A 49,603-nucleotide genomic window follows, 5' to 3' on the forward strand; every position below is an offset into this window, starting at 1 on the left:
ACTTGCAACTGCTGCACCACCAGCACCACCTAAAGCAGCACCAATTGTTGCGCCAGATGTACCACCCATGCTTTTACCAATTGCAGTACCAGCAACACTACCTAAAGCAGAAGCTGCTGCTACATGAGTTGTGTTGTCAGCATGTGCTACAGTTACCATAGAAGTAGCTAAAACAGCACTACATAATAAAGCATTTAATTTCATCATTTACTCCGTGTCCCAAGTTACAGGACCTTAATATCTTTCGTTACGACAAATGTAACAAAACACTTCTCTTTAAATGTGGAGAACCTTCATTCGATTATTGGAGTTTAGTGTCTTCTTTGTATGCTTTCTATTAAAATAGAATATTTACTATTCACCTAGAAAAATTAAATACCATTTACATATATTCAGTTTAGCTAGTCATCATTTGAACATAAGAAATCAATTAAAGCTCGGGTAGCAGAGGACATGTGTTTATGCTGCGCATATAACAAAGAAAAAGGACGTGTATGACCTGCATATGTAGTAAGTATAGGTTGTAGTTTTCCTTGTTGAATTTTTTCATTAACAATAAAGTCGTAACTTTGACATATACCTAGCCCACTTTCAGCAAGAGTTACCACACCAACAATATCTTCTTTTACTAAAATTCGATTTGTTGGTATCCATTGAGTTTCCTCTTTATCATTTTTTAAAAACCATGGGGTTATTTTGCCGCTACTGGGCAATTCAAAGGCAATACATTGATGATGTTTTAATTCTTCCAAATTTTTTGGAATACCCATGCGTTTCAAATAAGCAGGTGAGGCAACAAGTTTTAAAGGTGCCTGCTCTAAAGGTCTAGCAATAAGGGTGCTGTTAGGAAGTTGTCCTTGACGGATGGCTAAATCAAAACCCTCAGCAATTAAGTCAACGTTTCGATTAGAAATACTAATTTCAATTTGAATGTCCGGATATTTCAAAAGAAATTTTTCTAATAACGGGGGTAGACGATAGTGCCCATAAGTCGTAGGCACACTTAATTTAATTTTTCCAGAAATTTGTAGTTGTTCACCTTGAACCACGCGTTCAGCATGGTCAATTAACTGAAAAGCATGTTGCATTTTTTCATAGTAAAGCTGGCCTGCTTCGGTCAGACTTAAATGGCGAGTAGTTCTTCTAAAAAACTGGATACCTAATTTTTTCTCGAGTCTTGTAATTGTTCTACTAATGACCGAAGGTGTTGTAGATAAATCAATAGCAGCTGCACTAATAGAAAGCTTTTCAGCCACAATTAAAAATACTTCAACATCGGCAAGATGGTCAAATTGGCGAGACATTTTGTCCTCAAACGCAAAAAAGATTTGTGAAATGAGTTATTTTTCTACCTCTGGGGTAAAAATAGAATATATCCATCCCAGTTATAAATCCAGCAAATGCTTGGAATGAAGGTCGAATAATGAAGAAGTTAAATCAAATAATGTTTGCAATGATTGCAGCTTCGGCAGCATTAAGTGCAAATGCCGCTCATGTATTGGTTGTATTGTCTGATGAAGGACAGTTAGAGCTCAAGAATAAGCAGGTTTTTAAAACGGGTTTTTATCTTAATGAGTTAATGCAGCCTACAAAAATGCTTTTAGATGCAGGGCATACCGTAACGTTTGCCACTCCAAAGGGGAAAGCTCCAACGTTAGATGAGTCATCAAATAATGCAATGTATTTTAATCAAGATGAAAAAGCATTAAAGCAGTATGCTGGTTTATTACATGATCTAAAGTTAACTTCTGCTCAAGATTCTCCTGTTGTAAGTCTGGCGCGTATTGAGCAAACTGGTATAGATCAATTTGATGCTATTTATATTCCGGGTGGACATGCGCCTATGCAAGACCTATTAAAAGATAAACAACTTGGAAAAGTACTTACAGCTTTCCATAAAGCTGGAAAACCTACAGCTTTGGTTTGTCATGGGCCTATAGCTTTGATGTCAGCTTTACCTAATGCCTCGGAAGTAGTTGGACAACTAGAACAAGGTAAAACAGTCAAAACTGGCGAATGGATTTATAAAAATTATCGGATGACAGTAATTAGCAATCAAGAAGAAGAGCAAGCGAAGGGCTTATTAAAAGGCGGTGAGATGAAGTTCTATCCACAAACTGCATTAGAGTCACTTGGAGCAAAATATCAAAGCAATACGAAAGCTTGGTCGCCAAATGTAGTGCTGGATCGTGAACTTATTACTGGACAAAATCCAGCTTCGGCTGTTCTTGTCGGTAAATCTTTATTAGAAAAATTAAAATAACTATAGCGGTTAAAGAGGCTTTATAAATAAAGTCTCTTTTATTATATGGATTTGGAAAGTTAATGTTTTGAAGGATTACATATGTCATTTAATCGGCATAAACTGTAAACTATGCGCTATTTTTATGATTTGGCTTATCTTCTTATATTTATCTAGATAAGTTTTTTGGACTTTTGAGATATTTCCTCTTATGAAAGCGTCACTCCGTTTACGTCTTGATCAACTCTGTGATCGTCATGAAGAACTTACTGCATTGCTTGCAGATGCAGAAGTGATTTCCGATAACAAACGTTTCCGTAAACTGTCTCGTGAACATAGTGATTTAACTGAAATTACCGAAGTTTGGGGCAAATACCGTCAAGCAGAAGAAGATATTGAAACTGCTGAAATGATGAAGTCGGACCCTGACTTTAAAGATATGGCAGAAGAAGAAATTCAAGCAAATAAAGCATTGCTTGAAGAATTAGAAAGCCAGCTTAATATTTTGATGATTCCAAAAGATCCAAATGACTCTAATGCTGCATATTTAGAAATTCGTGCTGGGACGGGCGGTGATGAAGCTGCAATTTTCTCAGGCGATTTATTCCGTATGTATAGCAAATATGCCGAATCGCAAGGTTGGCGTATTGAAGTCCTTTCTGAAAATGAAGGCGAGCATGGTGGTTTTAAAGAAGTTATTTGCCGTGTAGATGGTGATGGTGTGTATGGCCGCTTAAAGTTCGAAAGTGGCGCGCATCGTGTACAACGTGTTCCAGCAACTGAATCACAAGGTCGTGTGCATACGTCAGCTTGTACAGTAGCAATCTTGCCTGAAATTGACGTTGATACTAACGTTGAAATTAACCCGGCAGATTTGCGTATTGATACTTACCGTGCGTCAGGTGCGGGTGGTCAGCACATTAACAAAACCGATTCGGCAGTCCGTATTACTCACATACCAACCGGTACAGTCGTTGAGTGCCAAGAAGAACGTTCACAGCATAAAAATAAAGCTAAGGCGATGGCATTGCTAGTATCACGTCTAGAAAATGCTAAACGTGCAGCAGCCGATGCAGCAACTTCTGAAATGCGCCGTGATTTGGTCGGTTCTGGTGACCGCTCTGAACGTATCCGTACTTATAACTACCCGCAAGGACGTATGACGGATCACCGTATTAACCTAACTTTATATAAGTTAGATGCCATTATGGAAGGTGATCTAACGGAATTGCTCGATAGTTTACATCGTGAATATCAGGCAGATCAGCTTGCGATGCTTGCACAGGAAAATGGCGGCTAATGAATATTGCTCAAGCGCTTGCAATTCGTGGTGAGCCTGACAGTTATGAACGACAGGAAAATGCTTGGCTGCTTGAGCATTTTCTAAAAATCAATTCTCTCGAATTAAAGTTCAGACTTGAGCAAGAGTTAACAGCCCAACAAGAGCAAGATTACTTGGCTGGTCTTGAACGTATCCAAAATGGTGAACCTTTAGCCTATGTGACAGGTTCGCAGCCATTTTGGACGCTCGATTTAAAAGTAACGTCGGATACTTTAGTGCCACGACCAGATACTGAGGTTTTAGTTGAAACTGTTTTAAATCTAAATTTGCCAAAGAATGCAAATATCGTGGATTTGGGAACGGGAACAGGTGCAATTGCGCTTGCATTGGCAAGTGAACGTCCAGATTGGTTCGTCACAGCAACTGATATTTACACACCTACTTTAGATGTTGCAAAAGAAAATGCACAAACACACGGCTTGCATCATGTGAAATTTGCTTGTGGCGCTTGGTTTGAAGCACTGGAACCCCAACAATTTGATTTAATTGTTTCTAATCCGCCTTACATTGACCCTGAAGATGAACACATGCAAGCTTTGGCAACAGAGCCGCGTCGTGCGTTGGTTGCAGACCATCATGGGTTAGCCGATATTGAAATTATTATTGCTCAAGGCAAGAACTGGTTAAAACCGCAAGGCTGGATTGCACTGGAACATGGTTACGATCAGGGGCAAGCTGTTCGAGGCATTTTCGCAGAGCATGGTTTTAGTGAGATAAAAACTATTCAAGATTATGGTCAAAATGATCGAGTCACTTTAGCATCATTATTAATAAAATAAGAATAACTCAAGCTGTAGAGTTAAGGGTTGCTTCCCGATAAGCGCCGGGGCTAACACCTGTCCATTTTTTAAAAGCACGGTGAAATGCACTCGGGTCATGGAAATTTAAGTCTTCACTAATGTCTTGTATTGAATCATTGCTTTTGCTTAAACGTTCAATTGCAATATCACAGCGAATTTCATTTTTGATTTGTTGATAACTCACTCCTTCATGTTTAAGTCGGCGTTGAACGGTAGCTTCTGAAATATTGAGCTGCTGTGCGACATCTTTGAGTTCAGGCCATTCGGCTGGGTGAAGTTTTAATAAATGACGCCGAATAACAACACTCAATGCATTTTCATTTTTAAAACGAACCAAAAGATTTTGTGGAGTTTGCTCTAAAAAATCGTAAAGCGCTTTTTTATCTTTTTTAATTTTTATATTTAAATAGTGTGCATCAAATTCAATCTGATTTGTCTCGGCATTAAATTGTATATCTTCACAAAAGCGTACCAAATAATCTTGAATATCGTTCGGTTTTGGACAACGTACAGCAATACGGTTTAAGCCAATTCTTTGATCGACTAACCAACACATAAGCCCATGTACCAACATTAAAAAGGTTGCGTAGGTAAACATACGTTTGGGTTGTTCTTGATCATGAATCACCAAATAAGCTTTTTCTTGTTCTTGAATGAGTTCTCCTCGTATATCGTCAAGTACAAAATTAAAAAACTTCAAAATATCGTAGAGCGCTTTTTCTAAAGTTTCAGCCGTACTGACGAGTTTTGTAAGTAATTTATAACTACCACGGCGCATAGGGTGACTATCCATGCCAAAAAACTCGTCATCCATGGCATTGGCAAGTTCTATCCATAATTGTGCATACGTTGCTACCGGAACACGCGCTTTAGGTGTCATAAGTAATTCAGCAGGAATGCCAGCTTTATTCAAAATAATTTGAGTATTGAGCCCTTTGGCATAAGCCGCACTTAATGCTTCATGTACCAGTGCAATCGAAATTGTTCCTTTACTTAAAGAAGATTGGACAACCATGTCAAAGACTCATTTTTTACGTATTTCAAGTGAAATATTTCATATTCAAAATTTGGATTGATCAAAAGCTGCAAGCATTTTGAGGTTTTTTGAAATTGTATCGGAAAAAAACAACTTTTACTCTCACTACTAAGCTTAAAGAACATTTCTATAGGACGTTACATAATGAAAATTCAAGGAAAACATTTCGTGATTACAGGTGGTGGCTCTGGTTTAGGAGCTGCAACGGCTGAATATTTAGTAAAGCAGGGTGCCTCAGTCACATTAGTAGACATGAATGTAGAAGCAGGTGAGCAGCAGGCGAAACAACTAGGACCAAAAGCTGACTTTGTAAAACTTGATGTAACTGATGAAGCAGCTGCTGAGCAGTTCTTTAAAGATGTGTTGGCCAAACATGGTCATTTGTATGGTTTGGTGAACTGTGCCGGTATTGGCCCTTCTGCAAAAGTAGTTGGCCGTGAGGGCGTTCATGACTTGGGGTTATTTGCAAAGACTTTAAATATTAATGTCACAGGTACATTTAACATGTTGCGTTTTGCAGCAGATGCAATGAGCAAAAACACGGTTGAAGAAGGTGAAGAGGACCGTGGCATCATTGTGAACACTGCTTCTGTTGCAGCATTTGACGGTCAAATTGGACAGGCAGCTTATTCTGCATCAAAAGGCGCTATTGTGGCGATGACTTTGCCGATTGCTCGTGAGCTAGCACGACATGCCATTCGTATTATGACCATTGCACCGGGAATTATGGAAACTCCAATGCTTAAGGGTATGCCACAAAATGTACAAGATGCTTTGGGGCAAATGGTGCCGTACCCATCTCGTTTAGGGAAACCAGAAGAGTTTGCTCGTTTGGTTGCCCATATTGCTGAAAACTCTTACTTAAATGGTGAAGTCATCCGTTTAGATGGTGCAATTCGCATGGCAGCAAAATAATAAAATAAGGATGTTGAAATGATTCTAAATGCTGAACAAAGTATGGTTCAGGAGATGATGCGTAACTATGCGCAAAATCAGTTAAAACCAACTGCTGCACATCGCGATAAGACCCATGAATTTCCGGCTCAGGAATTAAAAGACTTAGGCGCCCTAGGCGCTATGGGGATGACTGTGCCCGATGAATGGGGCGGTGCCGGAATGGATTATGTATCTTTGGTACTCGCAATTGAGGAAATTGCCGCAGGCGATGGGGCTATTTCGACAATCGTAAGCGTACAAAACTCTTTGATTTGCGGTATTACACTGGCATACGGTTCAGAGCAGCAAAAACAAACCTATTTGCCAAAATTTGCTTCTGGTGAATGGCTAGGATGCTTTTGTTTAACTGAGCCACATGTCGGTTCCGATGCGAGCGCGATTTTATGCAAAGCTGAGCGAGATGGCGACCATTGGGTACTCAATGGCGTAAAGCAATTTATTACCAGTGGTAAAAATGCTCAAGTGGCTTTGGTATTTGCTGTTACAGATAAACAAGCTGGCAAAAAAGGGATTTCGTGTTTTCTTGTACCCACGAATACACAAGGCTACTTGGTGACTCGTATTGAAGACAAAATGGGTCAACATGCTTCGGACACCGCAACCATTACGTTAGAGGACTGCCGAATTCCTTTAGAAAATTTGGTAGGGCAAGAGGGTGAGGGTTATAAAATTGCGTTATCTAATTTAGCGGCTGGACGTATTGGTATTGCCGCTCAGTCTGTTGGTATGGCAAGAGCGGCTTTTGATGCAGCCGTGCAATATGCAAACGAGCGTAAGGCCTTCGGTGTAGAGCTGGTTCAGCATCAGGCGGTTGGTTTTCGCTTAGCCGATATGGCAACTCAGATTGAAGCGGCACATCAGCTAGTTTTGCATGCTGCAACTTTAAAAGATGCGGGACTACCTTGTTTAAAAGAGGCCTCAATGGCGAAACTCTTTGCATCAACTATGGCTGAGCGAGTTTGTTCGGATGCAATCCAGATTCATGGCGGTTATGGATACGTCAGTGATTTCCCTGTTGAGAGAATTTATCGGGATGTTCGTGTAAGCCAGATTTATGAAGGTGCTTCTGATATTCAGCGCTTGGTGATTGCTCGTGAAGTGGCTCAAGTTTAGATCATAAGGTATTGAGTTTTTAAACTTAAAACTGCAAGAAGCCGCACACTATGTGCGGTTTCTTGCAATTGAAATGATGCATTTTTACTATTAGTTTTGTTTGAAATAGATGGAAAAGTTGAAGAAATATTCTTCAAGCTTTAGCTAAAACAATAACAGTCAGGACAGATTTTGTAGCCTTACACAAAATCAATCATCAAACGGAATGAAGGTGAGCATCATGAAAACTTTGGCAGAAGCTTATCAGCAATTTGATCTTACAAGGCTCATCGAAGAGCAACTTGTTGGGCATCCCCAAGCAATAAATGCTTATGTTGAGTGCTGTGAGCGTTATGTAGGAAAAAATAAAACAGCGCTTATCTGGGAAGGAAAAAACGGGCAGGCAGAGCACTATACGTTCGAACAACTTGCTGAACTTTCTGGAAAACTTGCTAACTTCTTTAAAGCACAAGGAATTCAAGCTGGAGATTGTATTGCAGGACTTCTACCAAGAACGCCTGAGTTATTAATTACAATCTTGGCAGCATGGCGTATAGGCGCTATTTATCAGCCTTTATTTACTGCCTTTGAAGCAAAATCAATTGATCACCGTATTACGACTGCTCAAACCAAATTGGTTGTGACTAATGATGAACAACGACCTAAACTGAATACTTTAAATATTCCGGTTATTGTCACTGTTCATCAGACTGGTCCTTTGTCTGAACATGACTTCGATTTTTGGCACTCCTTACAACGATATTCTGAGCAATGTGAGCCAGTAAATCGTAGCTTTGATGATGACTTTTTAATGATGTTTACCTCAGGCACAACTGGACTTGCGAAGTCTGTACCCGTTCCGCTAAAAGCAATTTTAGCATTTAAAGGTTATATGACCCATGCCGTTGATTTGCGTGAAGAGGATATGTTCTGGAATCTGGCAGATCCGGGCTGGGCATATGGTTTGTATTATGGCATTACCGGGCCTTTAAGCTTGGGTCATGGCATTATTATGGATGAGCGTTCATTTAATGTAGATCAGGCAATTGAGTTAATTAAAAAATATAAAGTAAGTAATTTAACAGGCTCTCCGACGGCATTTCGAATGTTCTTTGGTTTTAAGGAAAAATTTGACCCTTCAATTAAACAACATTTACGCGTAGTGAGTAGTGCAGGTGAGCCATTAACTCCTGAGGTTGTGAACTGGTTTAAGCAGGATTTAGAGGTCAATATTTTTGATCAATATGGCCAAACTGAGCTAGGGATGGTGATTGCAAATCATCATGCTCTTGAGCATCCATTAAAAGTAGGTTCAGCTGGTTTCGCAATTCCTGGACATCGTTTTGCTGTGTTAGACCAAAATTATCAAGAATTGCCAACTGGTGGTATTGGTATTTTGGCAATGGACTCGGAGCAATCGCCATTAATGTGGTTTAAAGGCTATGGTGGTAATAATCGTAAAGCCTTTGTCGGCAAATATTATTTAACTGGTGACACGGTCACTTTAAATGAACATGGTGGCATTGATTTTGTTGGGCGTGCTGACGATGTCATTACAACATCGGGTTATCGAGTTGGACCGTTCGATGTTGAAAGTACTTTATTAGAGTGTGAGGCGGTATTAGAGTCAGCAGTAATTGGTAAGCCAGATCCGGAACGAACCGAAATAGTCAAAGCTTTTGTGGTACTTAAGCCAGCTTATGAAGCGTGTGAAACATTAAAAGATAAGTTACAGCAATATGTTCGTAACCGTTTATCTCGTCATGCTTATCCAAAAGAAATTGAGTTTGTGGACAGTCTACCGAAAACCACGAGCGGAAAAATTCAAAGAGGATTGTTGAAGCAGCAAGAAATTGCAAAAATGCAGCAAGCCTACGCAAGCTAATTTGAACAAAGGGAAATATTTAGAATTTCCCTTTATTCTTTATATTAAAGATCGGCTTTCACTTCCTCGCCAATTAAATAAAATGTTCCACCAGCAATATAGTGCAGGCTACGAAGTTCTTTTGGTGCATCTTGAAAATGCCAGTGCCCATCTCTAAAAACGCGGCTATCTGCCCAGGCGCCCACAACAGAACCAATAAATAGGTCATGAGCTGACTGATTATGTGGTTCAGGAATAAGTTTACATACCAGCCATGCGATACAACCTGATACAAGCGGACTGGTCAGATCTTTTTGATAAAACAGCTCAACCCCGCAGTGTTCAAGTTTTTGTGGGTCATCTAATTTGCTAATTGTACCAAGTTGCTTGGTCATATTGAGCTGTGCATAGCAAGGAACTTGTAGTGTGAAATAACCACTTTGCTCAACCAGCTGTCGGGTTTTAGTACTTTTATCTAAAACGACAGTCACTTTAGCAGGCTTAAACTCTAAGGCACATGCCCATGCGGCAGCCATCACGTTACGGCCATCACCATGCTGAGCAGAGACTAGTACAGTTGGACCATGATTTAACAAACGATAAGCTTTTTCTAACTCTACTGGTGCAATATATGATTGGGACATATTTAGCCTAAGTAATACAGAAAAGGGATAGCTCTATTGTTGCAGAAAGCATGTGAGAAGTAATGTAATAGGGGATTAACTGAATAAAAAAGTTGTTTCCATTTTATAGCTTTCCTAATGACGAACTTAGTCATAAAATCACTTGGCTTCTAAGTAAAAGGATTAACGTGTGACCGAGCTTCAAGATATCGATTTTGTAGAGTTAAGTGATGAAGAAATGCATCTCTATAGCCGTCAGATTTTACTTGATGGATGGGATATTGAAGCTCAGGAAAAACTTAAACTCGCCAATGTGCTGATTGTCGGTGCTGGCGGAATAGGCTGTAGTAGCGCGGAACTACTTGCACGAGCAGGAGTTGGGAAAATTACCCTCATTGATGCAGATACCATTGAGATAAGTAATTTACAACGTCAAATCGCATTTGGTCATGAAGATATTGGACGTTATAAAGCTGAAGTTTTAGCTAAACGGTTACAGAAAATTAACCCTTATATCTGTGTTGAATACTTTAACGAACGTTTAGACGAACATAACATTGATAAACTAGTTGAACATCAAGACGTCGTTTTAGATGGCTGTGATAACTTTACAACGCGTTATTTAGTGAATGCAGCTTGTAAAAAGCATCAGGTCGCATTAATTAGCGCTTCTGCAATTGGTTTTCAGGCGCAAATGTTTATGGTTGAAGGTGATTCAGCTTGTTATGAATGTTTGTTCCCAAAAGAACAACATGCCAATGAAGGGCTGCGATGTGCGGAATCTGGTGTGCTTGCGACTACACCTGTAATGATTGCGTCATTACAAGCACATCACACTTTATTGTATTTAGGACTAAACAGAACGCCGCTAAAACAAAAACTGTTACTTTGGGATGGGTTAAATATGACGCAACGTATTGTTAGTTTTGATAAAGACATAAATTGTCCACTTTGTCAGGCAAGCTAATCAGCAAATAAACCAAAATTTGCTACACTTGATTTGAATATTCTGGTTTTAAAGAAATATGAAAAAAAATATTTTATTTGATGGATTGCGCTCAGTTGCGCGCATCGGTGAAACCGCAGTAGTTGCGGCTAAAGCCGGTATTAAGTATGCAACTGATAAGCCAAGTAATGCCAAACTCATGCGTGAGACTTTTGAGTCGCTTGGTTCAACATATATTAAGCTTGGTCAGTTTATCGCGAGTACCCCATCGCTATTCCCACGTGAGTATGTAGAAGAATTTCAAGGTTGTTTAGATCAAACCCCAACACTGCCATTTAGTTATATCCAAGGTGTGCTTGCGTCTGAGTTTGAAGGACGTGATTTAAACGAGATTTTTAGCTTTATTGATGAAAAGCCACTGGCTTCAGCCTCAATTGCCCAAGTCCATGCAGCACGTCTCACAACCGGTGAAGATGTAGTTATCAAGGTACAAAAACCGGGTGTAGAAACCATTTTATACACTGACTTAAATGTTGTGCATTGGGCGGCTAAATTGCTTGAACGCGCGGTACCTAAAATTAAATTTGCCGCTCTTTCTGACATTGTTGATGAAATTAAAACACGTATGGTACGTGAGGTTGATTTCATTGAAGAAGCGCAAAACATTGACGATTTTGTTGAGTATTTAAATATTTCGCAAAATAAAGCGGCAACAGCACCGAAGGTTTATCATCAGTTTTCAACACGTCGTGTGCTGACAATGCAACGTTTATATGGTGTTTCTTTAACAGACTTTAGTGTTGTAAAAGAATATGCCAAAGACCCATCGCAAGTACTAATTACTGCAATGAATACTTGGTTTGGTAGCTTGATGTTATGTAAGAGTTTCCACGCGGACTTACATGCCGGAAACCTGATGTTGCTTGAAGATGGCCGTGTTGGTTTTATTGATTTTGGTATTGTTGGTCAGTTAAAGCCTGAAGTTTGGACGGCATGTATTGCCTTTATGGATGCTTTACAAAAGACAGATTATCCTGCAATGGCTGAAAACATGCTGAAAATGGGCATGACACGTACCAAGATTGACGTCAATGTGTTGGCACAAGACTTGGAGCGTCTATTTAATGGCGTATTGATGGCAGACCCGCAACAGATTTTGGCATCAAACCCAGCGGACTTAAATGACATCATGATGGATATGGTGGCTGTGGGTGAACGTCATGGCATTAAATTCCCACGTGATTTTGCATTGTTATTTAAGCAAATGTTGTATTTCGATCGTTTTATGCGCGTACTCGCACCATATACTGATATTTATGCAGACCAGCGTTTGAAAATGGTTCAAAATATGGAACCTGCTTCGTTGTTAAAGCATTAAGGTCAGTTTGAAGTTATGGATGCCATTATTATTGAAGGTTTGAAGGTTGAAACAGTGATTGGTTGTTTCAACTGGGAAAGACAAATTATTCAACCTTTAATGTTGGATTTAACCATCCATAACGATTTGAGCCGAGCTGCAGCGTCTGACAAGCTTGAAGACACACTCAACTATGCCCAGATTTGTGAGTTATCGGCTCAAACCATTCAACAAGCCAAACCTGAGTTAATTGAGCACGCAGCTCATCTGGTTCTGCAATGTTTGTTTGAAACCTTTCCAACAATTGAAAAAATTACCATAACCATCCGTAAGCCAGCCATCATTGCAGAAGCAAACGCTGTAGGAATTCGTCTTGAACGCACCAGAAACAATTTTTGCGCTCGCCCTAGCGAGTAATTTAGACGCAGATCAGCACTTTACTTTTGCCTATACGCAATTAGCAACTTTGGGGAAAGTGCAGTTTTCATCTGTTTATCAAATTCCATGTCGAGATGGTATTGGAGATGATTACTGGAACTCAGCGTGTCTATTAAGAAGCACTTTATCGTGTGAACAAATTGAATCTTTTTTAAAGAAACTTGAGTCAGATTCTGGGCGTGTTCGACCATCGCATCATATTTCTTTAGATGTAGATTTGATTGCATGGGGAAGTGATCTGGACCATATGCAATTTAATTCTAAAAAATTACCTTTGGCGCTCGATGTAAAAATTCCTTTATATGAACTTTGGCATTGTGAAAGACTAAAGGCTGATAGTACACTTTACCCAGTTGTTAATTTTAAATTTTAAGGTCTTTCAAGCTAAAATTTACGCAAAATTTACGCGGGCTTTGACTTCCTCAATAGAGAATTTACGGGCATTTTATCGATACTGAAATTCACTAAATTAGTGTTATTTCAGGACAATAAAGATGCTTATAAATTCTCAAATGCGCATCTTGCATCAGTCTGGCATTGTCTTATGCCGACTAAAAACAAATGATATCTCTTCATCTCTCCTTATTTCCGTTTTGGCAAATCAAGCCAAGGGGTATAGAGGAGAATAGTCATGTTAGAACTTATACTTGTTTTATTTATTGCTATTTTTCTAGCATGGTACCTCAGTAAATATCTATCCAAAGTGATGGCAAATCAGCCGATGTGGGGTGATGGATTATTTCGCTGGATTGAAAATCCTGTATATCGCTTCTTAGGTGTATCTCCACAACAACAAATGAACTGGAAACAATATTCTCTAGCATTTGTTGTGAGCTGTATTTTTCTTGCAGTGGCTATTCTTGCTATTTTTATGACGCAAGCATGGCTACCATTAAACCCGAACCATGCACCAAATATGAGTTGGGATTTAGCATTACACACGGTTATTTCATTTTTAACCAACACCAATCAACAACATTATTCTGGGCAAGCTCAATTATCTTATTTGTCGCAAATGACAGGTATTGTAGGTTTGCAAGTCATTACTCCAATGATGGGGCTGGCTTTGGTTGTTGCGACATTAAGAGCTTTCTTTTATCAGCGTCCAAGCCATATTGCGGCCGATGTTGCCGAGCAGCCAGATCAAATTTTAATTGGTAACTATTGGGCAGATGTAATTCGTCCTACAGTTCGCTTTTTGCTTCCACTCTGTTTTGTCTGGTCATTATTGCTTAACAGCCAAGGCGTGCCATCAACTTTCCAGAGTGGGCCAGAAGTACAGCTTATTGATAAAGCCAATAGCGTTGAAACTCAAAAAATTCCTTTAGGACCAGTTGCGCCAATGGTGGCGATTAAGCAATTAGGTAGTAACGGTGGTGGTTGGTACGGTCCAAATAGTTCTGTGCCTTTAGAAAATCCAACACCATTTTCTAATTTACTAGAAATGATTGCGATCTTACTTATTCCAATCACAGTCATTTTTATGGTTGGGCATCTTACTCAGCGTAAAAAGTTTGCTTACTTTGTCTTTGGTAGCATGCTTTTCATGTCGATTATTTCAGGTGCAGCGGCTGTCTGGTCTGAGAGTATGTCATCGACAGCATCTCAATTTGCCGTAATGGAAGGTAAAGAACAACGATTTGGACCAGCCGCATCAGCAGTTTGGGCAGCGCTTACTACGCAGGTGAATAACGGTTCGGTCAATATGATGCATGATTCTTCTGCGCCGCTTACCGGTTTAGTCGAACTCATTAACATGCTGATTAATATTTGGGGTGGTGTGGGCTGTGGTCTGCAACAGTTTATGATTTATCTGTTACTCGCAGTATTTATTGCAGGTTTAATGACAGGTCGTACTCCAGAGTTGTTTGGACGCAAAATTGAAGCAGTAGAAATTAAGTTGCTCGCGATTATTATCTTGATTCAACCTTTAGTCATTCTTGCATTTACCGCATTAAGCCTCAGCGTTCCAAGCATATCTGGAATTAGTAATCCGGGACCACATGGTATTAGCCAAGTGTTCTATGAATATGTCTCTGCATTTGCCAACAATGGTTCAGGTTTTGAAGGCCTTGGAGACAACACTGTATGGTGGAATGTCACTTGTAGTATTGCTCTACTGTTAGGACGTTTTCCGACCTTAATTTTGCCATTAATGGTCGCAACACGTTTAGCAGCAAAAAGAAAGGCACCCGAAACAGCAGGTAGTCTTCAGGTTGAAACGCCAACCTTTGCTTTAACACTGATTACGATTGTTGTGTTGCTTACCTTATTACAATTTATGCCAGTTCTTGTCCTTGGGCCAATTGCCGATCAACTTTTGTTGGTTAAAGGCTAAGGAGGCGAGTGAAAATGAATACACAAACTCATGTAAATAGCCATAAACAAACCATGGCAGTGCTAAATTTTGAAGTTTGGAAAAATGCTTTTGTAAAATTGCTACCCCAGCATGCAATTAAAAATCCTGTCATGGCAATTGTATGGCTTGGAACAGTGATTACAGGCATTAGTACAATCTTAGGTTACACCACGCTGTTATTTGGTTTAGTGGTTACAGCAATTCTGTTTATTACCATTTTATTTGCTAATTATGCCGAAGCGGTTGCAGAGGCTAGAGGTCGTGGACAGGCATCTTCACTACGTGCAGCAAGAGAAAATTTAACGGCTCGAAGACTCAACTCTTTGACAGACCGTCAAACGACTCAAGTTGCAGCGTCCGAACTTCATTTAAATGATTTTATTGAAGTACATGCAGGTGAGCTTGTTCCAGCTGATGGTGAAATTGTAGAAGGCTTTGCGACCATTAATGAATCGGCTGTAACAGGTGAGTCTGCACCTGTGCTACGTGAAGCTGGAACAGACCGTTCAGGTGTTATTGGCGGAACCAAAGTACTTACAGATCGTATTGTTGTGCAAGTGACTGCTGAATCTGGTCAAAGTTTCTTAGACCGTATGATTGCTTTGGTCGAAGGTTCAAATCGTCAAAAAACACCGAATGAGATTGCGCTTGGCTTCTTGTTAATGGTGATGACAATCACGTTTTTAATTGTCGTGATTAGTTTGCCATTTATTGCTGATTATCTACATATTGAGCTCGATCCAGTAGTACTCGTGGCGTTATTGGTCTGCTTAATTCCAACAACGATTGGTGGTTTGTTACCTGCGATTGGGATTGCGGGCATGAACCGTGCACTCAAAGCCAATGTTTTGGCGAAATCAGGTAAAGCAGTAGAAGTCGCGGGTGACATTGATGTGCTTTTACTCGATAAAACAGGAACCATTACTTATGGTGACCGTCAAGCGACCTCTTTTTATCCTTTAACTTCTGTGAGTGAATCTGAATTAAGAGCCGCTGCTTGGGTAAGTTCACTTGCCGACCCAACACCAGAAGGCAAATCGATTGTTAAGTTAGCAAAAGAGCAAGATTTAAAACAGCAAGAACCTGAGCAAGCCGAATTTATCTCTTTTAGTGCTTCGACTCGAATTTCTGGTGTGAATTTACCGAATGGTGACCAAATTCGTAAAGGTGCTTTAGATGCAATCTTGAAATTTGTAGATGAAGATTATTCTCAAGATTTAGAGTTAAAAGCACGTGTTGAACAAGTTGCCAAAAAAGGAGCAACACCTTTAGTCGTCGCTAATCAACATCATGTGTTGGGTGTGATTGAGCTTTCAGATGTGATTAAACACGGTATTAAAGAACGTTTTGCTCGTTTAAGAGAAATGAGTATTAAAACTGTCATGGTTACAGGTGATAACCCATTAACTGCGGCCGCGATTGCTGCTGAAGCAGGGGTAGATGACTATATTGCCGAAGCAAAACCAGAAGACAAATTGGCTTGTATTCGCACCGAACAACAACAAGGTCGTTTAGTTGCTATGGTCGGTGATGGAACCAATGACGCGCCAGCATTAGCACAAGCAGATATTGGTTTAGCTATGAATTCGGGCACACAAGCTGCAAAAGAAGCTGGCAATATGGTCGATTTAGATTCAGACCCAACCAAACTACTTGCTGTGGTTGAGATTGGGAAACAACAGCTGATTACCCGTGGTGCTTTAACAACATTTTCGTTAGCAAACGACATCTCTAAATACTTTGCTATCTTGCCAGCATTGTTCGCTGCTGCGATTCCACAAATGCAAGTATTGAATGTAATGCACTTGGCAAGTCCAAGCAGCGCGATTTTATCTGCATTAATTTTTAATGCGATTATTATCCCGTTATTAATTCCAATCGCACTCCGAGGCGTGAAATTTAAACCTTCAACGGCAACTCAGTTATTACGTCGAAATATGTTGATTTATGGTGTGGGCGGTGTGGTTCTGCCATTCCTTGCCATTAAAGCAATTGATGTAGTGATTGTTCAATTATTTGGTTTGTAATCTGGAGTTTGAAATGAAAACTTATGTACAAAATTCAGAAGCAAATTTGGGTCAGACCTTAAGAGCATCTTTGGGATTATTAATTTTTACCTTAGTTGGCTGTGGCGCTGCTTATAGTGCGATTGCTACAGGTGCGGGACAGGTGTTATTCAACAATCAAGCAAATGGTAGTTTGATTGAAATAGATCATAAAGTTTTAGGGTCAAAATTAGTTGCTCAGCCATTTGTTGGAGAGGCTTATTTTCATCCACGTCCTTCAGCAGTCGCTTATGACCCGATGGCGATGGCAGGTACAAACTTAGCTCGTCCCTATTCCAAGTGATTTAGTAACTAAATCTGGTAGTGGTATTGATCCGCATATTAGTCCTGAATCTGCTCAGTTACAGGTTGCTCGAGTGGCTCAAGCGCGTCATTTAGACCCTAAGATTGTGGAAGAGCTTTTGCAAAAGTATGTTGAACCGAAGCAGTTTGGTGTATTGGGGCAAGCGCGTGTTAATGTATTACAGCTCAATATTGCTTTAGATCAATTACAATCTACACATTAACTTAAAAATAAAGTTGTTAGTTTACCGGATGATATCAAGTGCAAAGCAATCGCGAAAATCAGGCTGAGGCCTTATTAAATCATGTCAACAGATATCAAGCCGGTCGACTAACGGTCTTTCTTGGTGCGGCGCCGGGTGTAGGAAAAACCTATGCCATGCTCGCCCGCGCCAAAGAATTATTTCAACAGGGCACAGATGTCGTTGTTGGTATTGTTGAAACCCATGGAAGAATTGAAACTCTAAAAATTTTGGAAGGGTTGCCTCAGATTGCTAGAAAGGAAATGCAATATCAGGGGCATACTTTAGAAGAAATGGACTTGGATGCTATTTTACTTAGGCATCCGCAAATCGTTTTGGTTGATGAGTTGGCTCATCGCAACGTCCCAAATAGTCGTCATGAACGACGGTGGCAAGATGTTAATGAGTTGCTAGACGCAGGTATTGATGTATTTACCACCATGAATATTCAGCATTTAGAAAGCTTAAACGATGTGGTGCATCAGATTACGGGCATTCGAGTAAATGAAACTGTGCCAGATCGTGTATTTGATCGTATTCGAGACATTCGTTTAATTGATTTACCTGTCAGTGAACTCATTGAAAGACTCCATCAAGGAAAAGTTTATGTGCCAGAGCAAGCGAATCTGGCGTTACAAGGCTTTTTTAGCATTTCAAATTTAACGGCATTACGTGAACTGGCAATGCAATGCGTTGCTGAACATGTCGATTCAGATTTAAAAGAGAGCTATGCCTCTAAAGGTTTGAAGTCTATCTCGTTGCAAAATGAATTGATGATTGCGATAGATGGCCAAGGCTCTTCTGAATATTTAGTACGGGCAGGTTGTCGATTAGCTGAACGCTATGGGGCAACATGGACTGTAGTGAATGTTGCTAAAAGTTCGGACTTTGGACAGAGTTCAGTGAGTTCTTATAAAAAAGAATACATCGAGATTGACCGTGCCTTTGAGCTGGCTCGACAACTCGGTGGTCGAACCGAGGTTTTATATGGGCCGCGAGTTGCGTCAGTGTTAATGGATGCCGCCGTTGATCGAGGTATTTCCAATCTGGTGATTGGTAAAAGTATTTCACCGTGGTGGTTAAAGTTATTTAAGAAAAATTTAGCTCAGCAATTATTAAATCAAGAAAACTCGATTGCTTTAACCATTTTGCACCCAGAACAGGGTACTAAAAAGATTAATCAGCTCAAAAAGCCTTCATTTTTATCATTAAAAGAAAGTGTTTTTGTTTTAGCTGTGACGTGCGGTAGCATTTTTCTAGCTCACTTCGCAGAAGTTCTATTTGGTATTGAAGACTTCTCTGTCATTTTTATTATTTCTGTTTTAATTGTTGCAACGAAAACCCGAATGCTTGCTGCTGTAGTGGCAGCCTTAATATGTTTTTTGGCCTATAATTTTTTCTTTATTGCACCGCGTTATACTTTTCAGATTTCAGCACACCAAGGGGTGGTCACCGTTGTTGCTTTTTTTGCAGCAGCTTTAATTGCCGGGCGTTTAGCTTCTCAGTTACGCCAGCAAGTTTTGTCTTTAAAAGCTGCGAATGCCTACACTACGGTAATGCAAGACTTGGCGCGTAAGCTTTCTAGTGCAGTAAACCTTGAAGAAGTCATGCAAACAGGACGTATGACTTTAGAAACCCAGCTTCAGACTAAGGTGTGGATTTCTATTCAAGATAAAGTTATTTCATCTGATATTGAGCTAAACGATAAAGAAAAAGTAGCCGCAGAATGGTGTTTGAAACATAGGCAGCCGTGTGGGCGTTTTACCGATACTCTGAGTCAATCAAACTGGTGGTTTTTACCTCTTTTAGAGCAGAAAAATAGCCTAGGTATAGTGGGAATTTACTTTAAAGATGAAGTGGTTTCCTTAAATTTTGAGCAAAAAAAATTGACTGAAAGTGTAATTGAGTACATTGCACAGGCAGCACTTCGAACCCAATTGGTGAATGAACTTGAACAAGCAAAAGTCACCAGTGAAACAGAGCGCTTACGTTCTGCTTTATTATCTTCGGTATCGCATGATTTACGCTCGCCACTCGCTTCTATTATTGGGGCAGCAGACACACTTGCCAATTTTAAAGCTGAAATGACAGAACAAGACCAACAAGATCTGCTTGAAACAATTCATTTAGAAGGTGAGCGCTTAGACCGTTATATTCAAAACTTGCTTGATATGACCCGTTTGGGGCACGAAGGTCTAACTTTAAAAAGAGACTGGGTTGGCGTAGATGAATTAATTGGTTCGGCAACCCGCCGTTTAAAGCGTTATAAACCAGATACGCAAGTGGTCGTTCAGTTACCTGAGCAACCGATTAGTTTGTATGTTCACCCAGCACTGGTAGAGCAAGCTATTTTTAATGTTTTAGAAAATGCGGCAAACTTTTCACCTCCAGATGAGCCAGTCATGATCCGTACTCATCTTTTGTCAGAAGATGAAGTAAAAATAGAAATTGAAGATAAAGGTGTAGGAATCCCTGAAGACGAAAGACATCGCATTTTCGATATGTTTTATACTATGGGGCGTGGAGACCGTGGAAAATTCGGTACAGGTTTAGGGCTAACAATTGTAAAAGCGATTATTGGTGCTCATATGGGTACAATAGAAGCATTTTCAGGGCGACAAAATAAAGGTACTTTAATTCAAATCAAATTACCCCTTCATCCAGTAAAAGAATAAGTTGTAAATTCATGATAAGTTCAGAAACATCACCTGTAGAAACACGTATTGTGATTATTGATGATGAGCCTCAAATCCGTAAATTTCTAGACATTGCTTTAAGAACTCAAAAATACAAAACTACGCTCTGCGAAACGGGTTACAAAGGCCTAGAGACTTTGGCAACCCAAGGAGCTGATTTGGTGATTCTAGACTTAGGCTTACCCGATTTAGATGGAAAAGAAGTGCTTCAAGAGTTACGTAGCTGGTCAAATGTGCCGGTTATTGTGCTATCTGTACGTGCCGATGAGTATGAAAAAGTTGCTTTGCTCGATGCTGGCGCAAATGATTACATGACCAAGCCGTTTAGTGTGCAAGAGCTTTTGGCACGTATCCGTGTCATTTTAAGAAATCAACCCATACAGCAAGAAGCGCATGTCTATGACGATGGTTATCTTAAAGTCGATGTCACGCAACGTTTGGTTTGGGTCGAGCAACAGTCAATTACTTTAACTCGAAAAGAGTTTCAACTTTTAACGTTATTAATGCGCTACCAAGGACAGCTTTTAACACAGCCACAGCTTTTAAAAGAACTATGGGGTCCAACCCATCAGGAAGATACGCACTATTTACGTATTTTAGTGGGCAAGTTACGCAGTAAACTGGGGGATAACGCGATTCAGCCACGCTATATTGCTACTGAACCTGGTGTAGGATTACGTTTTTTAGCTAAGCAGAAAAATCATTAATTAGATGTAAAAAAAACCTTAGGGTATTTCTCCCTAAGGGTTTGCAAAGTGGTTTATAGTTTTTTTGCTTTTTTTATTTATATATCCCAATGTTGTTCTGCCTCAGTCATTTGGCTGTAAATATTTTGATATTCAGCCTGCTTAACTGTGTACCAATGTTCGACAAAGTCAGCGCCTAAATATCCTTTTAAAATAAGACTTCCTTTAAATATTTTTAAGGCCTCTGGTTGGTTGTTAGCTAATAAAATGTGCTCGTCTGGAAATTTTAAAAGATGTGCAGGTTTTGGCAGTGGTAACTTATGAGATAAGCCATAAGACGCGCCCGCTAAAATAGTCGCTGTTACCAAATAGGGATTACAGTCCGCTCCAGCAACACGATATTCTAAGCGTTGATTTTGTACGTTTGAGCATGGAATACGGATTGCGACATTACGATTATTGGTATCCCAATTGGCTTCTAATGGCACATGATGCCCAATTTTAAAACGTCTATAAGAATTAATATTAGGCGCTAAAATCGCCATAGATGCAGGCATTAACTCAATGAGTCCGCTAATCGCGCTCAATAATTTGGCTGAAAGCTCATCTTTTTCTACTTCTGAACTAAATATATTTTGATGGTATTGATTCAGCATGCTCATATGAAAATGCATACCACTACCAGCCTTTGCCAAGTTCGGTTTCGCCATGAAACAAGCGGTTAGGTCATGCTTTCTTGCAACTTGTTTTACAATTCTTTTTAAGGCATTAATTTGATCGCATAGCTTTAAAATGTCATGGCTGTGTTGAAGGTTTAATTCATATTGTCCAGGGGATGACTCTGCAACAATAGCGGTAATTTCAATTGATTGTAGTAGGGCTGCTTTTTCAACTTCATCCAGAACTTGCTGATAATTATTTGGCGCATCTATATCAAAACATTGGTTTTCTGAATATATCTCGGATTGATGCTGAGGTGAGAAAAGATAAAACTCTAGCTCAGCAGCCATGACAGGGAAATAATTATTAGCATGTAACTGATTTAATAATTTTTTTAATATATTACGTGGTTCATAGCGACAGTCTGAACCATCTTCTTCTTGCATTGATAGGTAAAGCTGAGCATTTAATTCTGGGGATAAGGCACTGGGTTGCAAGCTGCCTAAAATGGGCAGGCAAAGTCTATCTGGTTCACCAATATATTTTCCCAGACCTGTTTCTTCAATCACTTTCCCATCAAGGCTCATGGCATAAACAGAAAGAGGAAAATAACATCCATTCGATAGATTTTTGAGACTTTTAACGTCAATACGTTTGCCACGAATATGCCCGTTTAAGTCATGTAGACAAATATCAATGTGCTGAGTGTGTGGATATAAACTTAAATATTCTTCAACTTCTTTTAAAAAAAGATCTGAGTTGAACGTATGAATTTGCGTTTGTGGAATAAAATCATCTGATATTTTAAATGCTTTAAAGTGAGAATCTTTTAAGTTTAAACTTGGGTAAATAAGCGTACTCATTATAAAAAACCTTGGTGGTTATTTAGCTAAAATCCTACCTTAGCCTTTGAAGTTAATCTCGTAAAAAAAGAGTAAAAAGACAAAGGGTTTTTTATAAATAATTTTGGATTTTTATTTTAATAATTAAAAAGTTAATTGGTGCTTTTATGATAAGTCTTTAAAGTAAAATTAACGTATAAGGGCCATCAAAGAGTTGTCTGATCGTTCATGATTTCGCTTTTAAAAATTAAACATAATTAAGAATTGTGATCCTTAAATTTGGTGAGATGGTCAAACTGCTTTAAACTTAAAATCTTATCCAGTTAAACATTTATGTATAAATCTTGAATTGAGCAAGACTTATATCGTGTATGTACTGGAATTTTATTTTTTGCGTTTTTTTAATTTTTATTTTTGAGTTCTCTTAATATGAAAAATATCGGTTTAGCCATTTTAGTAATCAGCCTTTCAGGTTGTGCTGCAATGAGCGTAGAAGAATGTAAGACTGCAAATTGGTCATTAGTGGGTGAGAAAGATGGTTCGAAAGGTTCTTCGCCACGTTTAGATCAATATTACAAAGCATGTGGAAAAGCCAATATTGTTCCAGATCAAAAGTCATATGAACGTGGGTATAAAGAAGGCCTAGGTTATTATTGCCAGCCAGCAAATATTTTTTATAACGCTTTAGAGGGTAACGGTAATATTAATGTATGCCCAGTTGAGCAGCGTAATCGTTTAAGACCTTATTATCGAGCTGCCTCAGATTACTACAATGCAAAAGCTGAATATGAGCGTTATGACGAAAAGTTTAAGCAATATTCTGACAGTGCTTATAACGAAAAATTAAAGCCAGAAGAGCGTGAACGTTATCGTAAGCTTTTAAGAGAATTACAAATTGATCGTGACCGTATTAACAGAAACTATTGGAACTCAATTCGAGATATCGAACGCTTCAAATATGATCATGGATTAAAATAATATTTTAAAAAAGGATTGATCCGAATGGGATCAATCCTTTGTTTTTTTTAAAGATAATAACTCGTTTTTGTCATTAACTTTGAAATAGCAGTCATTGTGATTTTTACTGCATATGGTAATTCAACACCACCTGCTTCAAGTGCAGTATGACGGTGATGCAATTCATCTTCATTCATTTGCTCTAGAATTTTGCGCGAGCGTTCATCTTGAGCTGGTAACTGGTTTAAGTGATCTTGCAAATGTAGACTAACTTGACGTTCAGTTTCAGCAACAAAACCTAAGCTATATTTATCACCTGCAATACCGGCAAGAGCACCCATACCATATGAAAGGCCATACCAAATCGGGTTCAATAAGCTTGTATGACTATTTAGCTCTTTTAAACGGTCTTCACACCAAGCTAAATGGTCTTGTTCTTCAATCGCTGCCTGTTGCATTTCGCGGCGTACATTTGGCAATTTCGCTGTCAATGCTTGCCCATGATAAAGTGCTTGAGCACACACTTCACCACTATGGTTAACGCGCATTAAACCTGCAACATGGCGAGCATCTTCTACACCAAGTTTTGCTTCTACTGTTTCAGCTGGATTTTGGCGCTGTGCTGCTGTTGCACCCGGAACAAGACTACGTAATGCTTGATCAAAAGAGTTAATAAGTTGATCAATTCCAGTATAGTGGCGCATAAATTAGTCCTCCAAAGAAAGATGTGCTGTGGCAAGCATTGGTTTTAGTCGGGCAAGAAGCCATATACTAAAGATTGCACTAAGTACAGCTGTAATAATAAATAGTATTTTAATATCAATTTTTAAAACACTTAAGATTAAGATTGAGAAAATTGCAGAAGAAACCATAAAAACGGCATTTAAGATGTTATTTGCTGCAACCACTCGGGCACGATGTGAGCGTGGTGAGTAAGCCTGCATCATGGCATACAAAGGAACTATATAAAAACCGCCACTAATACCCAATAAAGTCACAGCAATCATGACATGGTAGTAAACCCAGCCTTGGGTAAAAACATCTTTTAAAGTCAGTAATGCTCCGGTTCTTTCAGGTACAAAAGCCAGACTGGCTGCAAGGTAAAGCGCAAAAACAGTAAGGCCAACTGCACCGATTGGCACCATTTTAATATTAATTTCTGAACCACCAATTTTGCGGCAAAGAAGAGAACCCACACCAATACCGACTGAAAAGAAAGTGAGTAAGAGGCTAACCACATTTTCCGATGCATGAAGGTTTTGCTGAGTCAACTGCGGAATTTGGGTTAAATAAGTCGCTCCATAAAACCAGTACCATGAGTTACCTAACAAAATTGTAAACACTAACGGTAAGCTTTTGGCATATTTGATAGTTTGAAAGCTTGTACGAATAAAGTTCCAGTCAATATCTAAATCAGGTGCGGCAACTTTTTGTGGCAAGATGAAACGGCTGAATAAATAACCTATGCAAGCAATCGCTACTACAGTAATACTAATCCACAATAAGTTTCCATTTGATGATGCAATTACGGCACCACCCAAGATCATTCCGAATAAGATAGCCATGGATGTACCAGACTGAAACAGGGCATTGCCAGACATGAGTTCATGTGGTTTTAAGATTTCTGGCAAAATGGCATATTTAATAGGACCAAAGAAAGTTGAATGTGTGCCCATCAAAAATAGGGCTAAAAGTAGCAACCATAAATGCCCCAATAAAAAACCGGCAGAACCGATGAGCATAATAATGATTTCTAAAATTTTTATGCCACGGACAAGTTGTGAGCGTTCATACTTATCAGCAATTTGTCCGGCAGTTGCTGAAAAAAAGAAATATGGCAAAATAAACAACAATGCTGCTAAATTATTGAGTGTGCTTACTGGGGCAGATTGTTGCTGAATCCAACCATAAGTAATGACTAACAATAAAGCTTGCTTATAAACATTGTCATTTAATGCGCCAAAAAACTGGGTAAAAAACATCGGTACAAACCGACGTGATGTCATCAGGGATTCATCTTGTTTCATCATGTGCAAGCTTCATTGAGTTTTATAAAAAAATGTGACGGAGTGTTAATTTGCATCTAAAACCATGTATGATATTTTTAACGCTTGATTAAATGAAAAATCAATGGTTTTGAGTGAGTTTTGTCCTCATATTGGTGCGTTTATTAAAAAATAAGTTTAGAGTTTTTCATGCCTTCTAAAATTAAGTTTAAACAGTCAACTCTTTCTCACTCTATGCATTTAATCTTAAAAATGCAGAGTATACCTAAACTTATTTGTAGCAGCTTATTATTAAGTTTATGTGTTACTCCTTGTTATGCTCAAAGTTCGGCTGAGACCGTTACACCAGAAGCAAACCAGACGGTAACAGATTCATTGGTACAACAAACTAATACAAATAACCCAAGTGATGTTCCAATTACCGATGTCGCTACTCTTGTAACTCAAGCACAGCAACAACAAGATAGCTTGGCTATATTGCAACAACAAGAACAATTTCCGAATCAGATTGAAGAATTTAAGCCAATTACGCTTGATAATCTTGAAGACTTACCGGTTATGCCTGTTGACCAGAATATGGCAAATGAAATTTATCGGGTAGCAGAAGAGGCAAAAAACGAGGCTCAAAACTTCCAAAATGGTACGCAAAAACAACCAGAAATGGTGGTGAATGACGCATCACAAGCAGAATTACATGAAATTAATCAGGCCCCTGTAAATATTGACCAGCTCATGCATGAGATTCAATCTGATAGTAAGATTGTGGTTGAAGCCAATGAAACAGGAAAAACTTTACCTGAGCTTACTGCTGCCGTTGAAGAACCACCCGAAGAAAAAGGTTTCTTTAGACGTATATTCAATAAAATCCGTCCACCTCGGGTAATTCCAATGGAGCAGATACCCCGTATTACTGCTGAGGTTACGGGTGCGCCAGATGATTTAGCTAAAAATATCAAAGGTAAATTATCTACATTTACCCAAGAATCATTTGAAGATTTTAATGCAGCGCTACCGCAACTTAGGAGCTTAAGTAATCAGGCTGCTCAAGCTGTAGGTTATTACAATGCTGAGTTTCGTTTTGAAAAGTTAAGTGCCAGTCGCGTACGCGTTAATGTAACGCCAAATGAACCAGTACGGATTAATGAACAAAACATTGAATTTACTGGTGCTGGTGCAAAACAGCCACAATTTCAGGTCATTCGTTTAGTTCCTGACCAAGATGTAGGTGATATTTTTAATCATGGCCTTTACGAAACCACAAAAAGCCGAATTGTCGATGCTGCATCGGATAATGGTTATTTTGATGCGTATTGGCGTTTACATGACGTAAAAGTGAGCCAACCTGAAAATAAAGCGGATATTAACCTCAAGTATGAGACGGGGGAGCGTTATAAGCTTGGTAAGGTTGAGTTTCGCATGAGCGATCCATCAAAACCATTACCTTTAAATATGAATATTCTTGAAAGCATGGCACCGTGGAAAGAGGGTGATGACTATGCTTTTTGGCGTGTAAATGTTTTAGCAAATAACCTGACTAACTCACGTTATTTTAACTATACCTTGGTCGATTCAATTAAACCCGACCCAATTGAAAAACCACTTGAGTTACCACCCGATTTACAAGCGTTGGTCGATCAGCAGAATGTTGATATTGACGAATCGAAGCTGCTTCCTTTAGAGCAACAACAACTTGCCAAAGCACGCCAGTTGGCTTCCTCAAGTAAAGAAGTAACACAAAATGTGGTAGATGAAAAACAATTTGCCGGAACTGAAAATGTACAAGCCGCACCTGCATCTTTAAAAGCTGCAACTGTACAACATGAAGAACAAGAGTCTGAACAAGACCGTTTACAGGCTCAAGCTCGGGAAGAAAAACGTATACCAGTGATTGTGACGTTAAATGCCGATAAACTAAATAGTCTGGAAACAGGTATTGGTTATGGTACCGACACTGGCGCCCGTTTACGTAGTCAATATAGACGTTCGATTGTAAATAAATACGGTCATTCATTTGATGCTAACTTAGAAGTTTCTGAAATTCGTCAGTCTATAGATGGGCGCTATAGTATTCCTTATAAACATCCGTTAAATGATTACTTTAATATTGTGGGTGGTTACGAGCGTGAAACGAGAGATGATATTGGTCCGGATGTAAGTTTACTTACAGAATCGGCAGTTTTAGGTGGTGAGCGAGTTATTAAAAAACCGCTCGGAAATTGGCAACATACTATTGGGGTACGTTATCGTCTCGACCGCCTAACTCAAAAGGGGAATGTGGATATCTCTGAGTTACCAGATGCATTTAAAACTGCTGCATCAGAGCAAGAAGCATTATTATTTAGTTATGAGACCTCTAAAACTTCAAGTAATACACGCTTAAACCCAACCAAAGCTTTTAAACAAACTTATAAATTAGAATTAGGTAGCGAAAGTTTACTTTCAGATGCCAATATGGCGATTGCAACTGCGGGTTGGAGATTTATTTATTCTTTAGGTGAAAATGATGACCATCAGTTTGTTGGGCGGTCCGATTTTAGTTATATTTTTACCGATGAGTTTGATAAAGTTCCATACAATTTAAGATTCTTTACTGGTGGTGACCAGACAATACGTGGTTTTGATTATAAAAGTCTTTCACCAGAAGATAATGGATATAAGATTGGTGGACAGGCTCTAGCAGTAGGCTCTTTAGAATATAACTATCAATTCAAAGAGGGTTGGCGAGCAGCTGTTTTTTCTGATTTTGGTAATGCTTACGATAAGAGTTTTAGTAATCCGACGGCCTATAGTGTGGGTGTCGGTATCCGTTGGAAGTCCCCAATTGGACCAATTCGTTTAGACGTGGCTTCTGGTATTTCTGATGATAATCATCCGATTCGTTTGCATTTCTTTATTGGTCCACAACTTTAAAAATAAAATTTTATTAGGTTTATTTTATGGCGGAAGTAGAACAGCAGCCCACTTCGGCACCTAGCTCTCCTAAGAAGCGACGTATTTTGCGTAGCTTCTTGCTGACAATCTTGATCATACTTTTATTACTTGTTGCTTCCATCATTATTATGATGTCGACTGACCGTGGAAGCCGTTTTTTATTAGATCGTGTTTTACAAGCTCAGCAAGTCATTAAATATGAATATGAGGGGGGTAATTTACTCAGGGGAATTATTCTTAAAAATATTATTGTTCAGTTAAAAGAAGTTGACGTTACTTTAGATAGAGCTGATGTCCGTTTAGGGTGGCGTTCTTTAATATTAGAAAAAGAAGTGCATTTGAGCAATGCAGATGTCCGTAACCTAGTTATTATTAACAAAGCTCCGCCATCGGATAAGCCATTTGAGTTTAAACCCATTAAATTACCATTTGTGCTTCGTGTAGATGTTGGAGATGTTGATCATTTAGAAATTAAAAATTCAGGTTCTGTCGTAAATTTTCATGATGTTCATTTAAATGATGCTTTGTGGTCAGAGACAAAACTGAAATTTGAAAATTCAAGTATGGATATGGGGTATCTTTCTGTTCATAACGCAACAGGAAATATGGACTTTAGCGGCAAATACCCACTGAATGCGACTGCAGATTTAAGAATTCCTTCTTTAAAAAGTTTAAACATCCAAAATATTAAGGTGGCAGCGCGGGGTAGTTTAGATACCTTGCAAGCCGGTGTAGCAACGACAACACCAGATTTATTAACAGGTTGGGTTGTTTTACATCCTGTTCGTCATGAAGTGCCTATGCAAGGTGCATTGTTACTCAAAAATTATCACTTGCCTTTACTGGTTGAGCAAAAATTATTTGCTAAAAACGGTGTAATTAAATTTCAGGGTGATATTAAGCAACTCAACTTAGCACTTGAGACAGATTTAAAAGGGGAGAATTTACCTGAAGGCCAGTACAACGCCTTAATGAATACTGATCTGGTTCATCAGTTGAATATTACTGATTTTAACGGGCAGGTCATGAAGGGTGCAGTTAATCTTAAAGGATTAGTGAACTGGAAAGATCATGTCACTTGGGACATCAAAGGTCGCCTAGATCATGTTAATCCTAAAGACAAAGCTATTCCACAGGTCGTTCAGGATTTCTTGCCGCCAAGTCTGGATGCAGCCGTTTCTTCAACTGGCTCTTTGGAAAAAGGTACGGAAGTATTTGCTAATGTAGACTTTGACCGCTATGAATCTTGGAAACTTAAACTAAACCAAGCACCTGAAAAGAATAAGAAGCCACAACCTATGTTTATGAATGTGGCTTGGGCAAATATAGATCGTGCTATGCCATATATAGGTTGGTTAAGTAGTGATAGTGGTCAAGTTGATTTGACTTTGCGAGATGGTCAGCAAGATATTAAAGTTTCGACAAAAGTATATCAGCATGAACAGACCTTATTACCGGCTGGACAATATTTAGCAATTTTGAATGTTAAAGATAATATTCTTAATGTTCCTAGTTTTAGTTTTGCGGCTCAAAAGGGTAGCCTCACAGGTCAGGCCAAAGTCTTATTACCAAGTGAAAAACGTCAGCTGGCATGGAATGCATTATTAAATGCAAAAGACTTTAATCCACAAAGTATACATACAGCGGCGCCAGTTAACTTGCTCAACGGATCAATTAAAGCCAGCGGTTTTGCAAAGCCAAATCAACAAATTATTCAGCTTGAAAAAATTGATTTAAAAGGTCGCTTGGCTCAAGCAGGTCAAGAAATGGTTGCGCTAGCTGGAAAAAGTACAGCAGCTTTATTATTTAATGATGTTAAAGCTGGTGGCGGTTTTAAAGGCTTTGCGGTCAATTATGACGGATCTTTAAAAGCGCTTAATCAAGCCAATGGACTATTAAATTTTTCTATTGCAGGTACCCCAGAATTTATCCGAATTAGTCAGTTACAACATGATGGTGTTGCTGGGAAAATCTATGCGACTGGGGCATTAAATTTAAAAGACCGTATTGCTTGGGATATTAATAGCTCGTTAGTACGCTTTAAACCTCAATATTTTGCCTCCAGTGTAAAAGGTGAAATTTCAGGAAATGTAAAAACACAAGGCATCTGGTCTGACAAGTTAAAGCGTATTGATATTCAACAATTGAACCTTGCGGGTTATTTGAATAATAAGCCAGTCAGAGGTAAAGGTAACTTATCCATACTTATGGATTCGAACCAAAAAGGTTTTTTACCTCAGCAATTTGAAGCAAATAATCTATTTTTAGTTTATGCGCAAAACCAATTGCAGGCGACTGGTAATGCACAGAATTTAAAAATTAAGCTGAATGCACCTGCGCTTTATGAGTTGTATCCGGGTTTAAGTGGGCGTGCATATGGAGACTTGAGTGTCCAATCTCAACCGCGTTTGAAAGCTACGGCGAATATTGCGGTTGATAATTTTGCATTTAATACATTAGTCAGTATTAAAAAACTTCGTATCCAGGGTGAATTGCCTACTTCCGAAACAACACCAACTCAGTTAACAGCAAAATTAGACAATTTACGTAGTGGTAGCCGTCAAATTCAGTCTGCTGAGGTGAATTTAACAGGAACAAGAAAAGCACATTTATTAAAAGTGCAAGGAAATAATAATTTTTCTAAATTCTATGTTCAGTTAGCAGGTGGATTTAATGCGAAGAATGATTGGTTAGGGCAAATTCAAAAAGGAAGTTTTGATTCACGCCGAATTCGTCTAGCACAAAATCAAAATGCACCAGTTGTTTTCTCATCGGCACGTTCTGAGTTATATGTTGGGCAACATTGCTGGCAAAGTACAAATAGCCAGTTGTGTCTTGACCAGCCTGTGCGTGTGAGTAAAGCACAAGGTAATATTTCATTTGTTACTCAGAATCTAGATTTAGGTGATTTTGCTGCGTTCATGCCGGAAGGTTTGGCTATGACAGGCCAACTTAATGGTTATGCTAAAGCTTCTTGGGTAAATGGTGGGCATCCTAAGCTTGATGCACGCTTAGTGACAAGAAAAGGTGAACTGGGCTTAGCAGCGGAAGACCCGCAAGATCCACCGACTACTTTGGCTTATGATGAACTGAGTGTAATTGCGAAAAGTATTTCAGAAGGCTTATTGTTCCGTGTCGATGTAAAAACACCTGATATTGGTACAGGATATGCGAATGTTATTATTAATCCATACCAATCAACTATGCCGATGCATGGAGAGGTAGCTTTTAACGATGTACAGTTAAAAGTGTTAAAACCATTCATTCAAGATGTACGTTCAATGAGTGGTACCTTAGCCTTAGCTGGTAAAGTAAATGGTACTTTGACCCAGCCACAGTTTACGGGCGAAATGCGTTTGAAAAACGGGGCGATCAGTATGATTTCCCTACCGGTTAATTTAACCAATGTACAGGTGTATTCATCTATTCGACAGGACATGGCAACAATTGATGGTGCATTCAATAGTGGACAAGGTGTAGGGTTACTTAAAGGTAGTTTTGACTGGAAAAATGCACCGCGTCTACAGTTAAACTTAAAAGGCGATAACTTACTTGTACGTCAAGCCCCATTAATTACGGCCATTGCAAATCCGAATTTGACACTTGATATGTATCCTTTTGATAAGCGTTTAAGCTTAAAAGGATCAGTAGATGTTCCTCGTGCACGTATTTCAATGCCTGAAACAACTGCACCAGTGGTTAATACATCTTCAGATGTTCGTATTGTTCGCCAAGGTCAGGACCCACTTGCAATTTTACGTGCGGCAAAACCGTGGGATATCCGTGCAGATATCTCGGTAAATATTGGCAATCAAGTCATCTTCCAAGGCTTTAACAGTAATATTCCTTTAGTGGGGCGTTTGAATTTAACCCAACGCGGTTATGAAACGGCAATGCGAGCAATGGGTGCTATTGGTGTAAGTCAAAAAGTGAAAATTGAGGCCTATGGTCAAAGCCTAGATTTAAACCGTGCAATTGCCCGTTTTAATGGTCCATTAGCAAACCCGACGTTAGATATTGATGCGAATAAAAATGTTCAGGGTAGTATGGTTGGGGTTCGTGTCACTGGTACTGCTTCATCACCAAACATTCAAGTTTATAATGATGCAGGCCTTTCTGAGCAAGAGGCATTAAATGCACTCGTGACAGGGCGTATTAATGAAGGTGCAAGTGGTTTAAGTAATGCAGAAGGCTTTAAATCTGATGTGAACAATACAATTGCTGCTGCCGGTATTAGTATGGGCTTGGGTGGTACTCGTGCTTTAACGAATCAAATTGGACGTACTTTTGGTTTGAGTGGTCTTGCATTAGATGCTCAAGGTACAGGGGATGATACTCAAGTAAGTTTAACTGGGTACATTACACCTGATTTATTTATTCGTTATGGTGTGGGAGTGTTTACTCCAGTCAATAAACTGACGTTGCGTTATCAAATGAACCGCCGTTTGTATTTGGAAGCAAGTCAATCTTTAGAACGAGCAATAGATTTATTCTATAACTGGCGATTCTAAACGCTTTAAGAACACTAAAAACCGAGATGAAAACATCTCGGTTTTTTATTGAAGTTGGGCAAAAATAAAGACATATAAGTAGAATTTTTGCAAAGTCTGCCAGATTCAGTATGATGTGGGCAGCATAGTCTGTGTAGAGTAATGATGAAAAAAGTTTTATTTGTTTTAATGGGCATGTTAATAGTCGGCTGTACAGAAAAAAAGCCTTTAACACCTGAAGAGCAATGGCATGGCTATTGTACAAGTGTGGGGAATGCAGCAAGAAGTATTCTGTTTGATCGTCAGCAAGCAATTGAAAAGTCTCAAGCCATTGAGCATGCTAATAAAATTGAAGACGAAATTACGAAAAAATTCATCTTTAATATTATTGAAAAAGTTTACGCCATTCCACAAGACGAATTAAAAACGAATCCAGAAGCCTTGCAAGAAAAGATTAGAAAACAAATGACAGATGAGTGTTTGGTTACCCCACATGACAAAATGCCAAACTACAAAAAATTCTAAGTGTATAAGACATCGTCAAACACTCCACTAAGGTGGAGTGTTCTTTTAACTTAAAATACCGCATGATAAATCCATTATTAAGATCATTATTTATACACGGGTATTTAGTTACAAAATAATGGGCATCACGGAGAAACACCCCGCGCTCATTAACTTTTGGCTTGAACTCTAGTAAAATTTTGTAGTCCATATTACTTGTGAAGCTTTGTGAAAGCTGGAATTTACAAGTAATTTTTTAAAAAAAGAGGAATGAACACCGTGCTAGAAGCTTACCGCCAACACGTTGCTGAACGTGCCGCACTCGGAGTCCCACCGAAGCCACTTGATGATGCTCAAACTGCTCAACTTGTTGAGTTATTAAAAAACCCACCGGCAGGTGAAGAAGCATTCTTGGTTGATTTGCTTGAAAACCGTGTTCCTGCAGGTGTTGACCAAGCAGCTTACGTAAAAGCAGCTTTCTTGGCAGCGATTGCAAAAGGCGAAGCGACATCTCCGCTAGTTTCTAAAGAACGTGCAGTTTATTTACTAGGTACGATGCTTGGTGGCTATAACGTAGCGCCTTTAGTTGAGCTTCTGGATGATGCTGAATTAGGTAGCTTGGCTGCTGAAGCTTTGAAAAAAACATTACTTGTATTTGATGCGTTCCATGACGTAGCTGATAAAGCTAAAGCTGGCAATGCAAATGCAAAAGCTGTTTTACAATCTTGGGCTGATGCTGAATGGTTCACTAGTCGTAAAGATGTACCAGAAGAAATCAAAATCACTGTGTTCAAAGTAACAGGTGAAACAAACACTGATGACTTGTCTCCAGCTCAAGACGCATGGAGCCGTCCAGACATTCCATTGCATGCAAATGCAATGTTGAAAAATGAGCGTGATGGTATCAACCCTGAAAAACCAGGTGAAGTTGGTCCATTAAGCCAAATTAAAGAACTCATTGCTAAAGGCAATCAAGTTGCTTATGTTGGTGACGTTGTTGGTACAGGTTCATCTCGTAAATCTGCAACAAACTCTGTTCTTTGGTTCTTTGGTGATGAAATCGCTCACATTCCAAACAAAAAAGACGGTGGTGTGTGCTTAGGCGGTAAAATCGCTCCGATCTTCTTTAACACAATGGAAGATGCAGGTGCATTACCAGTAGAGATCGATGTTTCTAACATGAACATGGGTGACGAAGTTACTCTTAAAATCGATCATGCTGCTGCAAAAGTCACTGCGTTCAAAAATGGCGAACAAATCGCTGAGTCTGAACTTAAAACTCCAGTACTTTTAGATGAAGTACGTGCTGGTGGTCGTATTAACTTGATCATTGGTCGTGGCTTAACTGCTAAAGCGCGTGAAGCTTTAGGTTTAGCTCCATCTACATTATTCCGTACTCCAGTACAACCAGCTGACACTGGCAAAGGTTTCACTTTAGCTCAGAAGATGGTTGGTCGCGCATGTGGTCTTCCAGAAGGTCAAGGTATCCGTCCAGGTACTTACTGTGAGCCTAAAATGACTACAGTTGGTTCTCAAGATACAACTGGTCCTATGACTCGTGATGAGTTAAAAGACTTAGCTTGCTTGGGCTTCTCTGCTGACTTAGTAATGCAGTCTTTCTGTCACACTGCTGCTTATCCAAAGCCAGTTGACGTACAAATGCAACATACACTTCCAGACTTCATCATGAACCGTGGTGGTGTATCTTTACGTCCAGGTGACGGTATTATCCACTCTTGGTTAAACCGTATGCTTCTTCCAGATACAGTAGGTACTGGTGGTGACTCGCATACTCGTTTCCCAATTGGTATTTCGTTCCCAGCAGGTTCTGGCCTTGTAGCTTTCGCTGCTGCAACTGGTGTAATGCCACTTGATATGCCTGAATCAGTTCTTGTTAAGTTCAAAGGTAAAATGCAGCCTGGTATCACTTTACGTGACCTTGTACATGCGATTCCTTACTATGCAATCAAAGAAGGCGATCTTACTGTTGAGAAAAAAGGTAAGAAAAACATCTTCTCTGGTCGTATCTTAGAAATCGACTTAACAGAAATGGAAACTGACTTAACAGTTGAGCAAGCATTCGAACTTTCTGATGCTTCTGCTGAACGTTCAGCTGCTGGTTGTGCAATCACACTTTCAGAAGAGAAAGTTGCTGAGTACTTACGTTCTAACATCACAATGCTTAAGTGGATGATTTCACAAGGCTATGGTGATGCACGTACGATGGCTCGCCGTGTTGAAAACATGGAAAAATGGTTAGCGAACCCAAGCTTACTTAAAGCTGATGCTGATGCTGAATACACTAAAGTGTATGAAATTGACTTGTCAGAAATCAAAGAACCTATCCTTTGCTGCCCGAACGATCCAGATGATGCGAAACTTCTTTCTGACGTTCAAGGCGACAAAATTGATGAAGTATTCATTGGTTCTTGTATGACTAACATTGGTCACTTCCGTGCTGCTGGTCAGTTACTTGAAAAAGTACCAAGCGGTTCATTAACAACTCGTTTATGGTTGGCTCCACCAACACGTATGGACGAACATCAGTTAATGGAAGAAGGCTTCTATAACACTTATGGCCGTGCTGGTGCACGTACAGAAATGCCTGGTTGTTCATTATGTATGGGTAACCAAGCACGTGTTGCACCGAACACAACTGTTGTATCGACTTCTACACGTAACTTCCCTAACCGTTTAGGTCAAGGTTCTAACGTTTACTTAGCGTCTGCTGAGCTTGCATCTGTTGCTGCTGTACTTGGTAAATTGCCAACTCCAGAAGAATACCAACAATATGCAGCTCAAATTGACAGTATGTCTGCTGACATCTACAAATATTTGAATTTCGACCAAATGGGCGAATATACAAATGCTGCTGATAAAGTAGATACTAAGAAAATTGCTGCTGCTCAGTTGACTTAATAGGTCGATTTAGTACAAAAAAGGAGCTGATTATTCAGCTCCTTTTTATTTTAATGAGAATTGGTACATATTTTAATTATTAAAATAATAAATTAATCATGTTTTATTCTAATAAAATGTAAAAATAAATATAACGCTAGATATTAAAGAAGATTTTGTTTTAAAATATTTGTATGAACTTAAAAATAATTAAAAAGAACATGGGTATTTTATATATGGAATTTAAAAATGCTAAAGACAATTGTTGAATTTAAATTTGATGATTATCAGCTATATGATCAAAATTTATCAGCAGAAGACGGGAATACTTTAGTACAGAAAACTGAAGATATTGCACAATATATTTATAGTATATTAAAAAATAGATATCACTTAAATATTGAGTTAAATGCTGAGCGTTGGGGCTGGGAAATAGAAGTGCCATTACCTGAGATTACGATGTATATCGGTATTAGCGTTTATGAAGAATACAGTAATGGTTTTGCAATATTCATTTCACCAAATACACCAATTTTAAGAAGATTTCTTTTTAGAAAGTTAGATATTACTCACCATATTATGTTGCTACAAAATTATATTAATGTCATTTTGAAGTCCCATGCCGGTATATATGATGTGCAATGGTGGGAGGAAAATGAGTTTAGATATGTTGCAGCGCATTAAAATATAATTAGTAAATATGAAATATTATTTATGATTGTTTAGCTAATACAATTAATAAAATATTTTATTGGCCGCTATAGTGGTGAATTTACGTATGTGAGCTTAATATATGTTCAATATAACGTGGTTCAGATCCGTATGCGAATTTTAGCATGGAAGACAGTACGTCGGTTCTTCTATAACAACCTTCATAATCATGATTACGAAACGGCAGTAAGTAGATGTATTAACTACTTTTTAGTTTTCTTAATTATTGGGAATGTAGTTGCTGTATTACTAGAAACAGTAAATGATCTGTATTACAGCTACCGTATATGGTTTGACTACTTTGAAAATGTCTCAATTGCAATTTTCAGTGTTGAATATCTCTTACGGCTCTGGAGTATAGTCGAGCGTGATCCGACACAAGCTGCATGGAAGCAACGTTTAGCATGGATGAAAAGTGGTGAAGCACTGATTGACCTCATGGCAATTTTGCCTGCGTATCTAAATTTCTTTGTACGAATAGATCTTCGTATGTTAAGAATTTTACGATTACTTCGACTATTAAAATTAACTCGCTATTTCATCTCATTGCAAATATTGCTATGTGTGATTAAGCGAGAAAAAGGTTCCTTTCAGGCAGTGATTTTTATTTTAATCATTATGATTATTATGACTGCCTCTGGTATTTATGTCGTTGAGAATAAAGCACAACCGGAAGCTTTTAGCTCTATTCCTAAAGCAATGTGGTGGGCGGTTGTGACTTTAACTACAGTCGGATATGGGGATGTCACACCAGTAACTAGTCTAGGAAAATTATTGGGAGCCTTAATTACAATTCTAGGGGTAGGGATTGCTGCTTTACCAGCTGGTATTTTAGCTTCTGGTTTGGCCAATGAACTTAACCAGCGTAATCAGCGCCTTGAACAAGAGTTCCGTGAGTTACTTCAAGTGCGTGGTATTGATATCATGCATGATGAAGTTGAAATAGAACGTATTCGACAAAAAGTAGGGCTACCAAAAGAACAAGCGCATAATCTGATTATCCAAATTATGCGCGAAAAAGTATTAGAAGAGAAAGAAGCTGTTAGAGAGAAGAAATGTTATTGCCCGCACTGTGGTGAAAAGTTAACAGATTAGAGACTCAACGAAAGCCTGATCATACTCAGGCTTTTTGAGTTGCTTTTTCTACAGCAAATGCAATGAGTAAGATAATAAGGCCACCAAGGCTCAGTACAAAACCTACCCAGATTGGTGCAATCCAACCCATCTGATGGCTCAGTACCCAACCACCTAAAAAAGCGCCTAATGCATTAGCAAGATTAAAGGCGGAGTGGTTAAGTGAAGCTGCTAGCGTTTGCGCATCACCTGCAACATCCATGAGGCGCGTCTGTAAAGCCCCACCTAAACCCATAACGGTTAGGCCAATTAAGAATAAAGAGCCAATTGCGCTATAGATATTACTCATTAGAAAGCTTGCGACTACAAATGCGATCGCTGAGCTGATGAGTACGCCCACAATAGTTTTATTGAGGTTTTTATCTGCAAGCCAACCCGCAGCTAAACCACCAATCACCATCCCGATGCCCCACAGCGCTAATGCAATAGGAACAATCTGGATATTAACTTTAGTGTATTCAGTGAGAATTGGTGAGACATAGCTATATACCGAGAACATACCCCCAAAGCCAATTGCGCCGACTGCAAGGGTTAACCACATATTTATATTTTTAAGCCCAGCTAATTCTGTTTTTATGCTGGCAGTAGCTTGAACTGGAATATTCGGTACAAAGCAAGCTACAGCAATTAAAGTAAAGAATGCGATCGTTGCTGAAAATTCAAAACCTGCTCTCCAGCCAAAATGTTGACCTAACCATGTTGCTAAGGGTACGCCAATAACGGTAGCAACGGTCAGTCCCATCATCATTTGCGCAACTGCTGAAGCTCTTCGTGAAGGGCCTGCGAGTTCAGCCGCGACTAAAGCGCCGACACCAAAATATGCGCCATGAGGTAAACCTGCAATAAAACGAGAGACTAAAACGGTTTCTGGGGTATGTGCTAAAGCTGTACATGCATTGGCAATACCATAAAACAGCATGAGGCAAAGCAATAAGGTCTTTCTAGGCACTTTGGCACCCAAAATGGCAATAATAGGGGCACCAATAACAACACCTAATGCATAAGCACTAATAAAATGCCCTGCTTCAGGTACTGTAATCTTTAAATTGTGTGCAATTTCCTGAATAAGACCCATTGCGACAAATTCTGTAGTGCCAATACAGAAACCGCCTACTGCGAGAGAAAAAATTGCCAAGAAGAGTGAGTAATGTCGAGGGGAAGAAGAAGGGGATTGGGGTGACGCCATAATAAATTAATAAAAGGAAACTCAAAAAAGAAAGTATAAGGGAAAAAGAGACCAAAATAATAAAAAACTAGAATCTCAAGAGGAAGTTTGCACATTTAAAACCGGAATATTTTATCTTTATATTGAATAATTTATCGAATTCTTTTATCAAATTGGATATGATGAGCGCGTAATATTTTAGGCATTACAATAAGTTGTATAAATATTTAAGAAATAGAGAAGTTGAATCGTGAGAAAATTATGTATTGCCTGCCTTATTGGTATGGCTATGTTATCTATGTCTGGTTGTGCCGTATTTATGGCTGGCAATCAACCAAGTAAAAAAAATTTAAATGTTTTAAATCCGGGTAGCTCTCGTAATTATGTTATTGCAGAGTTTGGGGCACCTGTATTGTCTGAGTACCGTGATGGGACAAGAGTTGAAATCTATACATTCCAGCAAGGTTATTCAAAGTGGGTGAAAGTAGGTCGTGCATTTGGACATGGGGTTGCAGACGTTGCCTCAATAGGTTTATGGGAAGTATTTGGAACTCCAGCTGAAGCATACTTTAATGGTAAAGAAACAACTTATGAAGTGACTTATGGTGAAGATGATTTAGTAAAAAGTTATAAGCTCATTGACTTTAATCAAGCTTTTCCAAAAGTAAAAGAATAATGAGGTAATGAAAGAGGCCACATGGCCTTTTTCTTTTTATATAAAAATCTTTAACTTAAATTTATTAATGATAATGAGAATTATTTTTATTTGTGTATAATACATTTGCTTATGATTTGTCTGTAAAAATTTAAATTTTCCTAATAAGGATCCAGAAATAATGAATAGATTATTAGTAACATCACTTGTTTTTGTATGTACTTACAGCCTTGCTCATGAACCTTATGTTGCGCCATTAGCGTATAAAACTGAGCAGACACAAGTACCGGTAGTAGCTGGTTATGCTGAAGAAGCACTAAATAGTGAATACGCTTTAAAAGATGCCAAGCTTACCGTCATTACCCCTAAACAAGAGCCTAAAGTTATTAATGCTGAAGCTCTACATAAATCTGTAACTGTTTTCGATGTTGCTTTACCGGAAGACGGTACATATATTCTGCAAACTCAGGCGAGTTACCCTTTAAAATATGTATATGATCAAAAGGAGTGGCATTTATTTTTTGATTTACCAGCAGATAAAGCTCCGCCAAAAAAAGAGCGTGACTATCTAATTCCTGCTGATCTTAAAACTAAAAAGATTAAAACAGAGGAAGTAACAAGAGAATGGGTATTACAAAGTTATCTTTCAAAAGGTAAAGTTTCAGATTTTCAACTTCCAAATACACCAGTTAAAGTTAATTTTTCTGTTCATCCTAACCAGCTTAAAGTTACCCAAGCAGTTCAGCTAACCATAAGTGAAAAAGGCCAGAACCTACCTTATGCTGAAATTAATTTAAGAGAAAAAGGAGCAACTGATAAACAAGTACTACATTTTAAAGCTGATGATAAAGGACAAGTTGAACTTAAATTTCCAAAAGCTGGAGAATATTTAATGGAAGTCACCGCTCCAGTGGATTTAAAGTTAAAGCCTAAAAATCAAAATTATACGATTGTTAGCTTACAAGTGACCGAGTAAGAATATTCTCATTTTATAAAAAATAGATCTGAATGGGTCTATTTTTTATTTGTTAGTAAAGTCCATATCTAATTAACAAAAACTTATGTTGAGACAAATTAATTAATTTTGTGATAAGATGAATGGTATTCATTAGTGATGATTTATCTCCGTTAACTCTGTTTAGTAATAAACAAGAGATAACTTAAAAATTTATAGATAAATTTATGTATTCAGGCTTGTGCCCATGTTAGAAATTCGACACCTTAAAACTTTAGTTGCTTTACGTGAACATGGTTCACTGGTCGCTGCAGCTAATGACCTATGCTTAACGCCCTCAGCTATTTCTCACCAATTAAAAGAATTAGATCATTGGTATGGGGTAGAGGTGGTTAATCGCCGCAGTCGCCCTGTTAGTTTTTCTAATGTAGGACAACGCCTACTGAAGTTAGCTGATGATGTATTGCCGCAAATTCAGATTACTCAGAGTGATATTACACGTATTGTGCACGGACAAACGGGCAGAATTATTTTTTCATCTGAATGTCATAGCTGTTTTGACTGGCTAATGCCTTTACTCAATCAGTACCGTCAGCAATATCCAGACGTCGATTTAGACTTTGCTTCGGGGTTCGAAGCGAACCCACATGAACTTTTACAAAATGCTGAGTTTGATTTACTTATTACAGCCGATCCGATCGCGCTAAAAGGAATCGAATACTTCCCGATTTTTGAATATGAATCGCGTTTGGTTTTATCAAATACTCATCGATTGGTTCGTGCTGAAAATATTACTGTTCAGGATCTCGCAGAAGAGGTTCTTATTACTTACCCGGTTGATAAGCACCGTTTAGATATCATGTCGAAACTGTTTATACCTGCAAATATTCAACCAAAACAAATCCGGACAACAGACTTAACGCAAATGCTTATTCAACTTGTTGCGAGTGGCCGAGGTATTGCTGCTTTGCCAGATTGGGTAGTCAATGAATACGAACAAAAGGGTTGGGTGACTAGCCGCCGTCTAGATTGTGTTTCTCCAGCCGGTTTAAGACGTACCTTGTATGCAGGTTATAGAACTGAAGAAAAAGAGAAGAGCTACTTTGAAGGTTTCTTAAAGCAGCTAGAAAAGTTTTCTTTAAAACGCACTTCTTACTATTCAGGTTAAAAGTACTTATTTAGCCTAAGCATTTATTAAAAGGTGCCTTCGGGTGCCTTTTATTTACCTATAAATAAAGATAATAGACCTGCTGCAATCAGTGGGCCAACAGGTACACCACGGAGTAACGCCACACCTGCAACCGTACCAATAAGTAAGCCTGCCACAACATCAGGTTGGCTCGACATAAGTTTTACACCACGACCACCTAGCCACGCGACAAGCAGACCAATTGCAATAGCGACCAAAGATTTAAAACTAATAAAGGATTTTAAAATACTCTCTCCACTAAGCTTGCCACTTGCAATAGGCGTGAGTACGCCAATTGTTAGAATAAGTATGCCTAAGTTTAGTCCATGTGCCTGAATATAAGGAAAAAATTGATTTAATGGCGTGATTTTTATGACGATTAAAATACCTGCTGCGATGGTTACAGCTGCATTTTGACTTAGTAAACCGCAGATAAGTAAAACTAATAAAACAACTAAATTAACATCGAATTGGGCAAGCATGAGAAGCGGCAAGAAAAGCAAATAATTTGAATTGTATAATAATTGAGAGCCAAAATGTCAGAGCTTTTAAGGTTAAAAAAGATCAAACAAAGGCTTTTTAGTGGAAATTTTCTTGTATATGACTCAATGATAAAGAGTTTTATCTGTGGTTACGCTTGGAAACAATGTTATATAAATTAACAACTTAAAAAGTATTCTTTTGAGAGAGTGTGATATAAAAATAATCACTACTCATGAGTACAGGATTAATCTTATGGATATTATAGATATCAAGATCAAAGACCAATTTGATCAAATTCATGATGCGAAAGCTCAATTAAAGAAGAATTTAGTTGAACATGAAAATGAGCCTTTAAAGCTAAGTCAGCGTATCGAACATATTATTGTAGATAATGAGGTGATCTTACCCACTACAGAATTGCTATTTGAAAGTGAACAAAACGAAAAAATTTATCGCGTTATTGAAGAGTAATTCAAAGTTAATGAAGTTAAATGCGAAGATGATAAAGCAGAAGGTAATAAAACACTAAAATTACGTTAAAATAATGGTTTCGTTTTAAAGAGAAAGCTTTATGCTGCTGGAAAAAATTTTACAATCACAAGGGTTTGGTTCACGTAAATATTGTCAGCAGTTAATAAAAAATGGTTCAGTAAGTATTGATGGGGAGGTTGTGAGTGATCTCAAAAAGCAGTTCTCCCCAGAAAATTTTGAGTTTTCCGTTTTTGGTCAAAATTATCAATATAGAGAAAAAATTTATATTGCTCTAAGAAAACCTCAAGGTTTCGAGTGTTCTCATCATCCTCAGCATCATCAAAGTGTTTTTAGCCTACTGCCTGAAACCATGATTCATCGTGGTGTGCAGGCGGTTGGACGCTTGGATCAAGACACAACGGGGCTGCTTTTACTTACTGATGATGGTAAATATCTACAAGCTTTAACTCATCCTCGTAAACATGTACCAAAGGTTTATCATGTTACAACTTACGACTTCGTAACCCCTGAGCAAATTGAAATGCTTACTCAGGGTGTTAATTTACACCAAGAAAAGGGGGTATTTGCTGCCACAGATGTAGCACTACTAGGAACTCATCAATTAACGATGACTATTCATCAAGGTGTTTATCATCAAGTCAAAAGAATGATTGCAGCCGTAGGCAATAAAGTCGAGAAATTACATCGACATCAAATTGGTCAATTGGTTTTACCTGAAATTGAGGACGGGGATTGGGTATATTTGTCGGAGCAGGAAAAACAACTCGCTCAAAATATTATTTAAGAAAACAATGAAATGTCTGAAACTCACTGTCTCTAATAAACCCCATTTTTTCATAGAGGCGGTGAGATTCATGATTATTCGATTGGGTTTCTAGGCTAATACGTAAAGCATTTTCTTGTTTTGCAAATAAAATCGCTGTATCAATGAGCTGTTTTGCCGAGCCTTGACGACGGAATAGGGGGGTAACATATACATCATCTAAGATGTAGTAAATTGAACAAGCAACTGAAGAAAAACCTAAATAAAGCAATACGAACCCAGTAATTTTTTCGTCCTTAATATGGATAAAAAATACGCTCTCTTTATTCTCAAAACGTTGTTTTAAAAAATGATGAGATTCTTCTAGATTAGAAGATGCACCATAAAATTGACGGTATTCATCAAATAGGACAGCGAGTTGGCTTAGGTCTTCATAGGTCGCTCGTCTTACAATCATTAGGCGCTCCTTGTATTTATGTTTATATTTTTACAAAGAGAGCATAACTAAAAAAGAAGCGAATTGACGTTAAAAGTTGTTTAAAAATGCAACACCGTTAAGTTTTGTCACTTTCACCTAATAGTGCATTTAACTCTTCAAATAAATCTTCGTGGTCATCATCTTCATTTAAAGTTGAAGCGTTTTGATTTAATGAAGATGCTTTTGCTTTTCTCAGTTTTAATAATTGTTCCATATTAATATTCTGGTTTTCGATCGCAAAAGGAATAGATTTGGTTAAGACGACTTGTTTAAAGAACAGTCGCACTGCTTGGGCAGGGGTAATCCCCAATTGTTTAAAAACAGCAAAAGCCTGTTTTTTCTCTTGGGAGTCAAGTCGAACCTGATAAACTTCTGTTTTTCGCATGAATAACAAAACCAAATGATTTTTAATTTTTAGGGATTTATTTTAAACCATCGGAATGTAATTTCAATGTCTTTCAGCATAAAAAATAATCTTTTTGTCATTACGATGCGATTACAGTGTCAATTCAAGCTGTGAATTGAAAACCATTTCCTGTTTTGTTAGCGGGTCTATAAAAGAAATTTGCTTAGCTAGAAGCTGTAAGGGCTGAGAAAAATCATCATCGGCTTTATGTTGAACTATTGGATAAAACGGATCATTTTTAATCGGAATTCCCAAATGATTTAAATGGACGCGGAGTTGATGCTGTTTTCCGGTGGTTGGCGTTAAACAATATTTAGCCCATGAGTGATTATGTTCAATCAGCTCAATTTTAGTTTCGGTATTGGTTTTTGTATGTGCAATCACCTGCATTGTATAAAAGGGTGTACCTTTATCTAAATACAGTTTTAAACTCTGAGGAAATTTTAATTCAGCTTTATATGGAGCGATTGCATGGTAAATCTTATTGACTTGACGATCTGCAAATAACTGTTGGTAAATTCCACGTGACTGCGGTCGTTTGCAAAATAAAACGACACCGGCAGTTTCACGATCTAATCGGTGGATCGGGGTTAAAAACTCATTGCCAGTTTGCTTTTTTAGTCGGACTAATAATGTTTCTTGTACATATTGCCCTGTTGGGCTAATCGTTAAAAAATGGGGTTTATCTACAACAAGCAAGTCATCATTTTCAAATAAAATCTGATGCTCAAAGGGAACATGTACTTCGTTAGCAAGGAATCGGTAATAAAAAATATGCGTGTTTGCTATATAAGGGCTGTTTAATGTTAATTTTTCGCCATTTGCCGCGTAAATAAGCCCATCTTGAAAACGCTGCTGCCACTCTGTTGCTTTTATATGTGGAAAATTTTCGCAAAGAAATTGATAGATGGTTTGTGCTGTCGTTTGTGGAGGAAGATAGACTTGGCTTGCGCTTACGCCATCAATCATAGGTGGGAAAAATTCAATCGGGCTAGACATAAAAGTGTGTCAATATTTAATAAATGTGATGTAAAAAAAGCCAACTTTAAGCACTTAAGTAGGCTTTAAAGCAGGGCAATGGTATCATATCGATTATTTTGAATCATGTTATGTGTGTTATGTCGTATTCATTGAAAATGGTCTTAAATCATGAAGAAGATACTCAGCGTTTAGCTCAGGCATTAGCGCAGCATGTTCAAGCTGGCGTGATTTATCTGATTGGAGATTTGGGCGCCGGTAAAACGACATTGACCCGTTATTTTTTGCAAGCTCTAGGGCATAAAGGCTCGGTTAAAAGTCCGACGTATACGTTGGTTGAACCATATAAAATCAATAATAAAGAAATTTTTCATTTTGACTTATATCGTCTCAATGACCCGTACGAACTTGAATTAATGGGAATCCGTGATTATCTAGATATTCAGGATGCACTATTTTTATTTGAGTGGCCATCGAAAGGTGGAGACGAAATCCCTGAAGCAGATATCGTCATTGATATTCAAAAATCAGATGATGAACTCAATCGTTTCGTCACCTTAACTTTACCAACAGAGCATTTATACCAGACTTTGCAGGAACAGCTTCATGACTGATGAAAAGCTAACACAACGTCGTATTCATACATTAGACGCCGCGTTAGCCAACCAGATTGCTGCCGGTGAGGTGATTGAACGTCCTTCATCGGTCGTAAAAGAATTATTAGAAAACTCAATTGATGCAGGTGCAACCGAATTAATTGTGCGGATTGCACAAGGCGGCTCAACATTAATCGAGATTATTGACAATGGACATGGGATTCATCCTGATGATTTACCATTGGCAGTGATGCGCCATGCAACCAGTAAAATTAAAACAGCAGAAGATTTACACGCGATTGTTAGCTTAGGTTTCCGTGGTGAAGCACTTGCTTCTATTGCAGCAGTTTCACGATTGACTTTAACCAGTAGCCAAGATGAAAGCGGAATTGGTCATCAGGTTGAGGTGAATGGTACCGCCTTTGATCATCAACAAGTCCAAGCTGTTGCTGCACAAAAGGGCACTCATATTCGAGTTCAGGACTTGTTTTTTAATGTACCTGCTCGCCGTAAATTTTTAAAAAAGCCAACCACTGAATTTGGGCATATTGAAGAAATTGTACGCCGTTTGGCTTTAACGCATTTTGATATACGTTTTGTACTTGAGCATAACGATAATATTCGAATTAATTTACCAATAGCAGATAGTGGTGAATTAAGATTTCAGCGTGTACAGCAATTATTGGGTCAACAGTTTGTTCAAAATGCTTACTGGATCGATGCCGAAAGTATTAACATGCGTTTGTCAGGTTGGCTAGGGCATCCTTCAGATGCACGTGCCCAAGCAGACTTACAATATGTGTATGTAAATGGCCGAATTGTGAAAGATAAAACCATTTCACATGCTTTAAGAATGGCATATGACGGTATTTTACATGGCCATCAGCATTCATCTTATTTACTTTTCTTAGAAGTTGATCCTGAAAATATTGATGTTAACGTTCACCCGACAAAACATGAGATTCGTTTTCTAAATCAACGTGAAGTACATGAGTTTGTAAGACATTATGCTAAAGAAACATTAGCACAATTTCAGACAGCTAGTGCTGATTTAGCACAAGCCATGAAAGTGGATGATATTCAAAATCTTTCGGTACAACCTCAGCCTAAATACCAAGAACAATTTACATTGCACCGTACAGCGCAAGCCGCTGATACAGCAGTAGACAAACCAAATGGTTATCAGCCTTCTACTGAGCTTTTAACTGATTTTAATAATAGTCGTCCCCAAGCTGTTCATTATGCGGAACAAACTCCAAAATATAATGGTTCTGCGCAGTTAAATAATGCATTAAAGACTTACTTGGCTCCATTACGTGATCAACCTGCTAATTTTTCAGTTGATGAAAATATTGAGCCTGTCGCTAAGGTAGATGAATTTCCATTAGGTATCGCAATTGCCCAGCTTCATGGAATTTATATTTTGGCGCAAAATACTGAAGGCCTGATTATTGTTGATATGCATGCAGCACATGAGCGTATTTTGCTGCAACAAATGAAAAATGCTTGGGATAAACCTGAGTTCTGGACATCTCAACAGTTGCTTATCCCTAAAGTGATCTCAATTAGTCGTATGCAAGCTGTTCGTGTTGAGGATTTAAAACCTCAGCTTGAACGCTTAGGGTTAGAGATTGATTTATATGGCGATGAGCAAGTCATTGTGCGTGGTGTGCCGGCTATTTTGCAAAAAGCGGATTTTGAAAATCTTATTCCCGAACTTCTCAATGACTTAGATCCAAATGATGAAGCACAAGGTTTATTGCAAAAGCGTGATGAACTGTTAGCAGGTATGGCGTGTCATGGTGCAGTACGTGCTCATCGACAACTTAGTCTCTCAGAAATGAATGCTTTACTTCGCCAAATGGAACAAACCGAATTTGCGAGCCAATGTAACCATGGTCGCCCAACTTGGCGTGCATTTCCATTATCTCAACTAGATAAATTATTTGCTCGAGGAGAGTAGTTTTACATGTCAAATCAATTGCCCGTCATCAATTTAATGGGACCGACTGCAAGCGGAAAAACCGCTTTGGCATGTGAACTCTATGAACGTGGAAATTTTGAATTAATTTCAGTTGATTCTGCACTTGTATATAAAGATATGGATATTGGTACGGCTAAGCCAACGCGTGAAGAGCAGGAGCTATATCCGCATCATTTAATTGATATTATTACTCCACTTGAGGTCTATTCGGCTGCTCAGTTTGTTGAAGATGCTTGCGCTTTAATTGATGAGATGCATTCACGTGGCAAAACTCCTATTTTGGTAGGAGGAACCATGCTGTATTTCAAAGCTCTCTTAGAAGGATTATCAAGTAACTTGCCAAGTGCAGATGCAAATGTTCGCGCAGCAATTGAAGAAAAAGCAGCAAATGAAGGGTGGCAAGCTGTTTATGATGAGCTGGTGGCAGTAGATCCGGCGGCTGGAGTGAAGTTTAAGGTTTCTGATAAACAAAGAATTATTCGGGCGTTGGAAGTTTACCGTATTACAGGTCAACCAATTACCAAATTGCAGGCAGAACAACCAAAAAATGTACCATATCGATACACATTTCATAACTACGCTTTACTTCCAGATCGGTTAGAATTACATCAACGCATTGAGCAAAGATTAAGCAAAATGTGGAATATCGGTTTTTTGAGTGAAGTCGAGTCTCTAATTGAAAAATACGATTTAGATGAAAATTTACCCTCTATGCGTTCTGTTGGTTATCGACAAGCTCTAGAATTTCTATTAAAAAGTGATATGAGTCTCAAAAAAAAGCAGGAAATGGAGGATAAAGCCTTATTTGCAACACGACAACTTGCCAAACGTCAATATACGTGGTTACGTTCTTTGCAAGAAATACACGATTTTAAAACTTACTTGACGATAAAGCAGGCGAAAGAAGACTTGCGAAACTCTTATGGATAAAGCAAAATTTGCACACTGTCTTTTTATAATTTTTAGTTGAAAAATAAAGATAGTTTTTTTGCGCTGATTTAAAAATTTTTTTTGGAGTTAAAAATGTCTAAAGGTCAAACTTTACAAGATCCGTTCTTAAATTCTCTCCGTAAAGAACGCATCCCAGTTTCTATTTTCCTTGTTAACGGTATTAAATTACAAGGTCATATTGAATCTTTTGACCAATATGTTGTTTTATTAAAAAATACTGTAAGTCAAATGGTTTACAAACACGCAATTTCTACAGTTGTTCCAGCTCGTAACCCACGTCCAGCAGGTGCACAAGGTGCAGGTTTCCCAGCTCAGGGTGGTAGTCAAGGTGGCTTCGGTGGTCAAGG

General features: G+C 38.6%; 41 protein-coding genes and 2 pseudogenes. 31 read left to right on the forward strand and 12 right to left on the reverse strand.

Translation table 11 applies throughout. The features are described from left to right. Positions 1-204 (reverse strand): annotated as a pseudogene (locus tag C1642_RS09580) (hypothetical protein); the annotation flags it as partial. Positions 205-401: 197 nt separating this feature from the next. Beyond that, complete coding sequence (locus C1642_RS09585) at positions 402-1,304, reverse strand: LysR family transcriptional regulator (RefSeq protein ID WP_103236248.1); 903 nt, start codon at positions 1,302-1,304, stop codon at positions 402-404. Between the two features lie 119 nt (positions 1,305-1,423). On the opposite strand from C1642_RS09585, the gene C1642_RS09590 reads away from it, so the two are divergent. The 3 genes from C1642_RS09590 (at position 1,424) to prmC (ending at position 4,363) form a co-directional block, all read left to right on the forward strand. Beyond that, positions 1,424-2,263, forward strand: coding sequence for a type 1 glutamine amidotransferase domain-containing protein (locus C1642_RS09590; RefSeq protein ID WP_103236249.1), 840 nt, complete (start codon positions 1,424-1,426; stop codon positions 2,261-2,263). A 190-nt stretch (positions 2,264-2,453) separates the two neighbouring features. Continuing rightward, positions 2,454-3,542, forward strand: coding sequence for a peptide chain release factor 1 (gene prfA / locus C1642_RS09595; RefSeq protein ID WP_000648005.1), 1,089 nt, complete (start codon positions 2,454-2,456; stop codon positions 3,540-3,542). Then, the gene (prmC, locus tag C1642_RS09600; protein WP_103236250.1) at positions 3,542-4,363 is read left to right on the forward strand and encodes a peptide chain release factor N(5)-glutamine methyltransferase; all 822 of its coding nucleotides are present in this window, start codon (positions 3,542-3,544) and stop codon (positions 4,361-4,363) included. Before prfA ends, prmC begins: the two co-directional genes overlap by 1 nt. Before the next feature lie 7 nt (positions 4,364-4,370). Here the strand turns inward: prmC and C1642_RS09605 are convergent, their stop codons facing one another. Beyond that, positions 4,371-5,399 (reverse strand): AraC family transcriptional regulator, encoded by a 1,029-nt coding sequence (locus C1642_RS09605; RefSeq protein WP_000261451.1) that lies wholly within the window; start codon positions 5,397-5,399, stop codon positions 4,371-4,373. A gap of 165 nt (positions 5,400-5,564) precedes the next feature. On the opposite strand from C1642_RS09605, the gene C1642_RS09610 reads away from it, so the two are divergent. From C1642_RS09610 to C1642_RS09620, 3 genes are all read left to right on the forward strand, one after another. Continuing rightward, positions 5,565-6,335, forward strand: a complete 771-nt coding sequence (locus tag C1642_RS09610) for a 3-hydroxyacyl-CoA dehydrogenase (protein ID WP_000701533.1) — start codon at positions 5,565-5,567, stop codon at positions 6,333-6,335. 18 nt (positions 6,336-6,353) lie between these two features. Further along, on the forward strand, positions 6,354-7,490 hold the full coding sequence (locus tag C1642_RS09615) for an acyl-CoA dehydrogenase family protein (RefSeq protein ID WP_000602467.1): 1,137 nt from the start codon (positions 6,354-6,356) through the stop codon (positions 7,488-7,490). A gap of 220 nt (positions 7,491-7,710) precedes the next feature. Beyond that, entirely contained in the window at positions 7,711-9,354 is a 1,644-nt protein-coding gene (locus tag C1642_RS09620) for an AMP-binding protein (RefSeq protein ID WP_103236251.1), read from the forward strand. Between the two features lie 44 nt (positions 9,355-9,398). On the opposite strand, the gene C1642_RS09625 is transcribed toward C1642_RS09620, so the two are convergent. Further along, the gene (locus tag C1642_RS09625; RefSeq protein ID WP_103236252.1) at positions 9,399-9,977 is read right to left on the reverse strand and encodes a flavin reductase family protein; all 579 of its coding nucleotides are present in this window, start codon (positions 9,975-9,977) and stop codon (positions 9,399-9,401) included. Between the two features lie 169 nt (positions 9,978-10,146). Between C1642_RS09625 and C1642_RS09630 the strand changes: the two genes are divergently transcribed. The 9 genes and pseudogenes from C1642_RS09630 to C1642_RS09670 all read left to right on the forward strand — a co-directional run bounded on the left by C1642_RS09630 (position 10,147) and on the right by C1642_RS09670 (position 21,049). Beyond that, positions 10,147-10,923, forward strand: a complete 777-nt coding sequence (locus C1642_RS09630; RefSeq protein WP_000137900.1) for a HesA/MoeB/ThiF family protein — start codon at positions 10,147-10,149, stop codon at positions 10,921-10,923. 58 nt (positions 10,924-10,981) lie between these two features. Next, a complete protein-coding gene (locus tag C1642_RS09635; protein ID WP_103236253.1) occupies positions 10,982-12,280 on the forward strand; it encodes an ABC1 kinase family protein in 1,299 nt (432 codons plus the stop codon). Between the two features lie 15 nt (positions 12,281-12,295). Further along, entirely contained in the window at positions 12,296-12,676 is a 381-nt protein-coding gene (gene folB, locus C1642_RS09640; RefSeq protein ID WP_000338781.1) for a dihydroneopterin aldolase, read from the forward strand. Then, a complete protein-coding gene (locus C1642_RS09645) occupies positions 12,633-13,070 on the forward strand; it encodes a 2-amino-4-hydroxy-6-hydroxymethyldihydropteridine diphosphokinase (RefSeq protein WP_000993408.1) in 438 nt (145 codons plus the stop codon). Before folB ends, C1642_RS09645 begins: the two co-directional genes overlap by 44 nt. Positions 13,071-13,328: 258 nt before the next feature. Beyond that, positions 13,329-15,035: a potassium-transporting ATPase subunit KdpA gene (gene kdpA, locus C1642_RS09650; protein WP_103236254.1), complete on the forward strand. Its 1,707-nt coding sequence runs from the start codon at positions 13,329-13,331 to the stop codon at positions 15,033-15,035. 8 nt (positions 15,036-15,043) lie between these two features. After that, entirely contained in the window at positions 15,044-17,083 is a 2,040-nt protein-coding gene (gene kdpB, locus C1642_RS09655; RefSeq protein WP_103236255.1) for a potassium-transporting ATPase subunit KdpB, read from the forward strand. 13 nt (positions 17,084-17,096) lie between these two features. Then, positions 17,097-17,628, forward strand: a pseudogene (locus C1642_RS09660) (potassium-transporting ATPase subunit C). A gap of 38 nt (positions 17,629-17,666) precedes the next feature. After that, positions 17,667-20,321 (forward strand): sensor histidine kinase, encoded by a 2,655-nt coding sequence (locus C1642_RS09665; protein WP_103236256.1) that lies wholly within the window; start codon positions 17,667-17,669, stop codon positions 20,319-20,321. An 11-nt stretch (positions 20,322-20,332) separates the two neighbouring features. After that, positions 20,333-21,049 carry a response regulator gene (locus C1642_RS09670; RefSeq protein WP_103236257.1) on the forward strand — a complete coding sequence of 239 codons (717 nt, stop codon included), beginning with the start codon at positions 20,333-20,335 and terminating at the stop codon, positions 21,047-21,049. A gap of 77 nt (positions 21,050-21,126) precedes the next feature. Here C1642_RS09670 and C1642_RS09675 read toward each other — a convergent pair whose 3' ends face one another. Continuing rightward, positions 21,127-22,551, reverse strand: coding sequence for a glutamine synthetase family protein (locus tag C1642_RS09675; protein ID WP_103236258.1), 1,425 nt, complete (start codon positions 22,549-22,551; stop codon positions 21,127-21,129). Positions 22,552-22,959: 408 nt separating this feature from the next. Here C1642_RS09675 and C1642_RS09680 point away from each other — a divergent pair, with 408 nt between their 5' ends. After that, positions 22,960-23,508 carry a DUF2799 domain-containing protein gene (locus C1642_RS09680; protein ID WP_032050808.1) on the forward strand — a complete coding sequence of 183 codons (549 nt, stop codon included), beginning with the start codon at positions 22,960-22,962 and terminating at the stop codon, positions 23,506-23,508. A gap of 47 nt (positions 23,509-23,555) precedes the next feature. Here the strand turns inward: C1642_RS09680 and coq7 are convergent, their stop codons facing one another. Both coq7 and C1642_RS09690 read right to left on the reverse strand, forming a co-directional pair. Then, positions 23,556-24,191: a 2-polyprenyl-3-methyl-6-methoxy-1,4-benzoquinone monooxygenase gene (gene coq7 / locus C1642_RS09685; RefSeq protein ID WP_001216787.1), complete on the reverse strand. Its 636-nt coding sequence runs from the start codon at positions 24,189-24,191 to the stop codon at positions 23,556-23,558. Between the two features lie 3 nt (positions 24,192-24,194). Beyond that, a complete protein-coding gene (locus tag C1642_RS09690; RefSeq protein ID WP_103236259.1) occupies positions 24,195-25,517 on the reverse strand; it encodes an MFS transporter in 1,323 nt (440 codons plus the stop codon). A 165-nt stretch (positions 25,518-25,682) separates the two neighbouring features. Here C1642_RS09690 and C1642_RS09695 point away from each other — a divergent pair, with 165 nt between their 5' ends. The 6 genes from C1642_RS09695 (at position 25,683) to C1642_RS09725 (ending at position 38,122) form a co-directional block, all read left to right on the forward strand. Then, complete coding sequence (locus C1642_RS09695) at positions 25,683-28,403, forward strand: autotransporter assembly complex protein TamA (RefSeq protein ID WP_213064269.1); 2,721 nt, start codon at positions 25,683-25,685, stop codon at positions 28,401-28,403. Between the two features lie 26 nt (positions 28,404-28,429). Continuing rightward, complete coding sequence (locus tag C1642_RS09700) at positions 28,430-32,935, forward strand: translocation/assembly module TamB domain-containing protein (protein ID WP_103236260.1); 4,506 nt, start codon at positions 28,430-28,432, stop codon at positions 32,933-32,935. A gap of 141 nt (positions 32,936-33,076) precedes the next feature. After that, the gene (locus C1642_RS09705; RefSeq protein WP_000976734.1) at positions 33,077-33,439 is read left to right on the forward strand and encodes a hypothetical protein; all 363 of its coding nucleotides are present in this window, start codon (positions 33,077-33,079) and stop codon (positions 33,437-33,439) included. Between the two features lie 258 nt (positions 33,440-33,697). Beyond that, the gene (locus C1642_RS09715) at positions 33,698-36,337 is read left to right on the forward strand and encodes a bifunctional aconitate hydratase 2/2-methylisocitrate dehydratase (protein WP_000888596.1); all 2,640 of its coding nucleotides are present in this window, start codon (positions 33,698-33,700) and stop codon (positions 36,335-36,337) included. Positions 36,338-36,565: 228 nt separating this feature from the next. Next, on the forward strand, positions 36,566-37,000 hold the full coding sequence (locus C1642_RS09720; RefSeq protein ID WP_000920881.1) for a hypothetical protein: 435 nt from the start codon (positions 36,566-36,568) through the stop codon (positions 36,998-37,000). Between the two features lie 138 nt (positions 37,001-37,138). Next, positions 37,139-38,122 (forward strand): ion transporter, encoded by a 984-nt coding sequence (locus C1642_RS09725; protein WP_001221030.1) that lies wholly within the window; start codon positions 37,139-37,141, stop codon positions 38,120-38,122. A 25-nt stretch (positions 38,123-38,147) separates the two neighbouring features. Here the strand turns inward: C1642_RS09725 and C1642_RS09730 are convergent, their stop codons facing one another. After that, positions 38,148-39,347, reverse strand: coding sequence for an MFS transporter (locus tag C1642_RS09730; protein ID WP_002014361.1), 1,200 nt, complete (start codon positions 39,345-39,347; stop codon positions 38,148-38,150). Between the two features lie 229 nt (positions 39,348-39,576). Here C1642_RS09730 and C1642_RS09735 point away from each other — a divergent pair, with 229 nt between their 5' ends. From C1642_RS09735 to C1642_RS09745, 3 genes are all read left to right on the forward strand, one after another. Next, positions 39,577-40,002, forward strand: a complete 426-nt coding sequence (locus tag C1642_RS09735) for a hypothetical protein (RefSeq protein ID WP_004746767.1) — start codon at positions 39,577-39,579, stop codon at positions 40,000-40,002. A gap of 160 nt (positions 40,003-40,162) precedes the next feature. Further along, the gene (locus C1642_RS09740; RefSeq protein ID WP_103236261.1) at positions 40,163-40,957 is read left to right on the forward strand and encodes a DUF4198 domain-containing protein; all 795 of its coding nucleotides are present in this window, start codon (positions 40,163-40,165) and stop codon (positions 40,955-40,957) included. A gap of 226 nt (positions 40,958-41,183) precedes the next feature. Further along, positions 41,184-42,104, forward strand: coding sequence for a LysR family transcriptional regulator (locus C1642_RS09745; RefSeq protein ID WP_000890088.1), 921 nt, complete (start codon positions 41,184-41,186; stop codon positions 42,102-42,104). 50 nt (positions 42,105-42,154) lie between these two features. Here the strand turns inward: C1642_RS09745 and C1642_RS09750 are convergent, their stop codons facing one another. Continuing rightward, positions 42,155-42,607, reverse strand: a complete 453-nt coding sequence (locus C1642_RS09750) for a DUF441 domain-containing protein (RefSeq protein ID WP_000880860.1) — start codon at positions 42,605-42,607, stop codon at positions 42,155-42,157. A gap of 253 nt (positions 42,608-42,860) precedes the next feature. On the opposite strand from C1642_RS09750, the gene C1642_RS09755 reads away from it, so the two are divergent. Further along, a complete protein-coding gene (locus C1642_RS09755; protein WP_000351255.1) occupies positions 42,861-43,079 on the forward strand; it encodes a hypothetical protein in 219 nt (72 codons plus the stop codon). Positions 43,080-43,179: 100 nt separating this feature from the next. Then, entirely contained in the window at positions 43,180-43,884 is a 705-nt protein-coding gene (locus C1642_RS09760; RefSeq protein ID WP_000923636.1) for a pseudouridine synthase, read from the forward strand. Here the strand turns inward: C1642_RS09760 and C1642_RS09765 are convergent. The 3 genes from C1642_RS09765 to C1642_RS09775 form a co-directional block, all read right to left on the reverse strand. Beyond that, complete coding sequence (locus tag C1642_RS09765) at positions 43,877-44,320, reverse strand: GNAT family N-acetyltransferase (RefSeq protein WP_103236262.1); 444 nt, start codon at positions 44,318-44,320, stop codon at positions 43,877-43,879. The two genes, C1642_RS09760 and C1642_RS09765, sit on opposite strands and share 8 nt — an antisense overlap. 97 nt (positions 44,321-44,417) lie before the next feature. Next, positions 44,418-44,726: a type II toxin-antitoxin system RelB/DinJ family antitoxin gene (locus C1642_RS09770; protein ID WP_001232531.1), complete on the reverse strand. Its 309-nt coding sequence runs from the start codon at positions 44,724-44,726 to the stop codon at positions 44,418-44,420. Between the two features lie 111 nt (positions 44,727-44,837). Beyond that, positions 44,838-45,746 carry a pseudouridine synthase gene (locus C1642_RS09775; RefSeq protein ID WP_000097947.1) on the reverse strand — a complete coding sequence of 303 codons (909 nt, stop codon included), beginning with the start codon at positions 45,744-45,746 and terminating at the stop codon, positions 44,838-44,840. A gap of 119 nt (positions 45,747-45,865) precedes the next feature. Here C1642_RS09775 and tsaE point away from each other — a divergent pair, with 119 nt between their 5' ends. The 4 genes from tsaE to hfq form a co-directional block, all read left to right on the forward strand. Beyond that, complete coding sequence (tsaE, locus tag C1642_RS09780) at positions 45,866-46,339, forward strand: tRNA (adenosine(37)-N6)-threonylcarbamoyltransferase complex ATPase subunit type 1 TsaE (RefSeq protein ID WP_002049012.1); 474 nt, start codon at positions 45,866-45,868, stop codon at positions 46,337-46,339. After that, the gene (mutL, locus tag C1642_RS09785) at positions 46,332-48,284 is read left to right on the forward strand and encodes a DNA mismatch repair endonuclease MutL (protein WP_000129002.1); all 1,953 of its coding nucleotides are present in this window, start codon (positions 46,332-46,334) and stop codon (positions 48,282-48,284) included. The genes tsaE and mutL overlap by 8 nt, the downstream gene beginning before the upstream one ends. Positions 48,285-48,290: 6 nt before the next feature. Beyond that, a complete protein-coding gene (miaA, locus tag C1642_RS09790; RefSeq protein WP_103236263.1) occupies positions 48,291-49,235 on the forward strand; it encodes a tRNA (adenosine(37)-N6)-dimethylallyltransferase MiaA in 945 nt (314 codons plus the stop codon). Between the two features lie 93 nt (positions 49,236-49,328). Further along, positions 49,329-49,603: RNA chaperone Hfq (hfq, locus tag C1642_RS09795; protein ID WP_000033633.1), on the forward strand; the 275-nt coding region annotated here is incomplete at its 3' end.

Origin of the sequence: Acinetobacter sp. AKBS16, from assembly GCF_002899995.1 — a bacterium.
Lineage (GTDB): Bacteria > Pseudomonadota > Gammaproteobacteria > Pseudomonadales > Moraxellaceae > Acinetobacter > Acinetobacter baumannii.

Coding starts and splice junctions, on each gene's coding strand:
- C1642_RS09585 (WP_103236248.1), bottom strand. CDS start 1,304: ATGTCTCGCCAATTTGACCATCTTGCCGATGTTGAAGTATTTTTAATT.
- C1642_RS09590 (WP_103236249.1), top strand. CDS start 1,424: ATGAAGAAGTTAAATCAAATAATGTTTGCAATGATTGCAGCTTCGGCA.
- prfA (WP_000648005.1), top strand. CDS start 2,454: ATGAAAGCGTCACTCCGTTTACGTCTTGATCAACTCTGTGATCGTCAT.
- prmC (WP_103236250.1), top strand. CDS start 3,542: ATGAATATTGCTCAAGCGCTTGCAATTCGTGGTGAGCCTGACAGTTAT.
- C1642_RS09605 (WP_000261451.1), bottom strand. CDS start 5,399: ATGGTTGTCCAATCTTCTTTAAGTAAAGGAACAATTTCGATTGCACTG.
- C1642_RS09610 (WP_000701533.1), top strand. CDS start 5,565: ATGAAAATTCAAGGAAAACATTTCGTGATTACAGGTGGTGGCTCTGGT.
- C1642_RS09615 (WP_000602467.1), top strand. CDS start 6,354: ATGATTCTAAATGCTGAACAAAGTATGGTTCAGGAGATGATGCGTAAC.
- C1642_RS09620 (WP_103236251.1), top strand. CDS start 7,711: ATGAAAACTTTGGCAGAAGCTTATCAGCAATTTGATCTTACAAGGCTC.
- C1642_RS09625 (WP_103236252.1), bottom strand. CDS start 9,977: ATGTCCCAATCATATATTGCACCAGTAGAGTTAGAAAAAGCTTATCGT.
- C1642_RS09635 (WP_103236253.1), top strand. CDS start 10,982: ATGAAAAAAAATATTTTATTTGATGGATTGCGCTCAGTTGCGCGCATC.
- folB (WP_000338781.1), top strand. CDS start 12,296: ATGGATGCCATTATTATTGAAGGTTTGAAGGTTGAAACAGTGATTGGT.
- kdpA (WP_103236254.1), top strand. CDS start 13,329: ATGTTAGAACTTATACTTGTTTTATTTATTGCTATTTTTCTAGCATGG.
- C1642_RS09670 (WP_103236257.1), top strand. CDS start 20,333: ATGATAAGTTCAGAAACATCACCTGTAGAAACACGTATTGTGATTATT.
- C1642_RS09675 (WP_103236258.1), bottom strand. CDS start 22,551: ATGAGTACGCTTATTTACCCAAGTTTAAACTTAAAAGATTCTCACTTT.
- C1642_RS09680 (WP_032050808.1), top strand. CDS start 22,960: ATGAAAAATATCGGTTTAGCCATTTTAGTAATCAGCCTTTCAGGTTGT.
- coq7 (WP_001216787.1), bottom strand. CDS start 24,191: ATGCGCCACTATACTGGAATTGATCAACTTATTAACTCTTTTGATCAA.
- C1642_RS09690 (WP_103236259.1), bottom strand. CDS start 25,517: ATGATGAAACAAGATGAATCCCTGATGACATCACGTCGGTTTGTACCG.
- C1642_RS09695 (WP_213064269.1), top strand. CDS start 25,683: ATGCCTTCTAAAATTAAGTTTAAACAGTCAACTCTTTCTCACTCTATG.
- C1642_RS09700 (WP_103236260.1), top strand. CDS start 28,430: ATGGCGGAAGTAGAACAGCAGCCCACTTCGGCACCTAGCTCTCCTAAG.
- C1642_RS09705 (WP_000976734.1), top strand. CDS start 33,077: ATGATGAAAAAAGTTTTATTTGTTTTAATGGGCATGTTAATAGTCGGC.
- C1642_RS09720 (WP_000920881.1), top strand. CDS start 36,566: ATGCTAAAGACAATTGTTGAATTTAAATTTGATGATTATCAGCTATAT.
- C1642_RS09725 (WP_001221030.1), top strand. CDS start 37,139: ATGCGAATTTTAGCATGGAAGACAGTACGTCGGTTCTTCTATAACAAC.
- C1642_RS09730 (WP_002014361.1), bottom strand. CDS start 39,347: ATGGCGTCACCCCAATCCCCTTCTTCTTCCCCTCGACATTACTCACTC.
- C1642_RS09740 (WP_103236261.1), top strand. CDS start 40,163: ATGAATAGATTATTAGTAACATCACTTGTTTTTGTATGTACTTACAGC.
- C1642_RS09745 (WP_000890088.1), top strand. CDS start 41,184: ATGTTAGAAATTCGACACCTTAAAACTTTAGTTGCTTTACGTGAACAT.
- C1642_RS09750 (WP_000880860.1), bottom strand. CDS start 42,607: ATGCTTGCCCAATTCGATGTTAATTTAGTTGTTTTATTAGTTTTACTT.
- C1642_RS09755 (WP_000351255.1), top strand. CDS start 42,861: ATGGATATTATAGATATCAAGATCAAAGACCAATTTGATCAAATTCAT.
- C1642_RS09760 (WP_000923636.1), top strand. CDS start 43,180: ATGCTGCTGGAAAAAATTTTACAATCACAAGGGTTTGGTTCACGTAAA.
- C1642_RS09765 (WP_103236262.1), bottom strand. CDS start 44,320: ATGATTGTAAGACGAGCGACCTATGAAGACCTAAGCCAACTCGCTGTC.
- C1642_RS09770 (WP_001232531.1), bottom strand. CDS start 44,726: ATGCGAAAAACAGAAGTTTATCAGGTTCGACTTGACTCCCAAGAGAAA.
- C1642_RS09775 (WP_000097947.1), bottom strand. CDS start 45,746: ATGTCTAGCCCGATTGAATTTTTCCCACCTATGATTGATGGCGTAAGC.
- tsaE (WP_002049012.1), top strand. CDS start 45,866: ATGTCGTATTCATTGAAAATGGTCTTAAATCATGAAGAAGATACTCAG.
- mutL (WP_000129002.1), top strand. CDS start 46,332: ATGACTGATGAAAAGCTAACACAACGTCGTATTCATACATTAGACGCC.
- miaA (WP_103236263.1), top strand. CDS start 48,291: ATGTCAAATCAATTGCCCGTCATCAATTTAATGGGACCGACTGCAAGC.